Genomic DNA, 57,168 nt, shown 5'->3' with positions numbered 1-57,168 from the left:
CGCCCACCCGCCGCCCGCTTGTAAACCTCCGCCAACTGCCGCTGATCCTCGAAACCGCGTGCCAGCGACTGGATACGCTCACTGGCCATGACCGTCGCAGCGGCCAGGCTCGCGAAGGCTTGCAGGTTGTCCAGATCGACGCTGCCAAAGCTCGCCGGATCCAGTGAGTCCAGCGTGATCAGGCCCCACGGCCGCGCCTGGAAATGCAGCACGCAGCCAAGGCAATCGTGGACCTCCAGGGGCCCATGCCCTTCGACGAGGCCGTCGTAGGGGTCAGGCATCGGGCAGTCCTGTGCGAAACGCAACGGGACCGGGCTTTCCAGCAACGCCTTGAACCGCGGATGCTCATCGACGTTGAAACGTCGCCCCAGGGTATCCGGGCTGAGCCCATCGACCGCCAGCGGAATCAGCACGTCGCCCTCAAGCCTCAGCAGCGCCGTGGCGTCACAGGGCAGCATTTGCCGCAGCGATTGCAACAGCCGTCGATAGCGTTCCCCGTCCGGCATCTCCCGTGACAGATCGGCAACCAGCGGCACCAGCGCGCGAAGCAAAGGGTGGGTCATAATGACTCCCGGAAGACAAAACGAAAGGGGTCATTATGACCCGCCTCGTCGCTCATGCGACACCCGTTTCAATACCTTTGCGCGGTAGGTTTAAGCCGCCATCAAGTACGCACGCCATCCCTGCGGTATCAATCCCTTAATGCCTTATTACCCTGCGGTACAACTTCCCTGCCCCACGGCTCGGTAAAAACGACAGGTCAGTTGGGTGGAATAATAGTTTCAGTCATTGGGCACGGTAGTGGGCCGGTCTTTTCTGACGCCAGCTGCACGACAATAAAACGCGGGGTGTTCAATTTTATTCAAGAGGCGATTGCCCATTTTCGTTCCATAGTGCACTCACTTGCACAGGAGACACTGTCCATGCCTGGAATTCAGGGAAGAGTTCTGCAAACACACCCCGCCGCTGGTGGCAGAGGCGATTTTCAGCGGGAGACTTCACCACGTCTTCCCGTAGCAGCGGACCGGACATTGTTTTGCTAGTCCGCGACATGGCCAGCACATCCGACGAAGATTCATCGACTGGAATGCAGTATTCGTGGGCAAGCGGAACATCGCCCGGTTCGCGCCTACACAATCGGCTGCCTTCAGTGGGTGACCGGTTCTTGGATGAGAGGGGGCACTGCTTCAGCAACACAGGAATATCCACTGCTTATTTCCAAGGAGGGGCCGCTCAATGCATTCATCCGACGCCAAACATTCGGTCGTCGTCCCGCTGCTGCTGTTATGCGCAGCCATCGTCGCAAGCTTCATCGCCTCCAGCGGTCCGGTCCAGTGGATGGACAACGGTGTGTTTCTGGCTGACGCCACCACCGGCGAGTATTTCAGCCAGTCGCTCGGGCCGCTGGATCATCCGTTCTATCACTTTCTCAGCTCGGTGTTTTACGCCGTGTTCGGCTCACGACTGCTCAGCCTGATGAACTCCCTGCTTCTGCTGCCGTTGGCGTGGATCATTTTCCATCTGGCGACGCGCGTCGGTGCTACTGCCCGTCAGGCGCTGCTCGCGACCACCGCCACCCTTCTGGCCCATGCGGTGTTCTGGGTGTCGACGAAAGCCGAGGTGTATCTGCTGCACATGCTCTTTGTGCTCTTGGCCTACGCCGTGCACTTCAGCGCCAGCCCACCTCTGACGCCGTTTAAAAAGCTGTTTGTCATCGGCGTACTGACCGGGCTGAGCGCCTCTATTCACCAACTGACCTTCATTGTGCTGCTGCCGCTTTATATCCAGCTGCTCCACCAGCACAAGGCGCGAATCTTGATGACCGTGCCCGGATTCGTACTTGGATTGGCCACCGCCATCGTGGCAGTCTTCAACGATATCAACACCGGAATGAGCCCGTTGGAGATCGCCATACGCTATCTGACCGGGGCTTCGACCGTGGTCCCAGGCCCGCATTGGGAGGGCAGTCTGTTTCGGTTCGACGACCTGTGGCACGAGAAAAATTCGGTGGCGTTGCTGATGCTGTCGCTGATCGGCCCGCAGATCGCCGGACTGTTGACGTTCCCCAATGACAGCCGACTGCGGCTGCTGTGGAGCGCCGCGGTGCTGAATCTGGTCTTCGCGATGTCCTACAACGTCACCGACCGTTTCACGTTTTTCCTGCCGGGCATCGCGATGCTGAACATCATCGGCATGATTCAACTGTCCACACTGCTGGCACGTCATCCGGCTGGAACCGCATTGCTCAATGTCTCGGTGCTGACCTCCCCACTGGTGATCATGCTGGCCTGGACGCTTTACGCCATCGGTGTCGTCAACCTGCCGACCCACAAAGAGAAACTGCCGTTTCGCGATGACATTCACTACTTCATGGTGCCCTACCTGCCCGATCGGTCTGCCGAGCAATTCGTGAAAGCCTACGAGCAGTCCGTGCCGGAAGGCGCGTTGATCGTCGCCGACTGGACGCCGATAGGAGCGATTCGCTCCGGGCAGGCGGTGGGCGTGTTGCGCGGCCGAAAATGGGCGATGTGTAGCGATGACATCGACATCCGCGGCTATATGGGCAATCCGGGCGTCTATCTGGCACGCCTGAGTTACTGTGGAATGATCGCGGACAACTACGCGCTGGAAGACCTGTCAGTGGGCTTCGCGTTACACACCAAGTAACGCAACGCCCATAGTGCGGCAGGACTCAGGGTTGCCAGAGCGCCTGCCCGCCGCCCAACTTGCGGTCCAGAAAGCTCGCCGCGCTGATCAGCGCCAGGTGGCTGAGCGCCTGAGGTGTGTTACCGAGATGACGGGCATGCGGATCGAACTCCTCGGCATACAACCCGAGCGGATTGGCGTAACGCAGCAGCTGTTCGAACTCCAGATGCGCCTGACCGACCCGCCCTGCGCGGGCCAGGCATTCGACGTACCAGAACGAGCACGCCACGAATGCGCCCTCTTCGCCTGCCAGTCCGTCGTCATGGTGGTCATCGTTGCGATAGCGGAACACCATGCCATCACGCACCAGCGTGCGCTCAATGGCGTCCAGCGTGGCCAGCCACTTGGGATCACTCGCACCGACAAAACGCACCAGCGGCATCAACAGCATTGACGCGTCCAGGTTGCGACTGCCCTTGTGCTGCACGAAATGCCCCAGCTCCTCGTTCCAGAAGTTTTCCCAGATGTCGTCGTGAATCTGCTCGCGCACTTTGGTCCAGCGCTCGAAGGGGCCAGACAGTGAGCGCTTGAACGCCAGGCGCAACGCTCGATCCAGCGCTACCCAGCACATCAACCGCGAATGCAGGAAATGCTGATCGCCACCGCGCATTTCCCAAATGCCCACATCCCGATCGCTCCAATGCTCACAGACGTAATCCACCTGACGCACGACATGCTTCCAGCCGTCATGGGAGATGGCGTCGCCGTACTTGTTGGCCAGGTACACGGCATCCATCAGTTCGCCATAGATATCCAGTTGTGTCTGCTCGTAGGCTCCGTTACCGATCCGCACCGGCAGCGCACCGCCGTAACCGGTCAGGTGGTCGAGGTGCTCCTCGGGCAGCTTTTCGTTGCCGTCGAGGGCGTAGAGGATGCCCATCTTTTGCGTGTTCTCGCAGCTGTCATCCAGACGACCGCGCATCCAGCCCATGAAGGCGTTGGCTTCCTCGGTGTAGCCCAGCCGCATGAAGGCATACACGGTAAAAGAGGCATCTCGAATCCAGGTGTAGCGGTAGTCCCAGTTGCGCTCACCGCCGGGTGTTTCCGGCAGGCCGAAGGTCGCTGCGGCGACGATGCCGCCATGCTTGCGCGAGGTCAGCAGCTTGAGCGCCAGCGCCGAACGCATGACCATCTCGCGCCAACGGCCCTTGTACTGCGACTGCCCGGCCCAGCGTCGCCAGAACGTGAGCGTGTCATCGAAGTAACGTGAGCATTTGCCCGCCGCTACATGGGGGTCATCGAAACCGCCGAGAATGAATTCGAGGGTCTGGCCCTTCTCCATGCGGAACTCGGCCACCGCCGCGTCCTGCTCGACGTGCAGCGGCGTGGCCGCCGACAAGCGCATCCCGGGCTGGCCTTCGGCCTGAAAGCACACGTCGTTGCCTTCCTGATGCGCGGTGGTTTCGGCGCGGCTGTAATCCATGCGCACCTTGCAGCGCATGCGGATCGTGGCTTGACCGAAGCGCACCTGGACCCGACGCACGATGCGCGGCAGGTCATTCTCGTCTTCGCCAATGGGCATCAGGTCGGTGACCTCGACCACGGCCTCCTCCGAAATCCAGCGGGTCTGTAGGACGTTGGTGTCTGGAAGGTAGATTTGCAAGCGTCGCGCATCCGGCAGATCCGGCGCCAGCTGGAAAATCCCCGCATCGTTAGTGTCCAGCAGTGCGGTGAAAATCGACGGACTGTCAAAGTCAGGCCAGCAGCAGAAATCGATGCTGCCGGTGTCGGCGATCAATGCGGCACTGCGCATGTCGCCAATGATGCCGTGGTTCTCGATAGCGTTTTGCGGTTCTTCGGGGAAGTCAGCCATTGCCACGGAACTCCGGGTAGAGGGTCATGCCACCGTCAATGAACAGCGTCGTGCCGTGCACATAATCCGACGCATCGGACGCCAGCCAGACCACTGCGTTGGCCACGTCTTCAGGCTCACCGATGCGGCCGTAGGGGATCAATTCCAGCATTTTCTTTTCGGCATCGCCCTGTCGGGCATCGGCGTTGATCGGCGTGCGGATAGCGCCCGGGGCAATGCTGTTGACGCGAATCTTCTGTTCACCCACTTCCTGAGCAATGCTGCGCATCAACAGGTCGACACCGCCTTTGGAGGCCGCGTAGTTGACGTGACCGGCCCAGGGGATGAGCTGATGCACCGAACTCATGTGAATGATCTTGCCCATTGCCCGTGACACGTCTTTGCGCATGCCCTGGCTGATGAACTGACGCACGGCTGCGCGGGCACAGAGAAACTGGCCGGTGAGGTTGACGTTGATGACGGTGTTCCAGTCCTCAAGGCTCATGTCGACGAACGCGGCGTCCTTTTGCAGACCCGAGTTGGCAAACAGAATGTCCAGTGCCCCAAACTGCTCGATGGTCTGGGCAAAGAGCCGCTCGACCTCATCCTCCTTTGAAACATCGGCACCGACGGCGATGGCCTGACCGCCAGCGGCGCGAATCTCTTCGGCCAGCTGTTCAGCAGGTTCAGCCTTGGAATGGTAGTTGATGACCACAGCCGCCCCGGCGTCTGCCAGCGCGCGCGCGGCCGCAGCGCCCAGGCCGGAACTGGCGCCGGTGACGAGTGCGACTTGTTGCTTGAGAGAGATATGCATCGAATTCAGCCTCGGAGTCTGCTAGGGCATGCGTTAGATGCTGACTGGCGAGGCTGAAAGTTAGTTCAGTAGCGTTCCGCTTACGGGGCCGGGTTGGGTTGCGAAATGTGTATGGCTTCGATACCGGCAATTACATCGTCCGACAGCGTGACATCGATGCTCGCCAGATTGACAGCCAGTTGATCCAGCTTGGTGGCGCCGATGATGTTGCTGGTCACGAACGGCCGACTGGTGACGTAGGCCAGCGCCATCTGAGAAGGGTCAAGGCCGTGCTCGCGGGCCAGAGCCACGTACTGAGCCGTTGCGCTGACCGCCTGCGGATTGTTGTAACGCTGGAAGCGCTCGAACAGGGTCAGGCGGCCATCGGCCGGACGTGCGCCGTCCAGGTATTTGCCCGCCAGTACGCCGAACGCCAACGGCGAATACGCCAGCAGACCGATCTGTTCACGAATGGCAATTTCCGCCAGACCCACTTCGAACGTGCGGTTCAGCAGGTTGTAGGGGTTCTGGATCGACACAGCGCGTGGCAGGTCGAGCTTTTCGGCCAAGTGCAGGAAACGCTGGGTGCCCCACGGCGTCTCGTTGGACAGGCCGAAGTGACGGATCTTGCCCGCTTTGACCAGGTCGCCCAGCACCGACAGGGTTTCTTCGATCTCGACCGACACATCGTCCGGGTCATGGGTGTAACCCAGTGCGCCGAAGAAGTTGGTCTTGCGGTCCGGCCAGTGCAGTTGATACAGGTCCAGGTAATCGGTGTTCAGGCGCTTGAGACTGGCCTCCAGCGCGGCGGTGATGTTGTGACGATCCAGACGCGGGTTGCCATCGCGGATGTGTTCCATGCGGCCGGGACCGGCCACTTTGCTGGCCAGTACCCAATCGCTGCGGTCGCCGTACTTCTTGAAGTACTCGCCGATGATGCTTTCGGTCTTGGTGTAGGTTTCGCCACGTGGCGGCACCGGGTACATCTCGGCGGTGTCGAGGAAGTTGACGCCGGCCTCTTTGGCCATCCGAATCTGCTCGAACGCTTCTTCCTGCGTGTTCTGCTCGCCCCAGGTCATGGTGCCCAAGGTGATGGCGCTGACCGACAGGTCAGTCTTGCCCAATGAACGAAATTGCATTGATGACTCCATCCGGTTCAGAAGAAAAGCACACATGGGTGCCGTAAAAAACGAGCCCTATAAAACGCCTGTCGATGACGCACTGCAAGAACTTTTGTCGCTTTTCATGACTGCCTCCATCTAGCGGTAGCCTTGGGCCTGCAGGTCGAAAAGCCCGGCGTAGCGCCCTTTCGCCTCGATCAGGCTGTCATGACTGCCACGTTCCAGAACCCTGCCGTGCTCCAGCACAACGATGTGTTCGGCATTGCGCACACTGGAAAATCGATGGGAAATCAGCAGCGTCATGCGACCTTTGGCGTACTCGCGAAAATGATCGAACACCGCCGCTTCCGCACCGGCATCCAGCGCAGCGGTGGGTTCGTCGAGAATCAGAATGTCGGCGTCGCGGCGCATGTAGGCACGGGACAGCGCGATCTTCTGCCATTGGCCGCCGGACAGTTCCTGCCCCCCCGCAAACCAGCGTCCCAACTGCGTTTCATACCCCTTGTCGAGCTGTTCGATGAACGGCGCAGCCATGCCCTGTGCAGCAGCTTCGCGCCAGCGCGCTTCGTCATGGAAGGCGTCGGTGTCTCCCACGCCGAGGTTTTCACCGACCAGAAACTGGTAACGGATGAAGTCCTGAAAAATCACCCCTATGCGGGTGCGCAACGCCTCTTCGTTCCATTCCTGAAGATCACTGCCGTCGAGCAGAATGCGTCCTTGGTCAGGCTTGTAAAGGCGGGTCAGCAGCTTGATCAGCGTGGTCTTGCCGGAACCGTTCTCACCCACCAGCGCTACGCTGCGACCCGGTGCCAGATGCAGGTCGATATGTTCCAGTGCCGGCCGGCTGGTGCCGGGATAGGTGAAGGTCACGTCCTCGAAACGCAGGCCGTCGCCCGGCAACGCGCCCTGGCTCAGGTTACCGGCGGGCACCACCACGGGCTGGGCAAGGTAAACGTACAGATCGGCCAGATACAAACCGTCTTCATAAAGACCGCTGATCGCGCTCAGGCTACTGCTGACGGCCGCCTGGCCCTGTTTGAACAGCACCAGGTACATGGTCATCTGGCCAAGCGTGATACGGCCATGCACCGCATCGACCACCACCCAGGCGTAAGCCAGATAGAACGCGGCAGTGCCCAACAGCCCGAGCAAAAAGCCCCAGCCGTCGCGGCGTACGGTCAGCCGACGGTCTTCGGCGTAGAGGCGTTCGAACGTTTCGCGATAGCGTTTGAGCAGCAGCGGCGCGAAGCCGAACAGTTTGACCTCCTTGATATAGCCTTCGTGGGAAAGCAGCGTCTCGATGTAATTCTGCCGCCGGGTTTCCGGAGCTCGGCGGGTAAATAGCCGGAATGCGTCACCGGAAAAGTGCGCTTCAGCGAAAAACACCGGCAACGCACCCAGCACCAGAATCACCAGCGCCCAAGGCGAGAAATGCACCAGCAGCACGCCAAAGCTGATCAGCGAGATAAGGTTTTGCAACAGGCCCAGCGACTTGGTGACCAATGCCAGCGGCCGTGTCGACGCCTCTCGTCGCACACGAACCAGCTTGTCGTAGAACTCCGAGTCTTCGAATTGCATCAGAGACAAGGTCTGCGCTTTTTCCAGAATCAGGGTGTTGACCTTCTGCCCCAGCAACACACGCAGCAACGCCTGTTGCACCGACAGGCCCCGCTGTGCAGCGGCCAGCAAGGCCAACACGCCCGCTTCGAACAAGACGTAGCGCAACACGGGCCAGAGCGGCGCTTCACCGGTGCTGGCATGCAATTGCATGGCGGCGACAACGGCATCCACAATGCGCTGACCCAGCCAGGCTGCCAGGGCGGGCAACAGGCCGGCCACCAACGTGGCAAGGATCAACCCCAGCGACAGCCATCTGGAGGTGGTCCAGACCAGCTGCATCGCACGGAAGGCCTGCTGCATGAACGATGAAAAACGCTTGAAAACGGGCATAGACACTAGAACTCTCGATACCGAACCAACCCTGGAAAGGTCGGCCATCATACGGCCGTAGACGCAGGCTCGCTAAAAAACAGGAGGCTCATCATGAACGATGCTTACAACCTGCAACGCTTTGTCGATGCTCAGCAACCGGTATTCGCACAGGTGCTGGTGGAGCTTGAAACCGGGAAGAAACGCAGCCACTGGATGTGGTTCGTGTTTCCCCAGATCCGTGGCCTGGGTCGCAGCGACATGGCCCAGCGCTATGCCATCAGCAACCTCGATGAAGCCCGAGCCTACCTGCAACATCCGCTGCTGGGTCCACGCCTTGAACAATGCGCCCATCTCATTGCCCCTCAGGTAGAACGCACGGCGCGACAAATATTCAGTTCGCCGGACGACATGAAGCTGCAATCGAGCATGACCCTGTTCAGACTCGCAGCGCCTGACAGGCCGGTGTTTCAAGAAGTGCTGGATACGTTTTTTGACGGTGAGCCGGATGCGATGACGGTGAAGCTGGCACGCGGTTGAACGGATTCCAAAACAGAGCGCTGATGTTTATAAAGACGCAGTGCTGCAATAAACGAACAGTGGGAGGCTTCCAACGCCGAGCGTGGGGACGATCAGCATGCACTGGTTTTTCGCGGACAAGTCGCGCCCACATTACGCTTGCGTTCATTCAGGGCACCTCGCTTAGCGCGGCCCTCATTACATCCCCGCTGGCGCACGCTGTACGCAGCGCTCACGACGGTCGTCTACCCGTTCGGCGAACCAGGCAGTGGTCAGGTTGCGGGTGATCTTCGGACTCTTGAGCGTGATGCCCGGCAGGATCGCCCGAGGCAACGGCTTGCCGGCTGCCCGGTCGGCCATTGCAAACACCTTGCGGTACAGATCAGTTTCCTCAAACTCCAGGGTGTCGCCTTGCTTGAGCTGGCTCCATATCTGCGACTTGTTCATGCCCAGCCGGTCACCCAGGGTACGCACCGCCAACTCGGTTGAGCCCGGCGAGGTGGAGTCGAAACGAATCAGGTCGCCATCCAGCGCCAGGTTGATCCCCGTCGTCTGGCTGACAGCCGCCTGGAACGCCGCGTTGCGGCTGGCGTACCAGCCGGCATTGAAGTCGGCGAAGCGGTACAGGGACTTGTCGTAGCTGACCGGGTAGCCCAGCAAATGCGCGATACCGAAATACATGCCGCCACGCCGGGTAAACACTTCGCGTCGAATCGAGCCATCGACTGTGTAGGGGTAATCCTCGGCTCGCTTTTCCGCGAAGGCGATGCTGACCTGCATCGGGCCGCCGGTCTTGACCGGGTTGAAGTTGCCGAACAATGCCTGCCCCAACGGCACCATGCCGATGAAGTCATCGAAAATCGCGCTCAGCTCTTTCTCGGTGCGGGCCGCATCGAGGCGCTTGCCGTAGGTCTTGCCGTCCGGGGAGCGTACGCGCAGCGCAGTGGCAATCAGGGCATTGGGAATGTGCAGACGCGCCGCACGACGATCGATTTCGGCGCGCGCAATACGGCCCATGTTGGGGACGGCCGGGTCGACCTGGTAAGTGGACTCCTGCTCGGTCACGGCCAGCACGGAACACACATGCTCGGTGGTCAGCGGGATTTTCTGCGCCGAGAAGGCTGCCTGGATGTCCGTGGCCCACGCCTGACGATCACTGACCGTGGCGGGCATCAGGCGCAGGATCCGCGCCCGTGCCTGCTCGGGGCTCAACTCCGGCTCCTGAGGGCGCTGGGTGCCGCAAGCAGCCAGCAACAACAACGCAACGCTCATCGTGAGCGATTTGAACAGACTTTTATTCAATCCATGACCCCGCTGCGTGTGCGCTCAAGATTAAAGCCTGAGCGCTTTAGCGTTAAAACACCGACCAGTCGATCCTGGCGCTGAGCTTTTCCAGCGCCGCCATACCGACAAGGGAATTGCCCGCTGCGTTCAATTCCGGGGACCACACACAGACCGAGAACCGCTCTGGCACGATGGCGACGATACCACCGCCCACACCACTTTTGCCCGGCAGACCGACGCGATAGGCGAAATTGCCCGCCTCGTCATACAAGCCGCTGGTGGCCATGATCGAATTCAGTTGGGTGGCCTGCCGAGCGCTGAGAATCTGCTCGCCGCTGTGGGTGCAGAACCCCTGATTGGCCAGAAAGCCAAAGGCACGGGCCAGGTCGATGCAGCTCATGCTCAGGGCGCAATGGTGGAAGTAGCTGCGCAGCACGTCTTCCACATCGCCATGAAAGTTCTCGAACGACTTCATCAGGTACGCCGCTGCGGCATTGCGCGAACGATGCTGGTATTCGGATTCGGCCACTTTGGAGTCGGAAGTAATCGATGGGTTACCGCATAAACGTCGGACAAAGTCGCGCATCGACAGTGACGGCGCCGCAAAGCGTGCCTGATTGATGTCGCAGATCACCAGCGCACCGGCATTGATGAACGGATTGCGCGGCCTGCCCCGCTCGAATTCCAGCTGCACCAGCGAGTTGAACGGCTGGCCGGAAGGCTCGTGACCGAGACGCTGCCAGATGTCTTCGCCCGAATGCCCGATGGCCTGTACCAGACTGAACACCTTGGAAATGCTCTGGATCGAAAATCGCGTTTCTGCATCCCCGGCACTGAACATCTGACCGTCATTGCCGTACACCGCAATGCCCAGTTGGTCGGGCCTTACGCCACCCAGCGCGGGGATGTAATCGGCGACTTTGCCCTGACCGATCAAAGGTCTCACTTCGTCGAGGATTTCGTTCAGCAGGTCTTGCATGGAGGCGCCCCTTGTTTTGGGTGCGCACACTACACCAACGACACGCGGCTGGCATCATCGCAAGGTGATATCGCGATCCGTCGCTACTATCTCCCGGTCAACCAGGGTTGCAACCTTGACGGCATGGGGAAAGATTTTCTTCTGGACGAACAGGTCATCGACCGGGCCGAAAGGCTCAAGATCATTGATCAGCCCGTCGGCAGCATTCCTGTACCGCGTCGGCGCTACCCAGAACAAGCCTGCGTCCTTGAGGGACTATTTCTTCCAGGACGAGAGGCCGTTACAGGGCAGTTGAGGAAAGAAATAAACCCTGCCAGATCCTGAACCAGACACCCGGCTTTTAGTCATACCAATGTGCCATTTTCGGTACGTGACAAGGAAATTCAGGTAATGGCTAGTCACTCTTTTTCACCGCGGTGGGGTTCTCGTTTCGCGGCGTTATTGATCAGCGGCCTGGCCTTTTCCCAGGCGCAGGCGCTCGATTTCAATGCCGGCGGCGCATTCCCCCAAGACAACCTGGCTGCCACCCATTACGAAACCAATTCGGTCTATTCCCTGCGCAGTACCAATGTCACGCTGGGTGATCTGCAGGCACTGCTGAACGACGCCAAACTGAATGCGGCGAAGCTGGAAAGCCTGAAACAAACCATCGAGGCTCAAGCGCGGCTGATCGAGGAACTCAAACGCAACAACGGCACTCAGTCCAGCAGCAACGACAGCGATGTTTCCGCGCTAAAAAGCAAGATTGACGAACAGGGCCGTACGATTGGAGCGCTGCAGAGCCAGATCGGCGATTTGAAACGCGATTCGGGGTCGAGCGCCAGCAGCGGCGATCTCTCAGACCTGAAAAACGACATCAGCAATACACGAAGCGAACTGAACTCGTTGAAAAGCACGGTCAGCACCCTGAGCAACCGCGTTAAATAATCGCCTCCCATCACAGCCAAAAAGCACGAACGGGGCTGAACTCCGTTCGTGTCGATCGTGCGCCCCTCTCCCTCATCCTGAATGTATAAAACCTCAAGCATTGGTTCGCGTCGGCTCTGAAAATTCGTTGGAAACGAGCGCTTCTGTATGGAAACAATTCTCAACAGAGATGTTATATTGTATCCATAACTATCAGGAAGTCTCACATGTCGTCTCGTAAAATTGCGTCTCTGGCAGGCTTGGCCATCGGGATGCTCGGCAACACCGGTTTTGCGGAAGAACAGCCCAAGACCATCGAGCTGGAAAGTGTCAACGTCACCTCCGACTATCAATACGAAACGGCAACCAGTGCGGTGCAAGGCTATCGGGCGACCCGTTCCGCCACCGCCACCAAAACCGACACCGCCATCAAGGACATCCCGCAGTCCATCAGCGTGGTGCCTGCTACGGTATTGAAAGACCTGGGCAGCAACAGCGTGGAGCGTGCGCTGGATTTCGCGGGCGGCGTGTCGAAGCAGAACAACTTTGGCGGCCTGACACTCTACGAATACAGCATTCGCGGTTTCACCACCTCCGAGTTCTATAAGGACGGTTTCAGCGCCAACCGTGGCTACCCCGCCACCCCTGACGCGGCAAACATTGAGCGCATCGAAGTGCTCAAAGGCCCGGCAGCCAGCCTGTACGGGCGCGGCGACCCGGGCGGCACCGTCAACATCGTCACCAAGAAACCGCAGCGCGAAGCCTTCACCACCTTACAGACCAGCGCTGGCAGCTGGGACCGTTACCGCACGGCGCTGGACGTCAACACCCCGCTCGACGAAGAGGGCAACCTGCTGTCGCGGGTGAACCTGGCCGTTGAAGACAACAACAGCTTCCGTGATCACGTCGAGAGCAAACGTGTCTTCGTTGCGCCCTCCTTCAGTTGGCAACTGAACCCCGACACCCACTTGTTGGTGGAAACCGAGTTCGTCCGTCAAAAGTCGACGTTCGACCGTGGCGTCGTTGCACCGAATAACAAGTGGAGCGGCGTATCGCGTTCAACGTTCCTGGGCGAGCCTGACGACGACATCGATAACGACAACAACATGGTCCAGTTCGCGCTGGACCATCAGCTCAATGACGTGTGGTCATTGCGTCTGGCCAGCCACTACAAGCAGGGCGAGCTGTCGGGTTACGCCAGTGAAGCCCGTCCCCTGAGTGCCGACGGCCGCACCGTCAACCGCCGCTACCGCGAACGTGACAACAATTGGCATGACAGCATCACCCAACTGGAGCTGCGCGGGCGCTTCGAAGGCATGGGCCTTGAGCACGAAGTGCTGATCGGCACTGAATACGAGAACTACCGCAAGAACGAGCGCGTCACCAATATCGCGCCGGTGACGGGCACAAGCTACGCCATCGACCTATACAACCCGGTCTACGGCCAGCCAAAACCCAATGGCGCTCGCTCGGGCACTGACTTTTTCGAACATATCGAAAGCCGTGCGTTGAATCTGCAAGATCAGATCGTGTTCACCGACAAGCTGCGCGGGATGATCGGTGCGCGCTTCGAGCATTTCGACCAGCAGGTCGACGACTACACCACCAACCGAACGTCGGGCCAGCGGCACGATGCGTTCACCCAGCGTGCGGGGCTTCTTTACCAGCTCACGCCGCAGGTCGGGCTGTTCACCAACGTTTCGACTTCGTTCAAACCCAACAACGGGCTCGACGCCTCCGGCAACACATTTGACCCTGAAGAAGGCGTTGGTTACGAAGCGGGTATCAAAAGCGAGCTGTTCGATGATCGTCTGAGCACCACGCTGTCGGCGTTCCACATCGAGAAGGAAAACGTGCTGGCCCTTGACCCGTCCACCGACACCAATCGCGCCGTGGGCAAAGCGCGCAGCCAGGGGTTCGACCTGCAATTCACCGGACAGGTCACCGAAGCGGTCCGCGTGATCGGCGCCTTCGCTTACATCGACGCAGAAGTCACCAAGGGTGACCGCACCATCCCGACCGGCAGCCGGATCCTGGGCGTGGCCAAACACAGCGGCAGTCTGCTGGGTGTCTACGAGTTCCAGGAAGGCGTGTTGCGCGGTTCGGATGTGGGCGCCGCTTACACCTATGTCGGCGACCGTTCCGGCGAGTCCGGCACCAGCTTCGAGCTGCCGGCCTACCAGACGGTGGATCTGCTTGCGCACTACAAGGCCAGCGAGAACGTGACCGTAGGTTTGAACCTCAACAATATTTTCGACGAGAAATATTACGAGCGCTCCTTCAGCAATTACTGGGTCGCGCCGGGCGAGCCGCGTAACTTCACAGTCAGCCTCACACTGAATCTCTGATCACTAAAACAACAAGGATGCATCATGCTTTCATCGAAACCGCTCGTGGCCTTGAGCCTGCTCAGCGCACTGTTCGCCGCTCAGGTCAGTGCTCATGGTTTATGGACCGAACAGCGTCGCGGCAACATCGAAGTGGTCTACGGCCACGGTGCCGAAGACAATGCGTTCAAGGCACAGAAAGTCAGTGGTGCCTGGGCGTATGACCTTCAGGGCCGGATGATTCCGGTCACCGTGCAACGCCTGGACGATCACGCACGCCTGGTGCCGATCAAGCCACCGGCCGTTCTGTCGGTCGCGCTGGACAACGGCATGTGGACCCGCAATGCCGAGAAGAAATGGATCAACGAAGGACGCAGCAAGGTGCCCAACGGCACCGATTCGATCCATACCTTCAAGTACAGCGTGGCCATTTATGAAGAAGGTGCGAAGCTGCCGACTTTCGAGAAGCTGAACTTCGTCATCGTGCCGCTGGCTGATCCGCTCAAGGTGGGTGTCGGCAAACCGCTGCCGGTGAAGGTGCTAGTCGATGGCAAACCCGCTGCGGGCATCAAGCTGATCGGCGATTACCGCAGCGCGCCAGATGCAGTCAGCGCCGAGACGGATGCTCAGGGCATGGCGACGGTCGTGGTGCGTAACGAAGGCTTGAACATCATCGCAGCCGAAGTGACTCTTCCGGTGAAAGACAACGCCGATATCGCCGAGCGCGGCCTGTTCACCTCGCTGACCTTCGTGGGCGAAGCGCATCACGATTGATCCCTGACACGCTGCGCTGCTGCGCAGCGAACACGGGCCCCGCAGAAGCGAGCTTGCTCGCGTAAGGGCTTGATAAACAGCCTTCGCGAGCAAGCTCGCTCCCACGAAAGACAGTGCTTACCGTAAACCTCGTGGGAGCGGACTTGTCCGCGAAAAGGCCTGTACATCCGACGACTATTCATCGGCCGAACTACTGCATTCGCGGACAAGTCCGCTCCCACTGTGTTCGCAGCGCGACAGCGCTACGTCGAAGACGTGGTGAAGCCTGCCACATTTAGCTCCGTGTCACGGCCGCATTGACTTACAAATACTTCAACCAGGTGATATCCCGACGTCGTGCCTTGAGCGATGCGAACCAGCGTACAGCCGGGAATAGCACCACCGCCAGCGCGACTGACATCAGCCAGACGCCCCACATGTAGTCGAAGCCGAAGTAGTTGCCCTGATTCTTGCCCCAGATTGCCAGCGCGATCAGGTACAGGATCTTCAGCACGTACAAGTGCAGCAGGTAGAAGAACATTGGCGCCGAACCCAGCACCACCAGCGGACGCAGCCAGCCCTTTTCCTGACACTTCTCGAACGCGATCAGAATCAGCATGCCAATGCCCAGCGTGAGGCTGATGAACAGCAACGACGGCGGGTACTTGGTGATGTTGAGAAAGCTCATCACGGTCTGCAGTTCGGTTTCGCCCACACTCCACGGTTTTTCACCGTAGCCGTTGATCAGGCGCAGCACCATGAAGCCCGCCAGCGCACCGAGACCACACAACCACAGTTTGGCGCGACGCGATGCAGCGTCGTAACCGCTCGAAAACCAGGGCCCAGCGGCGTACCCCAGCGCGATGATGCCGATCCAGGGGAGCAACGGATACGAGGTACGCAAGCGCAAGTTGTCCGAAACGTCGATCCAGCCACGGTCATGCAGGATGGCCCAGGGAATGTGCATCGCGGACTCGATGCCGAAGTGCAGCGAATCCAGCAGGTTGTGACCGGCAATGATCACTGCCCCAATCACCACCAACGCCCAACGCGGCAGGTAGACCATCGCCGACAGCGCCACCATGCTCAAGCCGATGGCCCAGATCACCTGCAGGTAGATCACGGTCGGCGGGAACTGGAAGGTCCAGGCAAAGCTCACCAACGTGAACTCAAGGGCGATCAGAAACAGGCCGCGCTTGAGCAGGAATGCCGAAACGTCCGCCCTGCCACTGTATTTCTCGCCATACAGGTAAGCCGACAGACCGGTCAGCAACACGAACAGCGGCGCGCACAAGTGCGCCAGCAAGCGGCTGAAAAACAGATCGGGCTCGGTGCTGGCCACGTCCATCGGGTCCACTACCTGACGGTGCAGAAAAAAGGTTTCTCGCACATGGTCCAGCAGCATGAAGAGAATGATCAGACCGCGAAGAGCGTCGATGGAGCGCAGCCGGGAACTGGGTGCGCGGGTGGGATGAACAGCTGTCGTCATGAAAGGTCGAGGTCCGTGGTTGGGTGGGCGGTGTCGATTGTCCTGGGTATTGCCAGGCTTCCCGGTCCAGCGCGGGAAGCCCGTCGACACCGGTTAAAACTCGTTCTGCAACGCCTTGTAGCCGCGCACCAGATCGATGTTGGTGTGCGCAACGTCCTCGGAAAACTCCGAAGCAGAGATGCTCACCGGCGGGTATTGCGACAGGTCGGTATTAGGCCCGATGCGGGTAGTGGACGGCACGTAAAAGTTTTCTGGCAGGTCGCGGCCGTCGACCACCGAGTTGTGGCGCACCACGCTGCCGTTGCCGACCTGGCAATTGAACAGCACGCTGTTGAAGCCGATGAACACCCGGTCACCGACCTGACACGGTCCATGCACGATGGAACGGTGGGCTATCGAGGTGAACTCGCCGATGGTCACCGCCGCGCCGGATTTGGAATGGATCACCACGCCGTCCTGAATGTTGGAGTTGGCGCCGATCACGATGGGCTCCATGTCACCTGTGGCGTCGACCTCGTCGGCGCGAATCACCGCGTAGGGGCCGACAAACACGTTGTCCTTGATAATGACTTTGCCGCAGATGATCGCGGTCTTGTCGATGTAGGCGGATTCGGCAATCACCGGCAAATGGCCGGACGGGTTTTTACGGATCACGGTGGCAAACCTCAGGTCAGGTAGTTGGACGTTTGTGCAGCGGCATCGTGTGGGTGAAGGCTTTCGAAGTGGCGCACGCTGACGCTGGACGCGGCGTACAGGCCCTCCAGTGCCTGCTGGATCTTGCGGGCCGCATCTTCGACATACATCAGGTTCTGGCCGTTGAGCCGGGCGAACGCCTGCTCGTCGGCGCGCTTGACGGCCGTCTGAACAGGCGTGCCCAACGCACGCTCGGTGGTGTCGATCAATGCCATCAAGCCAAGTTCGGTGGCGTGCTCCGGCACCCGCACTTGAACCGTCGCCAGGCTGCGCTGGCTGTGCGGCGTGGCAAGCGAACCGTTGTCGCGCAGCCAGTTCGCGACCTGCATGGTGTCGACGAACGTCTGGCGGTCGAAATGAGCGATGAACGCGCTTTCCAGCAATTGCCGCGACAGCGCTGCCGAACAGGGGCAGGTCGACGAATAGGTGATGCCCACCGACAGGTCCAGGCGCAGGCGCCCCGCTTCCCAGAGGGCATCAATCGTGATCGGGTAGGATTTCCAGCCGCTGAGCCCTTCGGTGACCAGCGCGGGGCGCCGACACAGCAGGTTAAAGTTCAGCTTGATGCGGGCGCGGGTCGAGCGGCAACTGGCGTGGCTTTCAACCATCGCCTCAAGCAGGTCCGACAAGGCCGCGACGTTGAGCAATCGCTCTTCGGCAAACCGGTCGAGCAGGCGATACAGCCGTGACATGTGAATGCCTTTGACACTCGGATCGGCCAAGTCAACGTGCAGGTCCACGAAGGCATGCACCGAATGGCTGACACCCTCTTCGCTCAAGCGTATCGGCACTTCGATGGCCTGCATGCCGACCCAGTCGAGGGCGATCAGGGCCGAGGACGCTTCCGTCAGGGCAACATCGGGGAGAGAGCTGTTCATGGGAGTCGGTCGTCTCAGTGGCTGGCCTCGCTTGGAAGGCGACGCATGATGTCATGGGGCAAATATCCGCCCCTGCAAATTCGTTACACTATAACATCATCAACACCGACAGCATCAACCGAACACCTTGCCCGTATTAACCCAAACGGATGCACCCGGCGGGACATCCGCAGACAGGTTTCAGGTCTTCACCAGTTCCTCGATCAGAAAATCCCGGAATGCCGACACGGCCGCTGGCAGGTTGCGCCCTGCCATGCTTTGCAGTTCGATGCGCCGCGCCTTCATGCCTTCATCGCTGATCGGCAGGGACACCAGTTGTTTTTCCTGCACGCGTTTATCCAGGGTCATTTCGCTGGACAGGCTGATACCGCCCTCCTCTCGCACAAAGCGCAGCAGCGCGCCGATGTAGTTGCTGGTCAGCACCGGGTCGAACATCAGGCCCTGAACACCGCAACAGATGTCGAAAAGTTGCCGCAGCGTAGTATCGGTGTTGGTCAGGGCAATGGCGTAAGGTTGCAGCTCGGCAAGCGCCACCTCCGTGCGTGCCGCCAGCGGATGGCTGGGGCTGACCACCGCGCAGATCGCGCCGCTGTGCACGTGCTCCACCTTGATTTCATTCTGCGGCGTGAGACTGAACGTCAGGCACAGATCCGCGTCGCCGGAGCGCACCCGCTCGGTGGCCTGCGCGGGCGCACAGACTTCCATCGAAAAGTGGATGCCTTGATAGACCCGCCGGAAACGGGCGATGCATTGCGGCAGGAAATCCAGGGCAAAACCTTCGGAGCACGCAAGCCGCACATGACCGCGCTGCAGCCCCTGCAACTCAGTGATTTCCAACACCACCTGCTCGGCTTCCAGTTGCGATTTGCGCGCATAGGCTGCCAGACGCGTACCCGCTTCGCTGAGCACCATGCCGCGTGCCTGACGCTCGAACAGCACCGCGTCCAGTTCGCGCTCCAGCTTGCTGATTTGGCGGCTGACCGCCGAAGAGGCGACATTGAGCCGGGTCGACGCCTCACTGATCGAGCCGCACCGCGCCACCTCCAGGAAATAGCGCAGGGCCGTGGATTGAACGCCATAAAGCTGCATCACGCCTCCTGGGTTGCCTTTTTGGCAATGAAAGGTTCGAAATATTGTACTTGTGGCATTGATACGCTTTGCCTAGAGTCGTGTCGAGGCCGTCGGCTAGACCAAAAGAAAATCATCGCCGCTCAAGACATACCCCTCTTCTCGCATTTGCGACCCACTGCCCTTTGATCCAATCACTTTGCCTTAGGGAGACGACGGCATGGGCATCAAGGGTTTCGCTCGCAGCATCGCGCTGTTGGGCCTGTTCAGCAGCTTTTCTGCCTTCGCAGGCAAGGCCGACGACACACTGGTTTACGCCTCCGACAGCGAGCCGGAAAACATCAGTCCCTACCACAACGATCTGCGCGAAGGCGTGATCCTCGGTCGCCTGATCTGGGACAACCTGGTCTATCGCAACCCGGACAACGGTCAGTACGAACCGATGCTGGCGACTCGTTGGAAACAGGTCGACGACACCACCCTCGATTTCCAGCTGCGCGAAGGCGTGACGTTTCACAACGGCGACCCGTTCACTGCCGACGACGTGGTGTTCACCCTTAACTACGTGGTGGCTCCCGACTCCAAGGTGGTCACGGTGCAGAACGTGGACTGGATCAAGAGCGCCGAAAAACTCGGTGACTACAGCGTTCGCCTGCACCTGAAGAAGCCTTTCCCGCCCGCACTGGAATATTTGTCCAACGCGGTGCCGATGTTTCCGAAAAAGTATTTCGAGCAGGTCGGCCTCGCAGGCTTCAGCCGCAAACCCATCGGCACCGGGCCGTATAAGGTCACGGCCATCGCGACTGGCGAAGGCGTGAAGATGGACAAGAACCCGGACTACTTCAAAGACAGCCCGCAAGGTCAGCCGAAGATAAGCCACATTAACTTTCGCGTGATCGCCGATGCCGAAACCCGCCTCGCCGAGCTGATGACCGGTGGCATCGACTGGACCTGGCGTGTCGCACCGGATCAGGCCGAAAACCTCAAGGCCGTGCCCAATCTGGTGGTCACCAGCGGCGCGACCATGCGCATCGGTTTCCTGATCCTCGACGCACGCGGCACCTCAACGGCCGATTCGCCCATGAAGCACTTGAAGGTACGGCGGGCGATCAACCACGCCATCAACCGCGAAGGCCTGGCCTCACAACTGGTGGGTGGTGAGAGCAAACCCCTGCAAGTGGCCTGCTATCCGGGCCAGTTCGGTTGCGACACCACGGCGGCCACGGACTACAACTATGACCCGGCCAAGGCCAAGGCACTGTTGGCCGAAGCGGGATACCCGAACGGGTTTGACACCGAGATTTTCGCCTACCGCGACCGCGATTATGTTGAGGCAATCATTGGCAACCTGCGTGCCGTGGGCATCAACGCCAAGCTGCGTTACCTGAAATACGCCGCCCTGCGCGATCAGCAGCGCGGCGGTAAGGTGCCCATGTCGTTCCAGGCCTGGGGCTCGTTCTCGATACTCGACACGTCAGCCTCGGCAGGCACCTGGTTCAAGGGTAATCCCGACGACAACATCAAGGACCCGCAAGTCCAGGGCTGGCTGCAGACCGCCGACAACGCGCTGGACCCGCAGGTGCGCAAGGATAACTACCGCAAGGCGTTGCAGCGCATCAGCGAGCAGGCCTACTGGGCGCCGCTGTTCAACTACTCGATGAACTACGCCTACGTCTCGGAACTGAACTTCAAGCCCTACCCGGACGAGCTGCCGCGTTTCGCGCTGTCGAGCTGGAAGTAGTCCCTGTAACACCAATGGGTGACGCCGCCCGCAGCGCGGCTCACCTTGTCATCTCATGGATACAGGGTCACGTGCCATGTCTGGATTTCTATTACGCCGCCTGGGCATTGCCCTGTGCGTCGCGATTACGGTATCGATCATCAGTTTTTCCCTGCTGCACCTGTCCGGCGACCTGGCCACGGCCATTGGCGGCCCGGAAGCGACCAGCGAGCAGATCGAACAGATCCGCGTGCAATACGGCCTCAACAAGCCGTTGATCACCCAATACTTCGAGTGGCTGAGCGATGTGTTGCGCCTTGATCTGGGCGACTCGTTCTTCTTTCAGGAATCGGTCTACAACCTGATCGCCTCGCGCCTGTCGATCACCCTCGGGCTGGGGGCGATGGCCTTGAGCATCGCGCTGTTGATCGCCATTCCGCTGGGCGTGCTGGCTGCAGTCAAGCGCGACACCTGGATCGACCGACTGGCGCTGAGCATTGCCGTGCTGGGACAAGCGATGCCGAGTTTCTGGTTCGCGCTGATGCTGATCGTGGTGTTCTCGGTGACGCTCAAGTGGCTGCCGGTGTCGGGCAATTCGACCTGGGCGCACTTCGTGATGCCAGCCCTGGCGCTGGGTTATTACGCCACGCCCGCCATCATGCGCCTGACCCGGGCGGGCATGCTCGACGTGCTCAACTCCGATTACATTCGCACCGCCCGCGCCAAGGGTCTGCGCCCCGGCACGGTGCTGTTCAAGCATGCCCTGCGCAATGCGTTGATTCCGGTGGTGGCGCTGGCTGCCGTGGAATTCGGTTTCATGCTCGGCGGCTCGGTGGTCATCGAAACCGTGTTCTCGCTACAAGGCATCGGCCAACTGGCCTGGGACGCCATTGCGCGTGACGACTTCCCGGTGGTGCAGGCGGTCGTGCTGCTGATCGCCGTGATCTACATCGTTCTCACGCTGCTGGCCGATGTGCTCAATGCACTGCTCGACCCGCGCATCCGTGTGAAATAGGAGGTCTCCATGAGCACAACCCCCTCTTCGTCGCTGGTAATCAGCGACTACCAGCCGCCAGCAAGAAGCATGTTGCGCACGCTGCGCCAGAGCTTTGGCCATCGTGGCTTTGCCATCGGTGCCGTGCTGTTGCTGATCATCGTGCTGGGCGCGCTGTTCGCACCGTGGCTCGCGCCTTACGACCCTTACACCCAAGACGTGATGCTGCGCATGAAGCCGCCGGTGTGGATGGCCCACGGCACATGGGACTACGTGCTCGGCACCGACAAGCTGGGGCGCGATTACCTGTCGCGACTGCTGTATGGCGCACGTATTTCGCTGTTCATCGGTTTCTCGGCAGCGCTGATTTCCGGCGTCATCGGCACCATCATGGGCCTGCTCGCCGGTTACTTCGGCGGCAAGGTGGATGCCGTTATCAGCTACCTGATCACCACGCGCCTGGCGATGCCAGTGGTGATGATCGCCCTGGCCTCGGCCTCGCTGATCGGCGGTTCGCTGAAAGTGGTGATCATTCTGCTCGGCTGCCTGCTGTGGGACCGCTTCGCCGTGGTGGTGCGTGCCGCCGTGCAGCAGATTCGCGACGCCGAATACGTGGCCTCGGCGCAGGCACTGGGGTGTTCGACCCTGCGCATTCTGGCCAGTGAAATCCTGCCCAATCTCATCGGCGCGCTGATCGTGGTCGCCACGCTGGAAATGGCCCACGCCATTCTGCTGGAGTCGGCGCTGTCGTTCCTCGGTGTAGGTGTGCAGCCGCCGATTCCGTCCTGGGGCCTGATGATCGCCGAAGGCAAGCCGTACATGTTCTTTTCCCCCTGGGTCATCGCCATTCCCGGTGTCGCGTTGATGGTGTTGGTACTGGGCATCAATCTGGTCGGCGACGGCCTGCGTGATCTGATCCTGCCCGACGGGCGCAACTGACAGAGGAGATTCGGACATGGCGCTGTTGCATGTTGAAAACCTGCGTGTCGATATCCCCTTGGGGCACGACACGCTGCACGCGGTACGCGGTCTGGACTTTCAGGTCGAACGCGGCGAAATGCTGTGCATCGTTGGCGAGTCGGGCTGCGGCAAGTCGCTGACCTCGCTGGCGCTCATGGACCTGCTGCCACGCAAGGCCCGGCGCACTGCAACCCGATTGAGCCTGGACGGCATCGACATGCTGGGCCAGAGCGAACGCCAGATGTGCGACCTGCGCGGCAACCGGCTGGCGATGATTTTTCAGGAGCCCATGACTTCGCTCAACCCGGCCTACAGCATTGGCGATCAGCTCAGCGAAGTGTTGACCCGGCATCGCAAGGTGTCGCGCAAGGACGCCCTGCTGCGGGCGGCGCAGATGCTGGAAAAAGTCGGTATCAGCAACGCTGGCGAGCGGTTGCGCCAGTACCCGCATCAGCTGTCGGGCGGCCTGCGTCAGCGGGTGATGATCGCGATGGCGATGATGTGCGAGCCGGACGTGATCATCGCCGACGAACCTACCACGGCGCTGGACGTGACCATTCAGGCGCAGATCCTGCGGTTGATCCGCGATATCCAAAAGGAACTCGGGCTGGCGGTGATCTTCATCACCCACGACCTGGGACTGGTGGCGCGCATCGCCGACCGGGTAGCGGTGATGTACGCCGGGCAGATCGTCGAAACCGCTCCCGCCGTCGAGCTGTTCGAAAACCCGCAGCACCCTTACACGCGTGGCCTGCTGGCGAGCATTCCGATTCCGGGCCGCACCCGGCCGGGTCAACCGCTGGGCTCGATTCCGGGTCTGGTGCCCAGCCTGGTTGGCGAACAGCACGGTTGTGCGTTTCGCAACCGCTGCTCGCAAGCGATTCCAGCCTGCGCCGACGACGTCCCGGCCATCAATGGTCACGACCATATGACCCGCTGCCTGTTTGCGGTATCGGGCGCAGAGCCGGTGTTTCATCGCGAGGGCGCACGATCATGAGTCAGGCATTGAAAACCAGCGTAAAAAAAGACATCGCTCTAGAGCTGTGTGACATCCGCCGCGAGTTCACCATCAGCCGGGGCTTCTTCAAACCGACTGCCACGCTCAAGGCCGTCGATGGCGTGTCACTGCGTCTGATGCGCGGCGAAACCTTAGGGCTGGTCGGCGAGTCCGGCTGCGGTAAAAGCACCCTGGCCAAGATGCTGTTGGGCTTGCTGGTGCCCAGCAGCGGCGATGTACTGGTCAATGGCAAGCATCTGGCGGGCACGGACCGCAAGGAAATGGCGCGGCGTATCCAGCCGATCTTCCAAGACCCCTACTCTTCGCTCAACCCGCGCAAGACCCTGCGCGAAATCGTCACCCTGCCGCTGATCGTGCACGACATCGGCAGCACCGCCGAACGTCGAAAGCGCACCGAAGACATGATGGATGTGGTCGGCCTGCCCAAGCGGGTGATCGACAGTTACCCCAGCCAGTTGTCAGGCGGCCAGCGCCAGCGTGTCGCGATTGCACGGGCGCTGGTGATGCGTCCCGACGTGCTGATTTGCGACGAGCCTACGTCGGCGCTGGACGTGTCGGTTCAGGCGCAGATCCTCAATCTGTTGCAGGACCTCAAGCAGGAGTTCGGCCTGACCTATCTGCTGATCAGCCATAACCTGGCCGTGATTGAACACCTGGCCGACCGAGTGGCCGTGATGTACCTGGGCAAAATCGTAGAAGAACGCAGCCGCGAATCGTTGTTTGCGCGGCCTGGTCACCCTTACACCCAGGCGCTGCTGGACTCGGTGCTCACACCCGATCCGCATCTGGGCATCCCCGAACTGGGCCTGCAGGGCGCGTTTCCCAATCCCATGTCACCGCCGTCAGGCTGTGCGTTTCACCCGCGCTGCCCCCGTTGCATGACGGTCTGCAAGAACCAATACCCCGCCGCTGACGCCCTGGAAGGCGGAACCGTGCGTTGCCATTTGCGTGACACCCCGAAACCCCTGGAGCTGATGCCCTCATGACTAGCCGTTCGCACGCCATCGACAACGTCACCGAACAGTTCGACAACGGCGCGTTCTTCGCCCTGCTCGGCGAAAGCGTCGCGTATCCGACCCAGAGCCAGGAACCGGAAAGCCTGTCCGAGCTGTACCGTTACCTCAACGAGTTCATCACGCCGCACGTCGAGCGGCTGGGTTTCACAGTCCGTATTCACGACAACCCGGTGGCCGGACGCGGCCCGCTGATGATTGCCACGCGAATCGAAGCCCCATTCCTGCCGACCCTGCTCAGCTATGGGCATGGCGACGTGGTGCGCGGCTACGATGCGCAATGGCAGCCGGGCCTGTCTCCGTGGCAGGTGGTCGAGCGCGGGGAACGCTGGTATGGCCGCGGCACGGCGGACAACAAGGGCCAGCACCTGATCAACCTGACGGCACTTGAGCAAACCCTCAAGGCACGGGAAGGCAAGCTGGGTTTCAACGTCAAACTGCTGCTGGAAATGGGCGAGGAAGATGGCTCACCGGGGTTGAGCCTGTTTTGCCAGCAGCACGCCGGGGACTTGGCCGCCGATATTTTCATTGCCTCCGACGGCCCGCGCCTGGCGGCATCGCGCCCAACGCTGTTTCTCGGTTCGCGAGGCGTCTTCAACTTCGAACTGAGCGTGCACCTGCGCGACGGCGCGCATCACTCCGGCAATTGGGGCGGACTGCTGGCCAACCCCGGGATCATTCTTGCCAACGCCATTGCCAGCCTGATCGACGAACACGGTCGGGTAAAAGTTGCCGGGTTGATGCCCGCTTCGATTCCCGACGCGGTGCGCATGGCGCTGGCCGATATCGAAGTGGGCAGCGGACCGGGTGATCCTGTCATTGATTCGGACTGGGGCGAGCCGGGGCTTTCATTGAGCGAAAAAGTCTTCGGCTGGAACACGCTGGATGTGCTGGCCTTCAAGACCGGCAATCCGGATGCACCGGTCCACGCAATTCCCGGCAAGGCCCATGCGCTGTGCCACATGCGCTTCGTCGTCGACAGCGATTACACGACATTCATTCCGGCGGTACGGGCGCATCTGGACGCACACGGTTTCACTCAGGTGGAGGTGAAGCAGACGCGCATGGACGTGATGCACGCCACGCGCCTGTCACCGGATAGCCCCTGGGTCGACTGGGCGCTGGAGTCTTTGAGCAGAACCACCGGCAAGAAACCTGCGCTACTGCCCAATCTCGGCGGTTCATTGCCCAATGATGTGTTCGCCGAAGTGCTTGGCTTGCCGACCATATGGGTGCCGCATTCTTACCCTGCGTGCTCGCAGCATGCGCCTGATGAACATTTGCTGGCCCCGGTGGTGAAAGAAAGCTTGCAGATCATGGCCGGACTGTTCTGGGACCTGGGCAATGACGGCGTACGGTTGGCACGCGAACATCAGGCACAGGAAACAGGCCAATGAATCAGGTACAACTCGATGCGACCCACTGGCTGGCCGGGCAATTCGACGCGATGGAAACGCTGCTGCGGCAATTGGTCAACACCGACTCCAACAGTTACGACAAGACCGGTGTCGATGCCGTCGGCGACCTGCTTACGGCACAGTTGCAGGCCGACGGAATCAGCGTTGAGCGTATCGCGGTGGAGGGTTTCGGCGATGTATTGCTGGCTGAACTGGCGGGTGGGCCGGGTAAACCGGTCCTGTTGCTGGGCCATCGCGATACCGTGTTTCCCAAGGGTACGACCGCAACGCGGGGCTACACGCGGGACGAAAAACTGGCGTATGGCCCAGGCGTTGCCGACATGAAAGGCGGGCTGGTGCTGAACTGCTTTGCGCTCAAGGCCCTCAAACACGCCGGTCCGCTGCCGTTTCCGGTGCAAATTCTGTACACCGGCGACGAAGAGATAGGCTCAGGCAGCGCGCGCGCTCACATCGAACGCCACGCCAGATCCGCCCGCGCCGTGCTAAATCCAGAGCCGGGCCGGGCCAGCGGCAATGTGGTCAGCGCCCGCAAAGGCGGCGCGACGCTGATCATCGAAGTCAGTGGCCGCGCCGCGCACTCGGGCGTCAACCACGCCGACGGCGCCAGCGCCATCGAGGCGCTGGCGCACAAGGTGATCAAACTGCATGCGCTGACCGACTATGCCGCAGGCATCACCACCAACGTCGGACTTATCGGTGGCGGTACGTCCAGCAATACCGTGGCACCCACCGCCACCGCGAAACTCGACGTGCGCTTTATCGAACTGCATCAGTGGAACGAACTGCTCCCGGCCATTCAAGCCATTATCGATACAGAGGAACTGCCCGGCACCTCGGCCAGGCTGCTGGAAGCCACGACCTTCCTGCCAATGGAAGCGCAGCACAGTGCCAACCTGTTGCGGATTTACCAGAACGTGGCGGCTGAATTAGGGTTCAGCGTGGAAGGTGAATTCACCGGTGGCTGCGCCGACTCCGGCTTCACCGCAAGCCTGGGCATCCCCACGCTGTGCGGCTTGGGACCGGTGGGCGGCAAAGTGCACACGGATCGCGAATACCTCGAACTCGACACCCTTGTGCCACGTGCCCAGGCGCTGGTGGCGACGATCGTGGGATTGGCGGAATGATGATGGGGTTGCTGTGGCCGGTAGACGCGCAAAACGGGGCCAAAACGAGCGAGCCTGAGTACATGTTTAACCGGGCCCACCACGTCTTCGACGTAGCGCTGTCTCGCATCAAACATCGGGCGTCGTGGGAGCGGACTTGTCCGCGAATGCGGCACATCAGCCGCCGCATCCTTATCGGATATACCGGCCTCTTCGCGGACAAGTCCTCTCCCACAAAAACTTTTATTCAGGTTCTTACGCGTCTTCGCCGGCAAACCGCGTCCCGCAGTCAGATGTCTGATTGTCTCCACCTCTGCGTGGGAACGATCGGTGTGATCTCGGACAGCCCCTATTACTTGAGGAAAACACATGCCTGTTTCATCCGAGTTGCTTGAGAAATCTGCCACCGAACTGCGTACGCTGATCGGCAATCGACAGCTATCGCCTGTCGAGCTGTTGAACACCAGCATCGAGCGCATTGAAGCCCTCAACCCGAAAATCAACGCCTTCGCCGCGACCTGTTTCGAGCGGGCGCGCAAAGAAGCGGTGCAAGCCGAACAGGCCGTCATGCAGGGCAAGCCGCTCGGCTTGCTGCATGGCCTGCCGATCGGCATCAAGGACTTGGAAGAGACCGCAGGTGTTCTCACTACGTATGGCTCACAGCTGTTTCGCGACAATATCCCAAGTCAGGACAACCTGCTGGTGGCGCGGCTGCGCAGTGCCGGAGCGATCATGGTCGGCAAGACCAATGTTCCCGAGCTGGGCGCTGGCGCCAATACTCGCAATGTGGTGTGGGGCGCGACCGGCAACCCGTTCAACCCGGAGCTGAACGCAGGCGGCTCATCCGGCGGTTCGGCCGCAGCGCTGGCGGTGGACATGGTGCCGTTGTGCAGCGGCTCGGACACGGGCGGTTCGTTGCGCATACCCGCAGCGTTGTGCGGCATCGTCGGCCTGCGCCCTTCCCCAGGCCTTGTACCGAGTGAACGCAAGAAGCTCGGCTGGACGCCGCTGTCTGTGGTGGGACCGATGGGACGCAACGTTGCCGATACACTGCTGCAACTGCGTGCCAGCGCCGGACTGGCCCCGTCCGACCCGCTGAGCTACGCCGTAGCAGACGATGAATTCGCACCGCGCACCGTTGACCTCAGCCAGTTGCGCGTCGGCTACAGCGAAGACTTCGGCACCTGCGCCGTGGACGAACAGATTCGCACGGTGTTCCGAGACAAGATCGGCGTGCTGAAATCGCTGTTCAAGTCGTGCGAACCCATTGATCTGAACCTGGGCAGCGCCCACCGTACCTTCGACGTGCTGCGCGCAGAAGCCTTCGTCGCCGGGTTGCAGGACGCTCACGACAAAAATCCCGACGCACTCGGTCCGAATACCCGTGCCAACTTCGACATGGGCGTAGCCATGTCCCTGCAAGATTGCGTCAAGGCACATGCCGAACAGAGCCGCCTGTTTCGAAGCTTTCAGAAGCAGTTCGAGCGTTACGACCTGATCCTCGCACCGACTACACCGGTTTCGCCGTTTCCGTGGAGCGAGCTGTACCTGCGCGACGTCAACGGCGTGCAGCTGGATAACTATTACCGCTGGCTGGCGCTCTGCTACACCATCACCCTGACTACCAACCCCGCCCTGTCGCTGCCTTGCGGCACCGATCACGCAGGGATGCCGTTCGGTCTGCAACTGATAGGCGGTTTTCGTGGCGATGCCGCGCTGCTGGCCTGTGCGCATGCACTGGAACAGGCCACCTTGACGGATTCACGGGTGTGCCGGCCGTGTCCCGACCTGCAAAAACTGCTGGCCTCGGCCGTGGACCTGACCCACATCGTGACTCACCCACCGGTTTACGACGGCGTGCAGACGGTCAGGCCCGACATCGGGGCCATGTGAATCGCGGCCCTGCCATAAGCCGTGCAGGGCACGCCCGCACATAGGTAAAGTCGTGCCCCTCGGTCATACTGCACGGCCATGCCCTCAAGGAGTCAGAGCCCGTGGCCGTTCTGCAAGCCATCCTGCCCGTTTTCCTGCTGATCGTTCTTGGCTATGTGCTGGGCAAACGCAAAACCCTCACTGTCGAAAGCACCAAAGCCTTGAGCGTACTGGCGTTCAAACTGTTTCTGCCGATGGTGCTGTTCACCGGGATGGTCAATGCACCGCTGCACGACGGCCTCGACCTGCGGGTGCTGGCGGCGTACTTCGTTCCCGCCCTGATCGTATTCATGCTGATCAATCTGATCATGCACCGGTCCGGCACGACCTCGACGCCCTTCGGCCTGACTGCCAGTTTCTCCAACAACATCCTGATCGGCATCCCGCTGGTGGTCGGCGTATTCGGTAATCAGGGGCTGGTATTACTGTTCACCGTAATTGCCGTGCACAGCCTGACCCTGTTCACCTTCCAGAGCCTGTACGACAGCCTGGCCGGCGACCAGCCATTCAATACCCGATCGTTATTCGCCAGTCTGGCCAACCCGCTGATCATCGGCCTGTTGCTGGGAATCGTCGTCAACCTGTCGAGCCTGGCCCTGCCTGAATGGGCCGATCACCTCACCACATGGCTCGCCCAGGCCGCGCTGCCTTGCGCCTTGATCGTATTGGGTTCGAACCTGTCCAGCTTCAAGCTGACACCCAGCCCGCAGGCACTGGGCATCACCCTCGGCAAGCTGTTCCTGATGCCGCTGCTGGTGCTGTTGGCCTGCGTGCTGCTGAACATCGAAGGCCTCTCGCGAGGCGTGCTGGTGCTGATGGCCGCAGGCCCTGCCGGCGTCAACGTACTGGGCTTCGCCCGCAGCGTGCCCCACGTGCAGAAAACCAGCTCGGCGATCTGCCTGACCACCGTACTCTCGGCCGCAACACTGCCGCTGTGGATGTGGCTGGTGAGCATGATCGGGTAGCTGCCATGTAACGTGCCGCAGCAAACCAAGAAGGATGAGCTGCGGTGTGTCAGGTCATGCATCAACCGCCATTCAAACCACCATTCCATCCCGTGCGATCAGCACATTGCCCGGCAACTGCGCGGGCTGTTCCAGCAACCAGGCGTCGAGGGTGTGGCCGATGTGGGTGAGCACGGCTTTGGCGGGTTTCAGGCATTCGATGATGTCCAGCGCCAGGGTCAGGTCGTTGTGGTTGCGCGGAGTCTGGGGTTGCGGGGGCATGGAGCAGTCGAGGATCAGGACGTCCAGCGGCTGGCGTTGCAGGTAGTCGCGAGTGGCCTCGGGCAGACCGACTGTGTCAGTGAGGTAGGCAAACCGATGCCCGCCACCCTCAAGCAGGTAACCCAAGGTGGGCCGGGAATGCTGCAGCGGCAGCGCGGTAACGTGCAGCGCGCCCAAGGCACGCGTTTCGAAGGCCGCAAACGGCTGACTGAAGTCCAGAATGCCGGGGTGTTTGTACAGGTCTGCCAGCCCTTCCGGGTCCGCCGGGCCGTGCACCGGAATCACCAGCCCCTGCCCCCAGCGCAGGTGCAACAGGCCCTGGGCGTGATCGGCATGGTAGTGAGTCTGGAGGATGCCGCTGAGGCTGCGCGGCGGGAAGCGTTCTGTGAGATCGGGCAGGCCGCTGTCGATCAACCAACGCTGATCATCGAACTCGATCAGCGCACTGCACGGCAGGCGACGTAGCCCTCTATCGCTCAGTGCCGCCACACAGGCCGGGCACTGACAGCCATAGACCGGCACTTGCCGCGCATCGCCAGTGCCCAACAGCGTCAGGCGCACGCCGGATGTTTCTCCAGGTAGCGAACCAGCGCTGCGACGGTTTGCTGCAACTCGCCGGAGTTGTCCAACGGGTAAACGCCCGGATGGGAGGCCAGCAGATCACCGGCAAATTGCTGATTGCGGTCCAGTCGCGCCTCGATTTCCGGCAGGGTTTCCCGTCCTCGTGCCAGCAGACGTTGACGCAACACGTCCTGATCCACGGTCAGCAGCACCGCCAACAGATTGGGATAGCGTCGTTGCGAGCGCTCAAGGTGAGCCCTCGATCCGTTGATCAGCACGTCATGACCTTCCAGCAACCACTGATCGATGACGATCGGGATGCCGTAATGCAAGCCGTTGGCCTGCCAGTTCAGGGCAAACGCGCCGTGTTCGCGCATGTGCTCGAACTGCTCGACGTCCACGGCCTGTGCCGCTTCGCCCACTGCTTCAGCGGAACGGGTGATGACCCGCCGCACCACCCGGCAGTTGCGTTCTGCCAAGGTGTCGCGAGCTGCGTCCATCAGGCTGTCCTTGCCTGAACCGGACGGCCCGATGAGATAGATCAACCTGCCTGCCATCAGAATACCCTCTTGCCTTGTCGCCAGACCTTATCGATAACCGGCAGATTTCCATGAGTGCGCGCCTGAATCAGGTCGGCACGCAGACCGATGCGAATTTCACCGCGATCGGCCAGCCCCGCCGCCAATGCCGGCGTGCGGCTGACCCTGTTCATTGCCTGCGGCAACCCGCAAGCGTTGTCCTGTTCGGCCAGCATGAACGCCGATTGCAGAAGACTGGCCGGATAGTAGTCGCTGGAGAGAATATCCAGTAGCCCTTCTTTCGCCAGCGACGCGGCCGCCACGTTACCGGAGTGCGAGCCGCCGCGCACGATGTTCGGTGCCCCCATCAGCACGCTCATGCCCAGACGCCTGCAGCCTCGGGCCGCCTCCAGTGTGGTGGGAAACTCGGCGATGTTCATGCCGTAGCCCGCCGATTCTTCGACATGAGCCATCGTCGCATCATCATGGCTGGCAATGGAAAGCCCACGCGCCAGACACAGTTCGACAATAGCGCGGCGATAACGATCAGCGTATTCGATGGAGTTTGCCACTTGCTCGACGATGAAGCCGTCCATGTCTTCGCTGCTCATGTGGTACTTGCCCATGTAGTACTCGCGGTACTTGGATTCCAGCGCAAATTGTCGCTGGCCGGGTGCGTGGTCCATGACCGACACCAGTTGCACCAGCGGTTGATCCATCAGGTCACGGAACACGCTCAAGGTGTCCGGATGGCTGACTTCGCAGCGCAAGTGCAGCAGGTGCTCGGCGCGAGTCAGCCCGGCGTCGGTGGCTGCGGCAATGGCGGCGAGCATCGAGGGCAACTGCTGCATGCGCTTGCCCTTGGGGTTGATGTCGCCAATCGATAAGGCGTCGAATACGGTGGTGATGCCTGCCGAGATGATCTGCGCGTCATGGCTGATGACCGCCGAGGTCGAAGGCCAGTCCACGCCGGGGCGCGGCGAGAGGTGCTTTTCAAGATTATCGGTGTGCAGCTCGACCAGCCCCGGCAGCAGGTAGTCGCCTTGAAGGTCCTGCGCCTGAGCCAGTTGGCTGGCCCCCGAATCCACCTCGGCAATCAGGCCGTCGCGCACCACCACGGTGCCGGAAAAAACCTGCTCACTGGTGACCACCAAGGCGTTGGTGAAAATCTGTTCGTTCAGCATTGCAGCAACTCCTTGGCGGTCAGGTCTACCGGGGTCATGTCCAGTTGGCGGCTGGCAACCGATTCGCGGGCATCGCGGTCGTGGAAGATGCCGATCAGCGCGGCACCTTCGCGTTTGGCTTCGTCGATAAGCTCCAGCACCACCTGGCGATTGGCGTCATCCAGCGACGCCGTGGGCTCGTCCAGCAACAGCACTGGCCACGGCACCATGAAGGCGCGGGCGATATTGATCCGTTGCTGCTCACCCCCGGAAAACGTACTGGGGGCCAGCGGCCACAGGCGCGGCGCGATGTTCAGGCGGGTCAGCAACAACTCGGCCCGCGCCCTCGCCTGCTCGCGCGGCCAGCCGCGTGCAAGGGCCGGCTCCATCACCACGTCCAGGCTCGACACACGCGGAATGACCCGCAGAAACTGGCTGACGTAACCCAGCGTCCTGCGCCGCACCTCCAGCACTTGGCGCGGCGTGGCGCCGACCAGTTCGGTCCATTCGCCATCATGCCGCACGCGAATGCTGCCAGCGGCGGGCAGGTAGTTACCGTACAGCGTGCGCAGCAACGTGCTCTTGCCCGTACCGGACGCCCCGCCCAACACCAGACACTCGCCACTGCGCACTGAGAAATTCAGGCCGCGCAGCACATTGAGTACCACGCCGTTGTGTTGATGCAGCGTGAAGGTTTTCGAGAGGTCACGGACCTCGATCAAGGTAGTCATCAGGCTCATCTCTCTGTGCGGATCATGGCTGCAGTACCGAGGACACCAGCAGCTGTGAATACGGATGCTGCGGGTCGTCGAGGATCTGATCGGTGAGCCCCGCCTCCACCACGTGCGAACGGCGCATCACCATCAACCGGTCGGCCAGCAATCGGGCCACGGCCAGGTCGTGGGTGACGATCACCACCGCCAGGTCCAGCTCGCGCACCAGACCGCGCAGCAAGTCCAGCAGACGCGCCTGCACCGACACATCCAGCCCACCTGTGGGTTCGTCCATGAACACCAGCCGCGGGCCGGACACCAGGTTGCGAGCGATCTGCAAACGTTGCTGCATACCGCCTGAAAAGGTGCGCGGCAGATCATCGATACGCAGCGGATCGATTTCCACCTGACCGAGCCAGTCCAGCGCGGCACCGCGCAACTGTTGATAATTGCGCACGCCCTGGGCCATCAAGCGCTCGCCGATGTTCGCCCCTGCCGACACCCCCATGCGCAGGCCGTCGCGCGGGTTTTGCTCAACGAAGCCCCATTCGGTGCGCAGCAAGGTGCGCCGTTGCGCTTCACTGGCGCTGTACAGGTCGAGCCAACCGCCGTCCTGACCGCGATAGTCGATGCGGCCACTTTCCGGAGCGCAGCGACCGCTGAGCACCGACAACAAGGTGGATTTGCCCGAACCGGACTCGCCGACGATACCCAGCACCTCGCCGGGATACAGGTCGAAGCTGACGTTCTGGCAACCTTTTTCCGGCCCGTACAGACGGGTCAGGCCGCGCACCTTGAGCAGCGCCTCGTTCAATTCGGGGCGCGGCGCGGGTGTCGGATTGATCGACAGGGCACTGATCATCGGGCGTTCTCCTGCTGGCTGGCCCGCTGGGCGCAATAATCGGTGTCGGAGCAGACAAAGCGCTGGGTGCCCGCGTCGTCGAGAATCAGTTCGTCGAGAAAGGAATCATGGCTGCCGCAGATCGCACAGCAGTGCTCCCAGCGCTGCACTTCAAAAGGGTGATCCTCGAAGTCCAGACTCACCACGCGAGTGAAAGGCGGCACTGCGTACAGGCGCTTCTCCCGACCCGCGCCGAACAGCATCAGCGCCGGGCTCATGTCCAGTTTGGGGTTATCGAATTTGGGAATCGGTGACGGGTCCATCACGTAGCGCTCATCGACCATCACCGGATAGGCATAACTGGTCGCGATATGGCCGAACGTCGCGATGTCTTCGTAAAGCTTGACGTGCATCACCCCGTAATCGTCCAGGGCGTGCATGGTCCGGGTCTCGGTTTCCGAGGGTTCGATGAAACGCAGCGGCTCGGGAATCGGCACCTGATAAACCATGATCTGGTCAGCATGCAGCGGGGTCTCCGGGATGCGGTGGCGAGTCTGGATCACCGTGGCCTCAGGCGTGCGCTCGGTGGTGGCAATACCGGCCGTGCGGGCGAAGAAGCGCCTGATCGAAACCGCATTGGTGGTGTCGTCGGCTCCCTGATCGATGACCTTGAGCACGTCTTCGGCGCCCAGAATCGCGGCAGTCAGTTGCATGCCGCCGGTGCCCCAGCCATACGGCAGCGGCATCTCGCGGCCACCGAACGGCACTTGATAACCGGGGATCGCCACCGCTTTGAGCAGGCCGCGACGGATCATGCGCTTGGTCTGCTCGTCCAGGTAGGCGAAGTTGTACGCGGTGTCCCGCTCGACAGGCAGATTGAGGGTGCTCATTGCTCGTTCTCCCCTGGCTCGGTGGGTTTGCGCAGCTTGCGGATCAGTTCCAGCTCGGACTGGAAGTCCACGTAATGCGGCAGCTTCAAGTGCGAGACAAAACCGGCCGCCTCAACGTTGTCGCAGTGGGCCAGCACGAACTCTTCCTGCTGCGCCGGCGAGCGAATTTCTTCGTTGTACTCGTCGGCACGCAACGAGCGATCCACCAGCGCCATGCCCATCGCCTTGCGCTCGGCACTGCCAAAGGCCAGACCGTAACCACGGGTGAACTGCGCTGGCACCGTGGCCGAGCCGACAAACTGGTTGATCATTTCGCATTCGGTGATTTCGATATCGCCGATGAGAATGGGAAAGCCCAGCTCTTCCGGCTCGATCCATACCTCCACCTCGCCAATGCGAATCTCACCCGCGAACGGATGATTGCGACCGTAGCCACGCTGGGTCGAATACCCCAGTGCCAGCAAAAAACCCTCATCGCCCCGCGCAAGCGCCTGCAAGCGTTCGGCGCGGCTGGAGGGATACTCCAGTGGCTCGCGTGTGATATCGGCAATCGGCTCATCGTTGTCGACTTCAGGCTTCATCAGGCCTTCTTTCGCCAGCAGCTCCAGTACCCGAGGGCATGGCTGCAACGCAGCGTCGGGCGTTACGCTCGGCCCCGGATGCTCGCCTTCGGCCAGCAGCGTGAAATCCAGCAGACGGTGGGTGTAATCGAAGGTCGGCCCTAGCAGTTGCCCGCCCGGCACGTCCTTGAACGTGGCGGACAAGCGTCGATTGAGCTGCATGTTCGAGGTGTCGATGGGCAGGCTGGCGCAAAAACGCGTGAGCGTGGTGCGGTAGGCGCGCAGCAGGAAAATCGCTTCGACCAGGTCTCCCGCCGACTGCTTGATGGCCAGCGCAGCCAGTTGTTCGTCGTACAGCGAGCCTTCGGTCATGACCCGGGCCACGGCCAGCGGCAATTGCTGGCGGACCTGCTCGACATCGAGTTCGGCAATGGCGGTATCGCCCCGGCGTTTGCGCGCCAGCAGGCGGTGGGCATTATCGATGGCCTGTTCGCCACCCTTGACGGCGACATACATCAGGCACGCTCCTGTACGCGGGTACTGCGTGGCAGACCGATCATCTGGCTGCCCGACAGAAAAAACACATCCAGCCCACGCGGAAAATCATTGCGCGACGACCGTTCGGTCCAGAAGGCCGTATCCAGTGGCAAGGTCACGCGATTCTGGTGCTCGATACCGGGGCCACTCCAGTCAAGCGGGGTTCCGCCGTCAAACGCCGGCAGTTGAATCAGCAGCGTGCAGGACTGATCCGGGTAACGATCGTTGCCCAGGTCAAACCCGGCCAGGTCCTGCGCCCCGGAGGCATCAAGCAGCGCGAAGCGGGCGTTCTGCCGCTCACTGACGATCGGGCAACCGCAGTGAAACGACAGGTTGGCGCGAATGACCGGTGTATCGAACGCCGGGGCCAGCCAGACCGGCGTGTCCAGGTCCAGCAGCGCCAGGCACAGCGCGTGGGTGGCGCTGTCCAGTCCCGACAGCGCAGGCGGTTGATGCGCAGCGTTCAAGGTCTGGGCGATACCTGGGCCTGCGAGCGCCTTGAGGGCTGCGCGAAAGCTGCGCTGGGCGTCGAGGACAGGGTCGGTGAAGGCAGGTTGCAACAGGACAGCGTTCATCAGTCTTCTCCTCGGACCAGCGTAAAGAATTCAACTTTGGTGGCAGCGGTTTCTGCGTCCTTGGCGGCCTTGTGCAGGGCTTGCAGGTGGGCCAGGGGCTGGATCAGCTCGGCCAACCATGCGGCCTGCTGCGCGCCTTGCAGGTGAGCGTCAGCCAGGGCGGCGAGTTCGGCGACGCGCTTGTCGCGTCCGGCCAGGTAGCTGTAGCCGGTGCGCCCGTCCGCCAGGCGCACCACGCAGCGGGTCACGCTCATTTCGCCCAGATTGAATGCAGCGCCGGTACCGCCCATGCGCCCTCGCACCAGTGTCATGCCGATTTCCGGGGCGCGAATCATCTGGTAGTCGGTGTCACGCAGCACCGCTTCGTGACGATTCAGGTGCTCACGGCTTTGCTCATCGACATGCGCCCGGGCGAGCACGCCCATCCAGCGCTGACGCGCGATTGTTTCAGGGTCAAGCTGAGGGGATTGCTGAGACGATTGCATGGATAACCTCGGCATCAGGTGGTCACTTGATAATGGAAGCGGTCGCTGCGGCTGGTGGAACGGGACAGTTCCACCGGCTGGCCGGAGCGGTCGCAGGAAACGGTCAGCACCGTCAGCGCAGGCATATGGCGCGGCATCAGCAACTGCGCCGCTTCTTCGCGCGTTGGCAGTCGGGCGCCGATCAAACTCTGCTTGCGGGTCAGCGGCAGCTCACGCTCGGCCAGGTACTGGCGCAGCGAACCGCCGGTGTAATCGGCCAGCAGTTCGCGGTAGTCGGCGCTGAAGCGATGAAAAATCAGGCTCACGGGCTGGCCGTCGAGTTTGCGCAGTGTTCGCAGTTCAATCATCGGGGCCTGCTCGGCCAGCCCCAGGTGCAGCGCGTCTTCGAGACTGGCCAGGCAATCGCGGCGCAGCAGCAGGATCGCCTCGACCCCAATACCCTGCGCCGACAGTGACTGGCTGTAGGCGCTGTCCGCCTGCATCGGGTAGATGAGCGGGCGTTCCAGCACCTGAGTGCCCTTGCCCTGACGACGTAACACGCTGCCCTCGCGCACCAGTTCATCGACAGCCCGGCGAACGGTGTGGCGATTGACGCTGAAACGTTCGGCCAGTTGAAACTCGGCAGGCAAGTAGTCGCCGGGTCGGTAAGTGCCCAGTTCGGCGCGCAGGGTGTCAGCGAGTTCGCGGTACAACGGCTCTGTTTGTCTAGACAACTGCATGGTCAAAAAAAGTGCCCATCGGGACACCCCTCTCCGGTCAGATGAATTGCTTGCGCAAGCGTTGCGACGCAATGTCGATCACGCTGACGACGACGATGATCACCAGCAACACGGCGCTGGTCTGAACGAACGCAAAGGCGCGGATGTTCTCCCAGAGAATCACCCCGATCCCCCCTGCCCCGACCATGCCCACCACCGTCGCCGAACGCACGTTGGATTCGAAACGGTAGAGAGCGTAGGAGATCCATAGCGGCATGACCTGCGGGATCACCCCGTAGATCACCTCTTGCAGCGCACTGGCCCCCGTCGCACGTACGCCCTCGACCGGTCCCGGATCGATGGCTTCCACGGCTTCGGCAAACAGTTTGGCCAGCACCCCCGTGGTGCTGATCCACAGCGCCAGCACCCCGGCGAACGGCCCCAGTCCTACCGCGACCACGAACAGCATCGCGAACACCATTTCGTTGATGGAGCGAAAAGCGTCCATGCAGCGGCGCAGCGGCAGATGAATCCACCACGGGGTAATGTTCTCGGCGCAGAGAATGCCCAGCGGAATGGAACAGACGATGGCCAGCACCGTGCCCCACAACGCGATCTGGATCGTGACCAGCATCTCCTTGAGGTAGCTGCGCCACTCGCGGAAGTCAGGCGGAAAGAAATCGGAGGCGAAGGTCGCCATGTTTCCCGAGTCACGCACCAGCGACAGCGGGTTCATTTCAGCGCCGTGCCAGGCCCAGGCCAGTGCGGCCAGAAACAGCCCCCAGCCCAGGTAACGAGGCCAGGTGCGCTTGCCCACGACTTGGGCGTATGCAACATGAGTGTTCATAGCAGTCGATGTCCTGATGGCGGCTGACGGGGCACGAACGGGAGGTTCGCGCCCCGTTCATTCAGCCTGCGGTGCTGCTCGCCGTTTTCTGGTTAAGCTCGGTGATGCGCTCCTGTAGCTTGCTCAGGCCGGCGTCGATGTCCTTCAGGCGGGTTTCCTTTTCCTTGGCATCGAGCGTGGTGCTGGCCGCCACTTCGGTGCGCTGCTTGAACAGTTCAAGCTGGCGAATCGGCAACAACTGGTCGTCACTGGATTTCAGGAACTTACCCAACTGCATGTTGGTAAGGACGGTTTTCTCTTCGGCGGTATCGCCATAGCTGGCGAAGAACTCGCGGATTTTCGCCTTGTTCTCGTCTGACAGAGCCTTGCTCCAGACCATCGGATCGGCCGGAATCAGCGGCGACTTCCAGATCACTTTCAGTTGCTCGACCTTGTCCGGTTGCGTGACCGCCAGACGGTCCCAGCTCTCGGTGTTGAAGGTCGCTACGTCCAGTTGGCCCTTGGCGACGCTGAGCGCGTTGACTTCGTGGCTGGAGTTCAGCGTGCGCTTGAACGCGGTGGATGCATCGACGTGGTTCTTGGCAAACACGTAGTAGCCCGGCACCAGATAGCCGGAGGTGGAGTTAGGGTCGCCATTGCCGAAGGTCAGGGTCTTGGCGTTCTTGAGCATGTCTTCAACGGAGTTGATCGGGCTGTCCTTGCGCACGATCAGTAGGCTCCAGTAGCCCGCTGCGCCATTGGCGGCGGACGTTTGGGCAAAGACCTCACCGTTGGAACGGTCGACCGCCTCCATCGCGGCCTTGTTGCCCAGCCAGGCCACGTCCACCTTGTTGAAGCGCATGCCCTGGATCAGACCCGCGTAGTCGGACGCGAAGGTGGCGTTGACCTTGAGCCCGGTTTTCTTGCTCATGTCGTCGAGAAACGGCTGCCAGATGCTTTTGAGGTTTTGCGATGACTCGGTGGACATGATGCCGAAATTGATGACCTTCTCTTCGGCCTGGGCAGTGCCCATTGCGCAGGTGGCCAGCAGAGCGGCAGACGCGAGGACGCGACCGATACGGTTGAACATGAAAGCACTCCTGAAGTGAGGTTCGTGCAACAGCGGTTGATGTCAGTGAACGGAAACGACCTGACGGTAAAGGTGTTCAGACTTTGGCCAGCGCCAGACGCGTAGGCTTTTCGAGGCGAAGCTTTTTCTCGTTATTGACTAGGCTGCTGCCCTGTTCGGCACCGTAAAGGTCGTCAAGAAACGCAGCACTGAGGCCCTGCGCCTGACCGTCGAAATGGATGCGTCCGCCCTTCAGCGCCACGGCTCGCGGGCAGTAGCGCATGGCGTAATCGACCTGATGCAGGGTCACGACCACGGTCTTGCCATCGCGGCGGTTGATGTCGGCAAGTATTTCCATGACCCGGCGAGCGGACTCCGGGTCGAGCGAGGCGATGGGTTCGTCGGCGAGGATGACCTCGGCACGCTGGGTCAAGGCCCGGGCAATAGCCACGCGTTGCTGCTGACCACCCGACAGGGTCGAGGCGCGTTGCGCCGCAAGATCCGCCAGCCCGACGCGCTCCAGCGAGGCCATTGCGCGCTGCTTTTCTTCGGCATTGAACAGCGCCAGATTGCCGCGCCAGCGCGGCATGCGCCCCAGGCAACCGAGCAGCACGTTGTCGAGCACGCTGAGGCGGTTGACCAGATTGAACTGCTGGAAGATGTAGCCGATGTCCGCACGCAGGCGGCGAACGTGGCGGTTGAGACGACCCGAGGCCTGCACCTCACGATCCAGCACCTTGACCTGACCGCCGTTTTCCCGATCGCAGCACGCCAACCCCGCCAGATGCCGCAACAAGGTGGACTTGCCCGAGCCGGAAGCACCGATCAGCGCAACCATCTCGCCATGTTGTATAGACAACTCCAGGCCAGCCAGAGCACTTTTACGGGAAAAGCTCTTGTTCAACCCTTCAACATGGATAGCTGGGTTCATGGTCTGTCTCTGTCTGCCCTACGGCCCGGTGCAGGTCGTATTCGGTTGTCAGCCAGACTGAACCGGAGGTGTTGCAGAGAGGTGAAGCGCGGATGACGAAGCGGTAACAGTTTTGCGCAGGTTGCGTTGCAGGTGCGCCAGTGCCTATGCCTGGACACGGAGCGTCCTGAGAGGTGTTAAAAGTAGGTCGCCGAGGGACGAAAAGATGAGACGTAAGCCATGCGCCCGGCTCACTGAGTCCGCAATCTGTGCCATCTGTAATGCGAAGCGTCACGGGAGGCATGCCCACGCAGAGCGATGGGCATGATCAGTGTTGAGGCGATGAGCGCAGAGCGTGCAGGTATCAGATCCGGAAACTGCCCACCAGCTGTTGCAGGCGTGCGGCCTGCTCTTCCAGTGAGTTGCAGGCTTCCAGCGTCTGGCGCAGATTGTCGACACCCAATTGGTTCAGGGTATTGATGTGGGTGATGTCGACGTTGATCGACTCCACCACCGAGGTCTGCTCTTCAGTCGCCGCGGCCACCGACTGGTTCATGCCGTTGATTTCTTCTATACGGCGGGTCACGCTGCCCAGGCGTTCGCCAGCCTGGTTGGCGATGCCCACGCTGTCTTCGCTCTGACGCTGGCTTTCGGTCATGTTGATCACCGCATCACGGGCGCCGACCTGCAACTCCTCGATCATTTTCTGGACCTGCTGGGCCGAATCCTGGGTGCGGTGAGCCAGGTTGCGCACCTCATCAGCGACCACCGCAAAACCACGCCCTGCTTCACCGGCACGTGCTGCCTCAATGGCAGCGTTGAGCGCCAGCAGGTTGGTCTGCTGGGAAATGCTGGTGATCACTTCAAGGATCTGCCCGATGTTGGCAGTCTTGTCGTTCAGGCTCTCGATGTTCACACACGACTCGCTGATTTTGCCGGACAGCTCGTTCATCGCCTTGATGGTCTGCTGCACCACCGCCTGACCGTCACCGGCCAGCCCGCTCGCGTCACTGGACTGCTGCGAGGTGCGCGCTGCGTTCTGGGCAATTTCCTGCGCGGCAGCACCCAGTTCGTTGATGGCGGCGGCCACACTTTCAGTGCGATGCGCCTGCTGATCGGAGTTGCTCATCGAGGCGTTAGACACCTTCACCACCTGGCTCGCGACCGATCCCAACTGTGCGGCCGTGGAGGCGACTTCACGAATCGAGGCGTGAATACGCTCTACGAAGTGGTTGAACGATTGAGCCAGCGCGCCAAACTCGTCCTGCGAGGTGATCGCCAGACGTTTGGTCAGATCACCCTCACCGTCGGCGATGTCACGCATCGCACGACCCATTTGGTGCAGCGGCTGCATCAGCACGCGAATCAGCAAGCCCAGCAGTAGGATGATCACCACCACCACAACCACCATCGCCGTAATGGCCGAGGCGCGGAACTCGCTGAGCATCGAATAGGCAGCATCCTGCTCCAGCACCAGGGCCACGTACCAGTTGGCTGTCGAGACGCCCTGCACCGGTGTGAACGAGATGATTTCAGGCTCGCTGCCGGAATCGATTTCCGTCACGCCGGTAGCAATTTTCGGGGTATTGGTCGGATACACCTCGCTGATGTTTTTCAGCACCAGCTTGCTGTCCGGATGCACCAGGATCTTGCCTTCGGCGCTGACCAGAAACGCATAACCGTGGCCGTTGAAGTTCAACGAGTTGATGATCTTGCTGACGCTGTCCAGCGCGATATCGGCACCGGCCACGCCGGCGAACTGGTTCTGGACCTTGACCGGAGTCGCGATGGTCATTACCAGTTTGCCCGACGAAGCGGCGATGTAGGGTTCGGTGACGATGGTGCCTGTCGCGTTCTGCGCTGCCTTGTACCAGCCACGAGCGCGTGGGTCGTAGTCGGCCGGGCGAGTGGCAGACGGGTTGGAGAGCATGACCCCTTCGGTAGTGCCGAAATAACCCAGCTGGAAGTTATCGCTATACACCGAAAGCCCTACGGCACGTTGCAACTGAGGCAGCGCTTTGCCGTCAATCGCGATTTGCTGGGCCATCGACTGCAGCAACTGAATGCGGCTTTCCAGCCACGTTTGAATGTTCTGCGTGGTCAGCGTACCCAGTTGTTGCAGCTCCGACTGCACACTGGATTTCAGCGACTGCCGTTGTCGATAGTCGTTGACGACAATGAACACACTGAACGCGACAATCACAATCAAGGCAGCGGCCAACAGGATTTTTTTGCTGAAACCCAGGCTTTTCATCATAGCGAGTACTTCCACGGCATAAACGATAAGGACGATTCAAAAAACGCCAGTCAAACTTCAGAAACGGTGCCGCTTTTTCGAAGGGGCTTCTGGAACACGAATCGGAACAGTCAAACAGCCCCTTGGTGGTATATCGGCCAAGCTTGAAGAGTCTTTTATTTTTATTTTTCAGCCCGATGAGAAACACCTCCCACAAACGGCCGCAAAACGTGCAGAGCTGGAAAAACTGGCTATGGTCAAATCATCCCGTCGTCCAGAGGATGGTCCCGCCATGATGAGTATTGAAAAGCTGTTTGACCAATTACACAGTCTTCCGAGCATTCCCAAGGTGGCTCAGGACCTGATGTTGCAGTTTGATAACCCCTCCTCCAACCTGGAAGGTATTGCGCGCAACATCGAGAAAGACCCGGTGATTGCCGCCAAGGTATTGCGCCTTGCCAACTCGGCACGCTTTCGCGGTTCCAGAGAGTCGTCGAGCATTGAGGACGCCGCCATGCGGCTGGGTTTCAACACCCTGCGCACGCTGGTCATGGCGTCGGCTGTGACCGGCGCGTTCAAGGCCGGGCCGAGTTTTGACCTCAAGGCATTTTGGCTGAAGAGTTTCCAGGTGGCCGGAATCTGCCGGATGCTTGCGAAACAGAGTGGCGTGGATGCGGAGATCGCTTTCACCTGTGGCGTGATGCACAACATTGGCGAGCTGTTGATTCAGACCGGCGCACCAGAGGTTGCCGAACGCCTGAACAGTGCGACCAAGGCCGGAACAGCCGGACGTGCGGCCAATGAAACCGTGCAGTTGGGTTTTGGTTATCCGGAAGTGGGCACCGAACTGGCGCGGCGTTGGCAACTGCCCAAGGTGATTCAGGAGGCCATCGCGTATCAGGCCAAGCCCATGCAGGCGCCGGGAGACGCCGCGTTGCCGCGTATCGTCGCCCAGGCCATCGTGATTTCCGATGCACTGGAAGCCCACGGCGGTGCGACACCTGAGGCGCAAAAAGCGTCCGACGGCCCGATCATGGAAGGCATCGACCTGAACACCCTGTTCGCCGGATTGCCAGCGGTGCTGGAGGCGGACAAGGCGTTTGCACAGTTGTTGAGCTAAATGACTGGCTGGCTGTAATGAGCATTACTACGCTGCGCGTGGTAATGCCTCCCATAACGCTCCGCGTCCGCTCTCGAATGTGACGCCGAGCGTCACGGGATGCGGGCCGACGCAGAGCATCGGCACGATCAGTACCTGATTACTGAAGCGCCTCGACCAGCGCCTTGTTGAACGCTGCCGGCTCTTCCATCTGCGGCGCGTGCCCCATGCCTTTGAATTCCACGAGCCGGGCACCCGGAATCATTTCGGTCACCTGCTTGCCCAACACCTTGTACTTGCCGATTTTGGCCTTCACTTCCGGCGGCGCGATGTCGCTGCCGATGGCGGTGGTGTCGGCATCACCGATCATCAGCACCGTCGGCACCTGCAATTTCGGAAACTCATAGAACACCGGCTGGGTGAAAATCATGTCGTAGATCAGTGCCGAATTCCAGGCAACGGCTTTCTGGCCCGGCCCCTTGTTCAGGCCCGCCAGCATGTCGACCCATTTGTCGTACTCAGGCTTCCAGCGCCCGTCGTAATAAGTCTTCTGCTCATACGCACGAATGCCTTCGGCGGTGGTTTTCAGCTCACGTTCGTACCACTGATCCACGCTGCGGTAAGGCACGCCGAGGGCTTTCCAGTCTTCCAGCCCGATCGGGTTGACCATCACTAGCTTCTCGGTCTGCTTGGGGTACATCAGCGCGTAACGCGTGGCCAGCATGCCGCCGGTCGAATGGCCGACAACCGAGGCTTTATAGATGCCGAGTTTTTCCAACAGTGCGTGGGTGTTCATCGACAACTGCTGAAAGCTGTACTGGTAATAGCCAGGCTTGGTGGAGGTACAGAAACCGATCTGGTCCGGCGCGATGACTCTGTAACCCGCAGCGCTGAGACCCTTTATGGTGTCTTCCCAGGTCGCGGCGCAAAAATTCTTGCCATGCATCAGCACCGCGGTGCGGCCGTTGGCCTTGCCAGTCGGCGCGACGTCCATGTAACCCATTTCCAGCGCCTGGCCTTGGGACTGGAAATCGAACGTTTTAAGCGGATGGGGATACGTGAAGCCTTCCAGTTGCTGACCATAGCTGGGCGTTTCAGCCAGCGCTGCGCATGGCAGCGCCATCGACATCAAGAGACCGGCAATCTTTGCAGCCCGCATAAGGGGGCACCTCCCAGGAGTGTATGTCAGATGATCGGATCTCGTTTACACGCGAGTTCCGGACCCGCAAGTAGACCTCATAACCCACGACAGATTCGCCCTTTTCCTGCCTATGGAAACGTAAGAAGACGTTTCTGATCATGCGGCAAAACGCTGGACGCCTCATGCGGTGCTTACCTAGACTGAGCCGACCTTTTGTAGGCGCTATCCGGGTGACAGGTCTGATGCCAAGGAATCCAAATGAACCGCAATGAACTGCGCAAGGCCGACATCAACTTGATGGTGGTCTTCGAAACCCTGATGCAAGAGCGCAATGTGACGCGTGCGGCGGAAAAACTGTTCCTCGGCCAGCCGACCATCAGCGCAGCCCTCAACCGTCTGCGAAACCTGCTCAACGATCCGCTGTTCATCCGCGTCGGTCACCGCATGGAGCCGACCGCCCGTGCCCATGAAATCCTCAAGCACCTGACGCCCGCGCTGGACGCCATGTCTACAGCGCTGAGCCTGACCACGGATTTCGATCCCTCGATGAGCAAGATGACCTTTCGCATCGGCCTGTCCGACGATGTCGAATTCGGCCTGTTCCCCGCCATGCTCAAGGCGATCCGCCAGGAAGCGCCGGGCGTGGTAATCGTGGTCAAGCACGTCGACTACCTGAATATTTCCGAGGTGCTGATGTCCGGCGACATCACGGTCGGTGTATGCCTGACCCGTGAGTTGCCCGCCAACGCCAAACGAAAAACACTGCGTAACGTGCAGCCACGTCTGGTGAGGGCCGACAAGCCCTCAGAGCCGATGTCGATGGATGAATACTGCTCACGGCCGCATGTGGTGGTGTCGCACGTCGCCAGCGTGAGCAGTTTCGCCGATGAGTGGCTGACCGCACTGGGACGCAAGCGCCAGGTGGTGTTGTCGGTGCCACAGTTCACAACACTGCCTGCGCTGATGGCAGGTACCGATCTGATTTCGGGGCTGTCCGATTACGCGGCAAGTGCCATGAGTGCGCTGGGATTGGTGTATGACGAACCGCTGCCCTTCCCTACACCGGGGCTCGATTTGTCGATGACGTGGTTGAGCGTGATGGACAACGACCCTGCCGAACGCTGGTTGCGCAGCAGGATCGAGGCGTTCATGGGCGAGCGCCGGGAAGCGCCCGCCCTGGTCGGCTGATCAGCCGAAACGACCGGTGATGTAGTCTTCGGTCTGGGTCTTGGAGGGCTTGGTGAAGATGGTGTCGGTGTCGCCGTGTTCGATCAGCTCACCCATGAACATAAACGCGGTGTAATCCGAACAGCGCGCCGCCTGCTGCATGTTGTGAGTCACGATGATCACGGTGAACTGTTCTTTGAGTTCGGTAATCAGTTGTTCGATACGGCCGGTGGAGATCGGGTCGAGAGCGGAAGTGGGCTCATCCAGCAACAACACCTGAGGGCGCAGCGCGATGGTTCGGGCGATGCACAGGCGCTGCTGTTGACCACCGGACAAGCCGGTCGCGCTCTGCTTGAGCTTGTCTTTCACTTCATCCCAGAGCGCTGCGCCACGCAGCGCCTGCTCGACGCGATCTTCCATTTCACGACGCGACAGTTTTTCGTGGTGCTTGATGGCGTAGGCGATGTTGTCGTAGATCGACATCGGGAACGGCACCGGCTTCTGGAACACCATGCCGACATGGCTGCGCAGACGGTTCATCGAGTAGCCCGGAGCCAGGATGTTTTCGCCATTGAGCAGCACTTCGCCGCGCGCTTCCTGCTTCGGGTACATCGCATAGATACGGTTGAACACACGCAGCAGGGTCGATTTACCGCAACCCGACGGGCCGATGATCGCAGTGATGCGCTTCTCGGGAATGGTCATGTCGATGGACTTCAGCGACTTCTGGTTGTTGTAGAAAAACTCCAGACCGCGCACTTGAATCTTGGTCTTTTCGTTGGCCAGGGAAAGGTTGTTCATCAGGACGCCCTATTGCGCAGAAGAATTAAGCGAGAAAGCAGACTCAGTATCAGTACGAACAGCGTCATGACCAGCGCACCGGCCCATGCCAGGGAGTGCCAATCGTCGAACGGGCTCATCGCGTACTGGAACACCACCACCGGAACACTGGCGATTGGCTTGAGCAGGTCACTGCTCCAGAACTGGTTGCCGAACGCGGTGAACAGCAGCGGCGCGGTTTCGCCGGTGATGCGTGCCAGTGCCAGCAATACGCCGGTCACAACACCCGCCTTGGCGGCACGCAGCACGATCTGCAGGGTCAGCTTCCATTGAGGGACACCCAGCGCCAGCGCTGCTTCACGCATGGTGGAGGGTTGCAATTGCATCATTTCATCGGTGGTCCGCACCACCACTGGAATAACCAGCAGTGCCAGTGCCAGCGCACCCGCCAAGGCGGAAAAGCCCACCTGGTGACCGGTCACTGCGTTGAGCGGCAACACGACCACGGTGTACACGAACAGGCCGAGGACGATGGACGGTGCCGACAGCAGAATGTCGTTAATGAAGCGCACCGCGTTGCCCAGCTTGGTATAGCGCGCAAATTCGGCCAGCCAGATACCCGCCATCAGGCCGATCGGCGTACCGATCAACAAACCGATGCCGGACATCAGCACACTGCCGTAGAAGGCGTTGGCCAGACCGCCTTCAGTGCCTGGCGGTGGCGTCATGCCGGTGAACAGCTGCAGGTTCAGGGCATCGATGCCCTTGATGATGGTGGTCAGCAGAATCCAGACCAGCCACAACAGACCGAACGCCGTGGCACCACAACTGAGCACCATCGCGATCTTGTTCTTGATATTGCGAACACGGTAGATGCGTTCGCTGCCTGCCAGGTCCTTACTCATAACCCCTCCTTACGCGACAGACGCGACAACATCAGACGTGCAAGGGCCAGCACGATGAACGTAACGACGAACAGCAGGAAGCCAAGGGCAATCAGCGCGGAACGGTGCAGGTCGGTGTAGGCCTCGTTGAACTCGTTGGCGATGACCGAAGCGATGGAGCTGCTTGGCATCATCAGCGACGCCGAGAACTGGTGCGCGTTACCCAAGACGAAGGTGACGGCCATTGTCTCGCCCAACGCACGACCGAGCCCGAGGAACACGCCGCCCACCACCGCCGAGCGGGTGTAAGGCAGCACGATGTCCCAGACCACTTCCCAGGTTGTCCCGCCCAGTGCGTAGGCCGACTCCTTGAGGGCCACAGGCACGGTGCGGAAAACTTCCTGCATGACCGAGGTAATGAACGGGGTGATCATGATCGCCAGCACGATGCCGGCGGTCAGCATGCCAATACCCAGAGGCGGTCCCTGGAACATAGGACCGATCAGCGGCAGCGCGCCGAGGTTCTCGGTGATCCACGGCGACATGTGTTCAGCCATGAACGGCCCGAACACGAACAGCCCCCACATGCCGTAAATGATCGACGGAATGCCCGCCAACAGCTCGATGGCGGAGGCGATGGGCATCCGAAGCCAAGGCGGCGCTACTTCGGTCAGGAAAATCGCAATGCCGAAACTCACCGGAACGGCGATCAGCAAAGCCAGAAAAGAGGTTACCAGGGTGCCGTAGATCGGAACCAGCGCGCCAAACTTGCCGGCGTTCACGTCCCACTCGGTACTGGTCAGAAAGCTAAACCCGAACGTCTGGAAAGCCAGACTGCCACCCCAGAGGGTCGACAGGGCAATACAACCCAGCAAAGCAAGCACCAGCATCGCGGCGGCCTGCAATGAACGCTTGAACCACAGGTCATGGCGGTGATCCCGTTTGGCGCGTTTCTCGCCTTCGGTCTCGACAGCGTTAACGGCAGCGGACAGGTATTGGGTGTTTTCAGTCATGTTGAGTCCACTCGCAAGGAAAAGCCCCTGGCACCGGACCGATATCGCGGTCGATGACAGGGGTCGTACAGGCTTGAATCACTTACTTGGTGAATTCAGCTTTCCAGTAGTTTTCTACGCGATCGACCAGCGATTTCGGCAAGGCAACGTAATCCAGTTCAGCGGCCTGCTTCTGGCCGTTTTCAAGGGACCACTTGAAGAAATCGAAAGCGGCTGCGCTCTTCTCTGCGTTCTTGGCCTTCTTGTACATGATGATCCAGGTCGTGGCAGTGATCGGCCATGCTTCTTCACCCGGAGCGTTGGTCATGATCAGACCGAAGTCCTTGGCGTTCGCCCAGTCAGCGGTATCGGCAGCAGCGGCGAACGACTTGGCAGTCGGCGCGATGAACTTGCCGGCTGCGTTTTTCAGCTGGGTGTAGGACAGCTTGTTGGTAACAGCGTAGGAGTATTCAACGTAGCCGATCGAACCTTTGATCTGCTTCACGTAGGCCGAAACACCTTCGTTACCCTTGCCGCCCACGCCCGCTGGCCACTGCACGGTCGAACCGAACTTCAGCTTCTCGTTCCACTCGGCGCTGGCTTTGCTCAGGTAGTTGGTGAAGTTGTACGTAGTGCCCGAGCCGTCCGAACGGTGAACGACGGTGATGGCGGTGGTTGGCAGCGTAACGCCTGGGTTGAGTGCGACGATGGCTGGGTCATTCCAGGTTTTAACGGTGCCCATGAAAATCTTGGCCAGGGTTTCGCCGTCCAGTTTCAACTTGCCGCTTTCGATGCCTTCAACGTTGATGATCGGCACGATACCGCCAATGACGCTGGGGAACTGACCCAGGCCGGCAGCCTGCAGGTCTTCAGCGGACATCGGGGCGTCGGAAGCGCCGAAGTCAACGGTTGCCGCCTTGATCTGAGCAATGCCGCCGCCCGAACCGATGGACTGATAGTTAATGCGGTTGTCGGCAGTTTTGCTGTAGTCCTGGGACCATTTGGAAATGACCGGAAAGACGAAACTCGAACCAGCGCCGGTAACATCAGTCGCGTGGGCTACACCGCTGAGGCACAGCGAAGCGATCAGAAGCGACAAGCGTTTTTTAGTCAGCAGAATCACGGTAATACCTCAGTCCAGGAGATTGTGTGGTGGTCCACTTAAGGAGGCCCGAGGCGGATTTAAAACCTAAAATATTTCTGTTTAATGACAATCAGTCGAGCCGTGTCAGCCAAAGCCGATTTTTATAGTCAATTTCCTACACGAGAATTTTCAGAAATCTGGTTTTACCCAGTGTTTACGGGGAGATAGGCAACTTTCAGGCAGGCTAGCGAAATGCCATACCTAGCACCTAGCCCAACGCCATCATCGTTATAAAAATGTAAGAATTTGTTCCCTATTAGAAGGTCAGCGCCGCGTTGGAGTATTGGCTTATAACCCTATCGACTGAAAAATCGCCCTCCCTTGCTTGTTCAACCCGCTTTGCTACACCTTCAGTGGGGGGATACCGAGCAGCGTATTTATAGGGGTGGTATTAATAGAAATTTGGCAATGTGCTACCGTTCGTCGGCATCCTCGGCACCTATGGCCAGTGGCCAATGCCCAACGTGGGTCCATTAAAAAAAACCGGAGTAAGCATTATGATCAAGACCAAACTGACTGCCCTGACCCTTGCTGGCCTGATGGCTGTTGCATCGGGTGCCGCTTTTGCCGAGTCGACGACCACCCCTGCCAATCCTGTCAACAAAAGCGCGACCAAGTTGCCGGGCACTGACACCGCGCCGACCGACCGCAATTCCTCCAATACCCAAGGCACCCAGAGCACTCAAGGTAAGCCAGGCATCCAGGGCGGCACTAATCAACAGCCAATGGACCACTCGACGACCCACGACAAGAACGGTCATGGCGATGCGCACAAAAGCGGCAACATGACCGAAAAGACCAAGACCAACTAATTGGTCTGAGTTCTGCAGGCAGGGCGATCGCCCTGCCCGCTGGTCGGATCCGCCGCACCTGATACGCCGTTAACCGCTCTATGAGTAAGACAATCCATTCAGTAATCCCGCTTAGGGGAGATTCTTGAAATGATGAAGAAGACATTCAGTGCATGGGGTCTGGCGTTGATCGTGGCCAGTGCCAGTGTGACCGCGCTGGCAGGTTCGACCGGACCAACCAATCCGGATACCGATGGGCCAAAAGTGCCTGGCACCGGCATGGAAAAAAATGTCGACGGCACCTCCCCCGGCAGCAAAGGCACCAGCCCAGGCACTAAAGGCATGGACCCGGAACCGACCAAGGGAATGAATGGCCAGGACAATGATTCCAGCCAGGACATGGACGACAACGACGATCAGGATGACGACGACAGAGCGCCATGATCCTGCAGTGAATGCGGCGGCCCGAACCCGACTGTAGCCAGGACCGCCTTGTTTGAATGGCCGACCGACCACGTTACGTAGCACACCTGCACGGGCATTCCATGCTCGGCGCAAAAATCCAGCCACCGCAGCTGGTTATCCTGCAAACGGTCACCCGGCCCTTTTACCTCGATCATCCGGTAGCTGCGCTGTTCAGGAAAAAACTGAATAAGGTCCGGCATGCCCGTTCTGTTCGCTTTGATGTCCTGTAACAGTCGCTTGAACCAGCGCCGCAAATGGTCGGCGGGCAGGCAGTCGAGTGCCCGCTCCAGCAGCTCGGGATTTAACGCGCCCCAGAACACGAATGGTGATTGAAGCCCATACTTGCTGATATAGCGCTCGCGGATGGTGGTGCGGTAGGCCTCCGAATCCAGCTCGCTCAGGCACGCCTCGAACAGTCCGACCCGACGCTCGTAAAAATCAGGGCTGTACAGATCACTGGGCGCATTGTGGAACGGATGAAAGAACGCTCCCGGCAATGGCGCGAAAATGGCAGGCCAGCACAACAGGCCGAACAGCGAATTGATCAGCGCATTTTCGACATAATGCACTTCGCCGCCCTGCTCCCGTTCCAGATACTCTCGAATCAGCCATTCAACGCTTTGCCCTGGCAGTGGCGTGATCTGCACGTCCAGTCTGGACACGACACGTGCCGCCCGCCGCCGTTGCGCCACCAACCCCAGCTTGCGCTGCAAACGCGGCAGCACCCGCGACAAGTGCTGCACCTCGGCATCGCTTTCTGGAGCCAGCCTGGCCTGCTGGAGCAGATCCATCGCCTCGGCGTAGTCGGCATTGCGTTCCAGCACCCGGATCTGCCGCGAACGGGCGCCCGGATAGCTCGATTGCCGATACACCGACAGCGCCAGCGGCCAGTCCTGCAAACGTTCGGCCTGCTGGCCAATGCGATACAACAACTTGGCGCGACGCATCTTCAACCACGGATTGCGGCACTCGATGGCAATGGCCTGCTCGGCCAGGTCGTGCAGGGCAAGACTCGTCTCAAGCGCCTCGCGGCAGGCATGCAGTTGCAGGCAGACGTCGATGTCTTCACGGGCATTGATGGCGCGCGAGTCCGGCAAGAACTCGACTTTCTCGTAGCGGTAGATCCCCAGATCGGCCAGCACGAACTCCGACCATTCCTGATACAGATTGCCGAAATACAGCAGCCGCAGACGGTCGCACAACGGCATCACGGTCAGGCCGAACACAGCATCCGGCAACGAGGGATGCCACTGATCCAGAGGTTGCGTCGAGGCATGGAGCGGCAACAGGCGCTCCAGCCAGACTTCCTTGCGTTCGGTACTCTTGATGCCATGAGCGCGAAAACACTCACCCAGCTCGTCCTTGCGCAGCAATTGAAACAACTCGCCCAGACCCAGCGCCGGCCGGGCGTCGACCCACCCCAGCTCAAGCAGCGCACCTACGGCATGGCGGGCATCGCCGATCTCGTCGTAGTTCAACTTGCTGGCCCGAAACAAGGTCCCCTTGCGCATCACCATGCGCACCAACAGCCCTTGAGAGGCGACGGGCAGTGTCTCGAAAGCGTCGATGAAACGCTGTTCCGATTCATCGAGCAGATCCGGGTAGCGTTGCGCAATCCAGCCCAGCACCTGGCGGAAGTTCTCCAGGTAGTAAAACGGATTGTCGAGGGGTGAGGTATTCAAGGCCAACGATCACACAGCAAGTAGGCAGACCTGCCAAGGATACTGGCTATCCGTACAGATGCCACGGCAAAAACCGGTTTTGAGCGTACGGCCCGATCAATGGCACACTTCAACGTCAGCCCGACCCGCCGTAGAATCGAGGCCGATGTTCACAGGTAGAGAGACGACGATGCAGACGCCATTGATTTATCTCGCAGGCTTCGATGTGTTCAGACCGGATGCGGTCGAGTATGGCCGCTACCTCAAGGCGCTTTGTACTGCGCACGGTCTTGAAGGGCTGTATCCGTTCGACAACGACGTGCCCACCGCACTGCCGCCCCACGAGATGGCACGGCAGATCTACACGATGAACGTGGCGATGATCCAGCGCTGCACAGCGGTGCTGGCCAACCTTAATGTCTTTCGAGGGCTGGAGCCGGATTCGGGAACAGCGTTCGAAGTGGGCATGGCGGTGGCGCTCGACAAGCCGGTCTGGGCGTATTTCGAACCCGTGGATTCGCTGCGCGAGCTGATACCGCACGATAACGATGGAGTCGACGGCAGTGGATTCCTGGTCGAAGACTTCGCCCTGCCCCGCAACCTGATGCTCGCGTGCAGTTGGGCCGGGACCAGCTCTACGGTGGAGCTTGGGGCCGAAGCGCTGGCGTTGTATTTGAGCAAGCGGTGACGAATCCGGTCACGCGCAGGCCCCCTTAGCCCAGCGTGGAAGACCCGATATCACCGGTCACGACGGGGTCAAGTTTGTCTGCGTCGACAAAGTCGTCCAGGCCGAGGATGTCCAGGTCAAGGTAGGCCTCGGGGTCGCGGTCTTCATCGGCGTCGGCGTCATTCAGAGGCGACTGGTCGCCGCCAAACCGGTGGACAGGTAAGGCGTGCTTCAGGCAGGTGCCTAAGCAAGACGGTGTGTGCATGGCGAGTGACTCCTGTGAGTGACAAACAATCAGACACGTTCCACGTGTCCGCACCACAAAAGGCTAACCCAGCGGCGTTCAAAGTCCAGCGCCTGAGTTCAACATTTTCAGGCCCACACCAGAAAATCCCCGCCGTTGTCGCGCAGCATTTGCAGCATGCCCTGCGCGGCTGGCGACAGGTAGCCGCCGCTGCGCAGTGTGACGCCGATGGTGCGTTTCATGGTGGTCTGCGCCAACGGCACCTCGCGCAAATGCTGCATGGTCTTGCCGAACTCCAGCGACTCGCGTGCAACGAAACTGAGCAGGTTGCTCTGGGCGATCAGGTTGGGCAGCAGCGAGATGGAGTTGGCTTCGATCTGCACCGTTGGCAAAGGCAAACCATGCGCAGCGAAGGTCGCGTCCAGCCATTTACGTGATGACACGCTGACCGGCGGCAGCACCCAGCGGTAAGCGCACAGGTCACCCATGTGCAGGGGCTTGTTCTTAAAGATCGGGTGCTGCTTGCTGGCGATCACCACCGCTTCATCTTCCAGTACGGCGAAGCTCGTCACGCCCTCGCTATCGGGAGCCAGCGCGCAAATGATCATGTCCAACTGCCCCGAGCGCAGCGATTCGCGCAGCAGGTCGTCCTGACCGATCACCAGCTTGAAGGTCACGTCCGGCGTGCGCTGCAACAAGGCCGAGGTCAGTTTGGGCATCAAGTGTTCAGCCATCGTCGCGGCGCAACCGACGCGAATGTTACCGACCATGCCACTGGCGAAATCCCGTACCTCGCGCTGGGTCTGGGCGATGCTCTGCTGCAATTCTTTGCCGCGCGCCTGAAGCAGTTCGCCCACCGGTGTCAGCTTGATCCTCCGCCCGTCGCGCTGAAACAGCTTGGTGCCGAATGACTCTTCCAGGCGCTGAATGCTTTTGGTCAGCGCGGGCTGGCTGCGATTGAGCTTTTCAGCGGCACGACCCAGATGGCCCAGTTCGGCGATGGTTTCAAAGTACGTTAGATCACGCAGGTCCATATTCATCAACCAAAGTTATCAATTCATCATTATTAGAAAATAGACTTGATGGGTTGTGATGTCGATACTTGTCTCACTCGATCAGGGCTCAACGCCCGTTGATTGACTCGCAGCACTCGCAACAACAGGGAGAACCTTCTTGCAACGTACCTTCAGTATGTCTTTGCCCACCCTTTCTCCGCCTGCCCAATGGCTGGCCCTGATCCTGCTTGCCGGCAGCGCCGGTCAACTGCTGAAACTGATCAATATGCCCGCAGCGATGTTTTTGGGACCGATGCTGGTCGCCATCGCTTTTGGTGTGTCGGGCGCTACCATCCGCATGAACAAACGACTCTTTCAGTTCGGCCAGGGCACTGTGGGTGTGTTGATCGCCCATGCGATGTCGGTCAGCGTGCTGATGACCGCCCTTGAGTCCTGGCCCGTGATGTTGCTGGCCACGGTGCTGACCGTTGTGCTGAGCGCCGGGGTTGGCCTGTTGCTGGTGCGCTTCGCAGGCATACCGAGCAGCACGGCGGCCTGGGGTACTTCACCGGGGGCCGCTTCGGCGATGGTTGCCATGTCCGAAGACTACGGCGCCGACTCGCGGGTCGTGGCCACAATGCAATACGTGCGGGTGGTCTGCGTGGTAGTGATCGGTGCGCTGGTCAGCCACTTCATAGGCGCATCAGGCAGTGGCGCTCAGGCGCCCAGCAACAACGTGGTGATGCAAGGGCTCAATCTGATGGACTTCGGCTTGAGCCTGGCGGTGATCGTGGTAGGCGTGCTGCTGGGGTCGAAATTGCCCGCAGGGGCTTTGCTGATGCCCTTGATCGTGGGCGGCGCACTGCAATTGAGCGGTGTGTTGCAAATCACCATCCCGCACTGGCTGCTGCCATTGGGCTACGGCGCCATCGGCTGCTACGTGGGCCTGCGTTTTGACCGCCCGACCGTGATGTATGTCTGGCGGCGGCTGCCGATGATGATTCTGGCCTCGCTGGTGCTGATCGTGCTCTGCGCCCTGTCGGCCTGGCTGATCGCGCTGATGATGGACAAGGATTACCTCTCGGTTTACCTGGCCACCAGCCCCGGCGGCCTGGATACGATGGCAATCATCGCCATCGATACCCACGCCGACGTCGGCTTCGTGCTGGCCATGCAGACCTTGCGCCTGTTCGGCGTGATCCTGACCGGTAGCTTTCTGGCCCGCCAGATCATCCGCCTGACCGATAAACGCGTGCCGTCACACTGAGGCGTCAGGCACTGTCTCAGTCCATCCCCGCCAAGCCACTGGCCAGGCTCGGAGACAGCGGCAATACCGGCAACAGCGTGGCCTGATACGCATGGTACAGGTCAGGCTTGCCGGGCCAGATGTCTTCGCTGGGCACATTCTGCTCGTTCAATTCATGACGCCAGCTGCCGTGCTCGTAATCGATGAACAGCGTTTCGTTGAATTCCCAGAACACCCGATACCATTCTTCGTACTGCTGCTCGCCGGTGCGCTGCAACAGCGCCGCAGCCGCGGCCGCCGCTTCGCAATGGGTCCAGTGCAGACGATGGCGAACCACCGGTTTGTTCTGCCAGTCCAGGGTATAAACGATGCCGGGCGCACCGTCGACATTCCAGCCGTAGCGGCAGGCGTTGGCAAACAGTTGACGGGCGTCATCGGCCAACCAGGCCGGGGCTGCGCGACCCGCGTGACGCAGGGCCGATTCGAGGTGCAGCAACAGGCGCGCCCATTCGAAGGCATGGCCGGGCGTCGTGCCGAAGGGGCGAAAACCGTCTGCCGGATTTTCGCGGTTGTAGTCGGGCAGCGGCTGCCAGTCACGGGTGAAGTGCTCGATGACCTGAAAATCATTGGCAGCGGCGTGCTGGTGAATGACGCGTTCGACGATGCTCAACGCCCGGTCGAGCCATTGG

Annotated in this window: 55 protein-coding genes and 2 pseudogenes (1 of these 57 cut by a window edge); 21 read left to right on the top strand and 36 right to left on the bottom strand. The window is 60.5% G+C overall.

What is annotated here, in order from left to right:
* Positions 1–563 (bottom strand): GAF domain-containing protein (locus ALP40_RS13380; RefSeq protein ID WP_122208733.1); only part of this gene is annotated, 563 nt, incomplete at its 3' end.
* Between the two features lie 673 nt (positions 564–1,236).
* Between ALP40_RS13380 and ALP40_RS13375 the strand changes: the two genes are divergently transcribed.
* A complete protein-coding gene (locus tag ALP40_RS13375) occupies positions 1,237–2,667 on the top strand; it encodes a DUF2723 domain-containing protein (RefSeq protein ID WP_122208732.1) in 1,431 nt (476 codons plus the stop codon).
* 25 nt (positions 2,668–2,692) lie between these two features.
* Here the strand turns inward: ALP40_RS13375 and ALP40_RS13370 are convergent, their stop codons facing one another.
* From ALP40_RS13370 to ALP40_RS13355, 4 genes are all read right to left on the bottom strand, one after another.
* A complete protein-coding gene (locus ALP40_RS13370; RefSeq protein ID WP_122208731.1) occupies positions 2,693–4,519 on the bottom strand; it encodes a glycoside hydrolase family 15 protein in 1,827 nt (608 codons plus the stop codon).
* Positions 4,512–5,312, bottom strand: a complete 801-nt coding sequence (locus tag ALP40_RS13365) for a glucose 1-dehydrogenase (RefSeq protein WP_122208730.1) — start codon at positions 5,310–5,312, stop codon at positions 4,512–4,514. Before ALP40_RS13365 ends, ALP40_RS13370 begins: the two co-directional genes overlap by 8 nt.
* 80 nt (positions 5,313–5,392) lie before the next feature.
* Positions 5,393–6,430 (bottom strand): NADP(H)-dependent aldo-keto reductase, encoded by a 1,038-nt coding sequence (locus ALP40_RS13360; RefSeq protein ID WP_122208729.1) that lies wholly within the window; start codon positions 6,428–6,430, stop codon positions 5,393–5,395.
* A 120-nt stretch (positions 6,431–6,550) separates the two neighbouring features.
* The gene (locus tag ALP40_RS13355) at positions 6,551–8,362 is read right to left on the bottom strand and encodes an ABC transporter ATP-binding protein (protein ID WP_122208728.1); all 1,812 of its coding nucleotides are present in this window, start codon (positions 8,360–8,362) and stop codon (positions 6,551–6,553) included.
* Positions 8,363–8,455: 93 nt separating this feature from the next.
* On the opposite strand from ALP40_RS13355, the gene ALP40_RS13350 reads away from it, so the two are divergent.
* Positions 8,456–8,881, top strand: a complete 426-nt coding sequence (locus tag ALP40_RS13350; protein WP_122208727.1) for a DUF1810 domain-containing protein — start codon at positions 8,456–8,458, stop codon at positions 8,879–8,881.
* 177 nt (positions 8,882–9,058) lie between these two features.
* On the opposite strand, the gene ALP40_RS13345 is transcribed toward ALP40_RS13350, so the two are convergent.
* From ALP40_RS13345 to ALP40_RS25565, 3 genes are all read right to left on the bottom strand, one after another.
* Entirely contained in the window at positions 9,059–10,132 is a 1,074-nt protein-coding gene (locus tag ALP40_RS13345) for a DUF1615 domain-containing protein (protein ID WP_122208726.1), read from the bottom strand.
* 82 nt (positions 10,133–10,214) lie between these two features.
* On the bottom strand, positions 10,215–11,123 hold the full coding sequence (glsB, locus tag ALP40_RS13340) for a glutaminase B (protein WP_122208725.1): 909 nt from the start codon (positions 11,121–11,123) through the stop codon (positions 10,215–10,217).
* A gap of 54 nt (positions 11,124–11,177) precedes the next feature.
* Positions 11,178–11,360, bottom strand: a complete 183-nt coding sequence (locus tag ALP40_RS25565; RefSeq protein ID WP_183136042.1) for a hypothetical protein — start codon at positions 11,358–11,360, stop codon at positions 11,178–11,180.
* On the opposite strand from ALP40_RS25565, the pseudogene ALP40_RS25855 reads away from it, so the two are divergent.
* The 4 genes and pseudogenes from ALP40_RS25855 to ALP40_RS13320 form a co-directional block, all read left to right on the top strand.
* Positions 11,317–11,418 (top strand): annotated as a pseudogene (locus ALP40_RS25855) (hypothetical protein); the annotation flags it as partial. The gene ALP40_RS25565 and the pseudogene ALP40_RS25855 sit on opposite strands and share 44 nt — an antisense overlap.
* 95 nt (positions 11,419–11,513) lie before the next feature.
* On the top strand, positions 11,514–12,050 hold the full coding sequence (locus tag ALP40_RS13330; RefSeq protein WP_259640705.1) for a hypothetical protein: 537 nt from the start codon (positions 11,514–11,516) through the stop codon (positions 12,048–12,050).
* Positions 12,051–12,256: 206 nt separating this feature from the next.
* Entirely contained in the window at positions 12,257–14,377 is a 2,121-nt protein-coding gene (locus tag ALP40_RS13325) for a TonB-dependent siderophore receptor (protein ID WP_122208724.1), read from the top strand.
* Positions 14,378–14,401: 24 nt separating this feature from the next.
* Entirely contained in the window at positions 14,402–15,130 is a 729-nt protein-coding gene (locus tag ALP40_RS13320; protein WP_122208723.1) for a DUF4198 domain-containing protein, read from the top strand.
* 301 nt (positions 15,131–15,431) lie between these two features.
* Here ALP40_RS13320 and ALP40_RS13315 read toward each other — a convergent pair whose 3' ends face one another.
* The 4 genes from ALP40_RS13315 to ALP40_RS13300 all read right to left on the bottom strand — a co-directional run bounded on the left by ALP40_RS13315 (position 15,432) and on the right by ALP40_RS13300 (position 19,258).
* Positions 15,432–16,598, bottom strand: coding sequence for a DUF1624 domain-containing protein (locus ALP40_RS13315; RefSeq protein WP_122208722.1), 1,167 nt, complete (start codon positions 16,596–16,598; stop codon positions 15,432–15,434).
* Positions 16,599–16,691: 93 nt separating this feature from the next.
* Complete coding sequence (locus ALP40_RS13310) at positions 16,692–17,252, bottom strand: carbonic anhydrase (RefSeq protein ID WP_004885233.1); 561 nt, start codon at positions 17,250–17,252, stop codon at positions 16,692–16,694.
* An 11-nt stretch (positions 17,253–17,263) separates the two neighbouring features.
* A complete protein-coding gene (gene folE2 / locus ALP40_RS13305) occupies positions 17,264–18,169 on the bottom strand; it encodes a GTP cyclohydrolase FolE2 (protein WP_122208721.1) in 906 nt (301 codons plus the stop codon).
* A 180-nt stretch (positions 18,170–18,349) separates the two neighbouring features.
* Complete coding sequence (locus tag ALP40_RS13300; protein WP_122208720.1) at positions 18,350–19,258, bottom strand: LysR substrate-binding domain-containing protein; 909 nt, start codon at positions 19,256–19,258, stop codon at positions 18,350–18,352.
* Between the two features lie 199 nt (positions 19,259–19,457).
* On the opposite strand from ALP40_RS13300, the gene ALP40_RS13295 reads away from it, so the two are divergent.
* The 9 genes from ALP40_RS13295 (at position 19,458) to ALP40_RS13250 (ending at position 30,360) form a co-directional block, all read left to right on the top strand.
* Positions 19,458–20,978, top strand: a complete 1,521-nt coding sequence (locus ALP40_RS13295; RefSeq protein WP_122208719.1) for an ABC transporter substrate-binding protein — start codon at positions 19,458–19,460, stop codon at positions 20,976–20,978.
* Between the two features lie 76 nt (positions 20,979–21,054).
* The gene (locus ALP40_RS13290; protein ID WP_122208718.1) at positions 21,055–21,972 is read left to right on the top strand and encodes an ABC transporter permease; all 918 of its coding nucleotides are present in this window, start codon (positions 21,055–21,057) and stop codon (positions 21,970–21,972) included.
* 9 nt (positions 21,973–21,981) lie between these two features.
* A complete protein-coding gene (locus ALP40_RS13285) occupies positions 21,982–22,890 on the top strand; it encodes an ABC transporter permease (protein ID WP_122208717.1) in 909 nt (302 codons plus the stop codon).
* 16 nt (positions 22,891–22,906) lie between these two features.
* Positions 22,907–23,908, top strand: coding sequence for an ABC transporter ATP-binding protein (locus ALP40_RS13280; protein ID WP_122208716.1), 1,002 nt, complete (start codon positions 22,907–22,909; stop codon positions 23,906–23,908).
* The gene (locus ALP40_RS13275; protein ID WP_122208740.1) at positions 23,902–24,915 is read left to right on the top strand and encodes an ABC transporter ATP-binding protein; all 1,014 of its coding nucleotides are present in this window, start codon (positions 23,902–23,904) and stop codon (positions 24,913–24,915) included. Before ALP40_RS13280 ends, ALP40_RS13275 begins: the two co-directional genes overlap by 7 nt.
* Positions 24,912–26,339, top strand: coding sequence for a M20 family metallopeptidase (locus ALP40_RS13270; protein WP_122208715.1), 1,428 nt, complete (start codon positions 24,912–24,914; stop codon positions 26,337–26,339). The genes ALP40_RS13275 and ALP40_RS13270 overlap by 4 nt, the downstream gene beginning before the upstream one ends.
* Positions 26,336–27,484 carry a M20 family metallopeptidase gene (locus ALP40_RS13265; RefSeq protein WP_122208714.1) on the top strand — a complete coding sequence of 383 codons (1,149 nt, stop codon included), beginning with the start codon at positions 26,336–26,338 and terminating at the stop codon, positions 27,482–27,484. The genes ALP40_RS13270 and ALP40_RS13265 overlap by 4 nt, the downstream gene beginning before the upstream one ends.
* A gap of 348 nt (positions 27,485–27,832) precedes the next feature.
* The gene (locus ALP40_RS13255) at positions 27,833–29,356 is read left to right on the top strand and encodes an amidase (protein WP_122208712.1); all 1,524 of its coding nucleotides are present in this window, start codon (positions 27,833–27,835) and stop codon (positions 29,354–29,356) included.
* Positions 29,357–29,457: 101 nt separating this feature from the next.
* A complete protein-coding gene (locus ALP40_RS13250; protein ID WP_122208711.1) occupies positions 29,458–30,360 on the top strand; it encodes an AEC family transporter in 903 nt (300 codons plus the stop codon).
* A 72-nt stretch (positions 30,361–30,432) separates the two neighbouring features.
* On the opposite strand, the gene phnP is transcribed toward ALP40_RS13250, so the two are convergent.
* From phnP to ALP40_RS26190, 15 genes and pseudogenes are all read right to left on the bottom strand, one after another.
* Positions 30,433–31,182, bottom strand: coding sequence for a phosphonate metabolism protein PhnP (gene phnP, locus ALP40_RS13245; RefSeq protein WP_122208710.1), 750 nt, complete (start codon positions 31,180–31,182; stop codon positions 30,433–30,435).
* On the bottom strand, positions 31,173–31,739 hold the full coding sequence (phnN, locus tag ALP40_RS13240; RefSeq protein ID WP_122208709.1) for a phosphonate metabolism protein/1,5-bisphosphokinase (PRPP-forming) PhnN: 567 nt from the start codon (positions 31,737–31,739) through the stop codon (positions 31,173–31,175). Before phnN ends, phnP begins: the two co-directional genes overlap by 10 nt.
* On the bottom strand, positions 31,739–32,884 hold the full coding sequence (locus ALP40_RS13235; protein ID WP_122208708.1) for an alpha-D-ribose 1-methylphosphonate 5-triphosphate diphosphatase: 1,146 nt from the start codon (positions 32,882–32,884) through the stop codon (positions 31,739–31,741). The genes phnN and ALP40_RS13235 overlap by 1 nt, the downstream gene beginning before the upstream one ends.
* Complete coding sequence (gene phnL, locus ALP40_RS13230) at positions 32,878–33,594, bottom strand: phosphonate C-P lyase system protein PhnL (RefSeq protein ID WP_122208739.1); 717 nt, start codon at positions 33,592–33,594, stop codon at positions 32,878–32,880. The genes ALP40_RS13235 and phnL overlap by 7 nt, the downstream gene beginning before the upstream one ends.
* A gap of 22 nt (positions 33,595–33,616) precedes the next feature.
* Positions 33,617–34,438, bottom strand: coding sequence for a phosphonate C-P lyase system protein PhnK (gene phnK / locus ALP40_RS13225; protein WP_122208707.1), 822 nt, complete (start codon positions 34,436–34,438; stop codon positions 33,617–33,619).
* Positions 34,435–35,307, bottom strand: a complete 873-nt coding sequence (locus ALP40_RS13220; protein WP_122208706.1) for an alpha-D-ribose 1-methylphosphonate 5-phosphate C-P-lyase PhnJ — start codon at positions 35,305–35,307, stop codon at positions 34,435–34,437. The genes phnK and ALP40_RS13220 overlap by 4 nt, the downstream gene beginning before the upstream one ends.
* Positions 35,304–36,383: a carbon-phosphorus lyase complex subunit PhnI gene (locus ALP40_RS13215; protein ID WP_122208705.1), complete on the bottom strand. Its 1,080-nt coding sequence runs from the start codon at positions 36,381–36,383 to the stop codon at positions 35,304–35,306. Before ALP40_RS13215 ends, ALP40_RS13220 begins: the two co-directional genes overlap by 4 nt.
* Positions 36,383–36,979, bottom strand: coding sequence for a phosphonate C-P lyase system protein PhnH (gene phnH, locus ALP40_RS13210; protein WP_122208704.1), 597 nt, complete (start codon positions 36,977–36,979; stop codon positions 36,383–36,385). Before phnH ends, ALP40_RS13215 begins: the two co-directional genes overlap by 1 nt.
* Positions 36,979–37,464 carry a phosphonate C-P lyase system protein PhnG gene (gene phnG / locus ALP40_RS13205; protein WP_122208703.1) on the bottom strand — a complete coding sequence of 162 codons (486 nt, stop codon included), beginning with the start codon at positions 37,462–37,464 and terminating at the stop codon, positions 36,979–36,981. Before phnG ends, phnH begins: the two co-directional genes overlap by 1 nt.
* A 14-nt stretch (positions 37,465–37,478) precedes the next feature.
* Entirely contained in the window at positions 37,479–38,183 is a 705-nt protein-coding gene (gene phnF / locus ALP40_RS13200; RefSeq protein WP_122208702.1) for a phosphonate metabolism transcriptional regulator PhnF, read from the bottom strand.
* Between the two features lie 37 nt (positions 38,184–38,220).
* Positions 38,221–39,009: a phosphonate ABC transporter, permease protein PhnE gene (gene phnE / locus ALP40_RS13195; protein ID WP_122208701.1), complete on the bottom strand. Its 789-nt coding sequence runs from the start codon at positions 39,007–39,009 to the stop codon at positions 38,221–38,223.
* Between the two features lie 61 nt (positions 39,010–39,070).
* Positions 39,071–40,078: a phosphonate ABC transporter substrate-binding protein gene (phnD, locus tag ALP40_RS13190; RefSeq protein ID WP_122208700.1), complete on the bottom strand. Its 1,008-nt coding sequence runs from the start codon at positions 40,076–40,078 to the stop codon at positions 39,071–39,073.
* Between the two features lie 76 nt (positions 40,079–40,154).
* Complete coding sequence (gene phnC / locus ALP40_RS13185) at positions 40,155–40,988, bottom strand: phosphonate ABC transporter ATP-binding protein (RefSeq protein WP_122208699.1); 834 nt, start codon at positions 40,986–40,988, stop codon at positions 40,155–40,157.
* A 343-nt stretch (positions 40,989–41,331) separates the two neighbouring features.
* Entirely contained in the window at positions 41,332–42,096 is a 765-nt protein-coding gene (locus ALP40_RS26195) for a methyl-accepting chemotaxis protein (protein ID WP_375140028.1), read from the bottom strand.
* A 90-nt stretch (positions 42,097–42,186) separates the two neighbouring features.
* Positions 42,187–43,221, bottom strand: a pseudogene (locus ALP40_RS26190) (cache domain-containing protein); the annotation flags it as partial.
* Positions 43,222–43,495: 274 nt separating this feature from the next.
* On the opposite strand from ALP40_RS26190, the gene ALP40_RS13175 reads away from it, so the two are divergent.
* Complete coding sequence (locus tag ALP40_RS13175) at positions 43,496–44,323, top strand: HDOD domain-containing protein (protein WP_122208698.1); 828 nt, start codon at positions 43,496–43,498, stop codon at positions 44,321–44,323.
* 139 nt (positions 44,324–44,462) lie between these two features.
* On the opposite strand, the gene ALP40_RS13170 is transcribed toward ALP40_RS13175, so the two are convergent.
* Positions 44,463–45,461 (bottom strand): alpha/beta fold hydrolase, encoded by a 999-nt coding sequence (locus tag ALP40_RS13170; RefSeq protein ID WP_122208697.1) that lies wholly within the window; start codon positions 45,459–45,461, stop codon positions 44,463–44,465.
* Between the two features lie 240 nt (positions 45,462–45,701).
* Here ALP40_RS13170 and ALP40_RS13165 point away from each other — a divergent pair, with 240 nt between their 5' ends.
* Positions 45,702–46,631 carry a LysR family transcriptional regulator gene (locus tag ALP40_RS13165; RefSeq protein ID WP_122208696.1) on the top strand — a complete coding sequence of 310 codons (930 nt, stop codon included), beginning with the start codon at positions 45,702–45,704 and terminating at the stop codon, positions 46,629–46,631.
* On the opposite strand, the gene pstB is transcribed toward ALP40_RS13165, so the two are convergent.
* The 4 genes from pstB to pstS all read right to left on the bottom strand — a co-directional run bounded on the left by pstB (position 46,632) and on the right by pstS (position 50,389).
* A complete protein-coding gene (gene pstB / locus ALP40_RS13160) occupies positions 46,632–47,411 on the bottom strand; it encodes a phosphate ABC transporter ATP-binding protein PstB (protein ID WP_004883964.1) in 780 nt (259 codons plus the stop codon).
* Positions 47,411–48,295: a phosphate ABC transporter permease PstA gene (pstA, locus tag ALP40_RS13155; protein ID WP_122208695.1), complete on the bottom strand. Its 885-nt coding sequence runs from the start codon at positions 48,293–48,295 to the stop codon at positions 47,411–47,413. Before pstA ends, pstB begins: the two co-directional genes overlap by 1 nt.
* Entirely contained in the window at positions 48,292–49,287 is a 996-nt protein-coding gene (pstC, locus tag ALP40_RS13150) for a phosphate ABC transporter permease subunit PstC (RefSeq protein ID WP_122208694.1), read from the bottom strand. Before pstC ends, pstA begins: the two co-directional genes overlap by 4 nt.
* A gap of 82 nt (positions 49,288–49,369) precedes the next feature.
* Positions 49,370–50,389, bottom strand: a complete 1,020-nt coding sequence (pstS, locus tag ALP40_RS13145) for a phosphate ABC transporter substrate-binding protein PstS (protein WP_122208693.1) — start codon at positions 50,387–50,389, stop codon at positions 49,370–49,372.
* A gap of 518 nt (positions 50,390–50,907) precedes the next feature.
* Here pstS and ALP40_RS13140 point away from each other — a divergent pair.
* A complete protein-coding gene (locus tag ALP40_RS13140) occupies positions 50,908–51,222 on the top strand; it encodes a hypothetical protein (protein ID WP_122208692.1) in 315 nt (104 codons plus the stop codon).
* A 129-nt stretch (positions 51,223–51,351) separates the two neighbouring features.
* Positions 51,352–51,645 (top strand): hypothetical protein, encoded by a 294-nt coding sequence (locus ALP40_RS13135; protein WP_122208691.1) that lies wholly within the window; start codon positions 51,352–51,354, stop codon positions 51,643–51,645.
* Here the strand turns inward: ALP40_RS13135 and ALP40_RS13130 are convergent.
* Positions 51,618–53,348 carry a VRR-NUC domain-containing protein gene (locus ALP40_RS13130; RefSeq protein ID WP_122208737.1) on the bottom strand — a complete coding sequence of 577 codons (1,731 nt, stop codon included), beginning with the start codon at positions 53,346–53,348 and terminating at the stop codon, positions 51,618–51,620. The genes ALP40_RS13135 and ALP40_RS13130 overlap by 28 nt on opposite strands.
* A 169-nt stretch (positions 53,349–53,517) precedes the next feature.
* Between ALP40_RS13130 and ALP40_RS13125 the strand changes: the two genes are divergently transcribed.
* Complete coding sequence (locus tag ALP40_RS13125; protein ID WP_122208690.1) at positions 53,518–54,015, top strand: nucleoside 2-deoxyribosyltransferase; 498 nt, start codon at positions 53,518–53,520, stop codon at positions 54,013–54,015.
* A gap of 25 nt (positions 54,016–54,040) precedes the next feature.
* Here ALP40_RS13125 and ALP40_RS13120 read toward each other — a convergent pair whose 3' ends face one another.
* Positions 54,041–54,259: a hypothetical protein gene (locus tag ALP40_RS13120; RefSeq protein WP_122208689.1), complete on the bottom strand. Its 219-nt coding sequence runs from the start codon at positions 54,257–54,259 to the stop codon at positions 54,041–54,043.
* A gap of 107 nt (positions 54,260–54,366) precedes the next feature.
* Complete coding sequence (locus ALP40_RS13115; protein WP_122208688.1) at positions 54,367–55,272, bottom strand: LysR family transcriptional regulator; 906 nt, start codon at positions 55,270–55,272, stop codon at positions 54,367–54,369.
* A gap of 157 nt (positions 55,273–55,429) precedes the next feature.
* Here ALP40_RS13115 and ALP40_RS13110 point away from each other — a divergent pair, with 157 nt between their 5' ends.
* Complete coding sequence (locus ALP40_RS13110) at positions 55,430–56,500, top strand: AbrB family transcriptional regulator (RefSeq protein ID WP_122208687.1); 1,071 nt, start codon at positions 55,430–55,432, stop codon at positions 56,498–56,500.
* Positions 56,501–56,516: 16 nt separating this feature from the next.
* Here ALP40_RS13110 and ALP40_RS13105 read toward each other — a convergent pair whose 3' ends face one another.
* Positions 56,517–57,168 carry the 3' portion of an AGE family epimerase/isomerase gene (locus ALP40_RS13105; RefSeq protein WP_122208686.1) on the bottom strand. It continues 593 nt past the right edge of the window, so the window shows 652 of its 1,245 coding nt (coding positions 594–1,245); its start codon lies off the right edge, out of view; the stop codon is at positions 56,517–56,519.

It is taken from the genome of Pseudomonas viridiflava (assembly GCF_003702045.1).
Taxonomy (GTDB): domain Bacteria; phylum Pseudomonadota; class Gammaproteobacteria; order Pseudomonadales; family Pseudomonadaceae; genus Aquipseudomonas; species Aquipseudomonas viridiflava_C.
The sequence above is the reverse complement of the archived record's forward strand: the minus strand, read 5'-3'. Positions and strand labels throughout refer to the sequence as shown.

Bases quoted from the DNA above. Each gene is read 5' to 3' on its own strand.
- ALP40_RS13270 (WP_122208715.1), top strand. From the start codon at position 24,912: ATGACTAGCCGTTCGCACGCCATCGACAACGTCACCGAACAGTTCGAC.
- pstC (WP_122208694.1), bottom strand. From the start codon at position 49,287: ATGACTGAAAACACCCAATACCTGTCCGCTGCCGTTAACGCTGTCGAG.
- ALP40_RS13125 (WP_122208690.1), top strand. From the start codon at position 53,518: ATGCAGACGCCATTGATTTATCTCGCAGGCTTCGATGTGTTCAGACCG.
- ALP40_RS13360 (WP_122208729.1), bottom strand. From the start codon at position 6,430: ATGCAATTTCGTTCATTGGGCAAGACTGACCTGTCGGTCAGCGCCATC.
- ALP40_RS13370 (WP_122208731.1), bottom strand. From the start codon at position 4,519: ATGGCTGACTTCCCCGAAGAACCGCAAAACGCTATCGAGAACCACGGC.
- ALP40_RS13285 (WP_122208717.1), top strand. From the start codon at position 21,982: ATGAGCACAACCCCCTCTTCGTCGCTGGTAATCAGCGACTACCAGCCG.
- ALP40_RS13115 (WP_122208688.1), bottom strand. From the start codon at position 55,272: ATGGACCTGCGTGATCTAACGTACTTTGAAACCATCGCCGAACTGGGC.
- phnK (WP_122208707.1), bottom strand. From the start codon at position 34,438: ATGATCAGTGCCCTGTCGATCAATCCGACACCCGCGCCGCGCCCCGAA.
- folE2 (WP_122208721.1), bottom strand. From the start codon at position 18,169: ATGAACAGCTCTCTCCCCGATGTTGCCCTGACGGAAGCGTCCTCGGCC.
- ALP40_RS13345 (WP_122208726.1), bottom strand. From the start codon at position 10,132: ATGAGCGTTGCGTTGTTGTTGCTGGCTGCTTGCGGCACCCAGCGCCCT.
- ALP40_RS13135 (WP_122208691.1), top strand. From the start codon at position 51,352: ATGATGAAGAAGACATTCAGTGCATGGGGTCTGGCGTTGATCGTGGCC.
- phnD (WP_122208700.1), bottom strand. From the start codon at position 40,078: ATGTTCAACCGTATCGGTCGCGTCCTCGCGTCTGCCGCTCTGCTGGCC.
- ALP40_RS13330 (WP_259640705.1), top strand. From the start codon at position 11,514: ATGGCTAGTCACTCTTTTTCACCGCGGTGGGGTTCTCGTTTCGCGGCG.
- phnC (WP_122208699.1), bottom strand. From the start codon at position 40,988: ATGAACCCAGCTATCCATGTTGAAGGGTTGAACAAGAGCTTTTCCCGT.
- ALP40_RS13290 (WP_122208718.1), top strand. From the start codon at position 21,055: ATGTCTGGATTTCTATTACGCCGCCTGGGCATTGCCCTGTGCGTCGCG.
- phnH (WP_122208704.1), bottom strand. From the start codon at position 36,979: ATGAACGCTGTCCTGTTGCAACCTGCCTTCACCGACCCTGTCCTCGAC.
- phnN (WP_122208709.1), bottom strand. From the start codon at position 31,739: ATGGCAGGCAGGTTGATCTATCTCATCGGGCCGTCCGGTTCAGGCAAG.
- ALP40_RS13365 (WP_122208730.1), bottom strand. From the start codon at position 5,312: ATGCATATCTCTCTCAAGCAACAAGTCGCACTCGTCACCGGCGCCAGT.
- phnF (WP_122208702.1), bottom strand. From the start codon at position 38,183: ATGCAGTTGTCTAGACAAACAGAGCCGTTGTACCGCGAACTCGCTGAC.
- ALP40_RS13120 (WP_122208689.1), bottom strand. From the start codon at position 54,259: ATGCACACACCGTCTTGCTTAGGCACCTGCCTGAAGCACGCCTTACCT.
- glsB (WP_122208725.1), bottom strand. From the start codon at position 11,123: ATGCAAGACCTGCTGAACGAAATCCTCGACGAAGTGAGACCTTTGATC.
- ALP40_RS13165 (WP_122208696.1), top strand. From the start codon at position 45,702: ATGAACCGCAATGAACTGCGCAAGGCCGACATCAACTTGATGGTGGTC.
- ALP40_RS13255 (WP_122208712.1), top strand. From the start codon at position 27,833: ATGCCTGTTTCATCCGAGTTGCTTGAGAAATCTGCCACCGAACTGCGT.
- pstA (WP_122208695.1), bottom strand. From the start codon at position 48,295: ATGAGTAAGGACCTGGCAGGCAGCGAACGCATCTACCGTGTTCGCAAT.
- ALP40_RS13355 (WP_122208728.1), bottom strand. From the start codon at position 8,362: ATGCCCGTTTTCAAGCGTTTTTCATCGTTCATGCAGCAGGCCTTCCGT.
- phnL (WP_122208739.1), bottom strand. From the start codon at position 33,594: ATGACTACCTTGATCGAGGTCCGTGACCTCTCGAAAACCTTCACGCTG.
- ALP40_RS13170 (WP_122208697.1), bottom strand. From the start codon at position 45,461: ATGCGGGCTGCAAAGATTGCCGGTCTCTTGATGTCGATGGCGCTGCCA.
- ALP40_RS13300 (WP_122208720.1), bottom strand. From the start codon at position 19,258: ATGCAGCTTTATGGCGTTCAATCCACGGCCCTGCGCTATTTCCTGGAG.
- pstB (WP_004883964.1), bottom strand. From the start codon at position 47,411: ATGAACAACCTTTCCCTGGCCAACGAAAAGACCAAGATTCAAGTGCGC.
- ALP40_RS13320 (WP_122208723.1), top strand. From the start codon at position 14,402: ATGCTTTCATCGAAACCGCTCGTGGCCTTGAGCCTGCTCAGCGCACTG.
- ALP40_RS13235 (WP_122208708.1), bottom strand. From the start codon at position 32,884: ATGCTGAACGAACAGATTTTCACCAACGCCTTGGTGGTCACCAGTGAG.
- ALP40_RS13215 (WP_122208705.1), bottom strand. From the start codon at position 36,383: ATGTATGTCGCCGTCAAGGGTGGCGAACAGGCCATCGATAATGCCCAC.
- phnG (WP_122208703.1), bottom strand. From the start codon at position 37,464: ATGCAATCGTCTCAGCAATCCCCTCAGCTTGACCCTGAAACAATCGCG.
- ALP40_RS13175 (WP_122208698.1), top strand. From the start codon at position 43,496: ATGATGAGTATTGAAAAGCTGTTTGACCAATTACACAGTCTTCCGAGC.
- ALP40_RS13325 (WP_122208724.1), top strand. From the start codon at position 12,257: ATGTCGTCTCGTAAAATTGCGTCTCTGGCAGGCTTGGCCATCGGGATG.
- ALP40_RS13220 (WP_122208706.1), bottom strand. From the start codon at position 35,307: ATGAGCACCCTCAATCTGCCTGTCGAGCGGGACACCGCGTACAACTTC.
- phnE (WP_122208701.1), bottom strand. From the start codon at position 39,009: ATGAACACTCATGTTGCATACGCCCAAGTCGTGGGCAAGCGCACCTGG.
- ALP40_RS13280 (WP_122208716.1), top strand. From the start codon at position 22,907: ATGGCGCTGTTGCATGTTGAAAACCTGCGTGTCGATATCCCCTTGGGG.
- ALP40_RS13265 (WP_122208714.1), top strand. From the start codon at position 26,336: ATGAATCAGGTACAACTCGATGCGACCCACTGGCTGGCCGGGCAATTC.
- ALP40_RS13110 (WP_122208687.1), top strand. From the start codon at position 55,430: ATGTCTTTGCCCACCCTTTCTCCGCCTGCCCAATGGCTGGCCCTGATC.
- ALP40_RS13350 (WP_122208727.1), top strand. From the start codon at position 8,456: ATGAACGATGCTTACAACCTGCAACGCTTTGTCGATGCTCAGCAACCG.
- ALP40_RS13315 (WP_122208722.1), bottom strand. From the start codon at position 16,598: ATGACGACAGCTGTTCATCCCACCCGCGCACCCAGTTCCCGGCTGCGC.
- ALP40_RS13375 (WP_122208732.1), top strand. From the start codon at position 1,237: ATGCATTCATCCGACGCCAAACATTCGGTCGTCGTCCCGCTGCTGCTG.
- ALP40_RS26195 (WP_375140028.1), bottom strand. From the start codon at position 42,096: ATGAGCAACTCCGATCAGCAGGCGCATCGCACTGAAAGTGTGGCCGCC.
- ALP40_RS13140 (WP_122208692.1), top strand. From the start codon at position 50,908: ATGATCAAGACCAAACTGACTGCCCTGACCCTTGCTGGCCTGATGGCT.
- ALP40_RS13295 (WP_122208719.1), top strand. From the start codon at position 19,458: ATGGGCATCAAGGGTTTCGCTCGCAGCATCGCGCTGTTGGGCCTGTTC.